The following is a 55659-nucleotide window of genomic DNA, read 5'->3' on the forward strand; positions in this document are numbered from 1 at the left end:
TCGGTGTCGCGCTCGTCGGCCGAAACCAATTTTTCGCATCGCGGCGCCTCGTTCAAGATTCCCGGCATTCAGGTCGACGGCATGGATGTGCGTGCGGTCAAATCCGCCGGCGATCAGGCGACCGAATGGTGCCGTGCCGGCAACGGTCCGATCATCCTCGAGATGCAGACCTATCGCTATCGCGGTCACTCGATGTCGGATCCGGCAAAATACCGCTCCAAGGAAGAAGTGCAGAAGATGCGCTCGGATCATGATCCGATCGAGCAGGTCAAGGTGCGGCTGACGGCCAAGAAGTGGGCGACCGAGGACGAACTCAAGAACATCGACAAGGAAGTCCGCGACATCGTCGCCGACGCCGCCGAATTTGCCCAGCACGACGCAGAGCCGGATCCGTCCGAGCTCTGGACCGACATCGTATTGTAACGGGAGGGCAAGGACATGCCGATCGAAATTCTCATGCCCGCTCTCTCGCCGACCATGGAAGAGGGCAATCTTTCCAAGTGGTTGAAGAACGAGGGCGACAAGGTCGTCGCCGGCGATGTCATCGCCGAGATCGAAACCGACAAGGCGACCATGGAAGTCGAAGCCGTCGATGAAGGCACGATCGGCAAGATCGTGGTTCCCGCCGGCACCGAAGGCGTCAAGGTCAATGCGGTGATCGCCGTGTTGCTGCAGGACGGGGAAAGTGCAGGCGACGTCGAAAAGAGCGGCAAGCCTGCCTCCACCCAGGATGCCATTTCCGCTGGCGGTCAGCGGACCGATGCAGCCGAGGAAGGCTCAAAGGCGGCTCCCCAGGATGCCGGCGAGGCTCCGAAGGCAGTTCCCGCCGCTCCGGCAGCCAAACCTGCCGCCGATCCGGATATTCCCGCCGGCACCGAGATGATCTCGACTACGGTGCGCGAGGCCTTGCGCGATGCCATGGCCGAGGAAATGCGCCGCGACGGCGATGTCTTCGTCATGGGCGAGGAGGTCGCGGAATACCAGGGCGCCTACAAGATCACGCAAGGGCTGCTGCAGGAATTCGGGCCGCGCCGCGTCGTCGACACGCCGATCACCGAGCACGGCTTTGCCGGCGTCGGCGTCGGTGCGGCGATGGCCGGCCTGAAGCCGATCGTCGAGTTCATGACCTTCAACTTCGCCATGCAGGCGATCGACCAGATCATCAACTCCGCGGCCAAGACGCTCTATATGTCGGGCGGCCAGATGGGCGCACCGATCGTGTTCCGCGGACCGAACGGTGCGGCCGCCCGCGTCGGCGCCCAGCATTCGCAGTGCTATGCCGCCTGGTACAGCCATATTCCCGGGCTAAAGGTGGTGATGCCGTACACGGCTGCCGACGCCAAGGGCCTGCTCAAGGCGGCGATCCGCGATCCGAACCCGGTCATCTTCCTTGAAAACGAAATCCTCTACGGCCAGTCCTTCGACGTGCCGAAGCTCGATGATTTCGTGCTGCCGATCGGCAAGGCGCGCATTCACAAGCAGGGCAAGGACGTCACCATCGTCTCGTTCGGCATCGGCATGACCTACGCCATCAAGGCGGAAGCCGAACTGCGCGGCATGGGCATCGATGCCGAGATCATCGATCTCAGGACCATCCGTCCGCTCGACCTCGACACCGTCATTGCCTCGGTGAAGAAGACCAACCGCTTGATCGTGGTCGAAGAAGGTTTCCCGCAAAGTTCGGTCGGCGACCACATCGCCAACCAGGTTTCGCAGCGCGCCTTTGACTTCCTCGATGCGCCGGTCATCACCATCGCCGGCAAGGACGTGCCGATGCCTTATGCGGCGAACCTCGAAAAGCTGGCCTTGCCCAATGTCGGCGAGGTCATCGAGGCCGTCAAAGCCGTCACGTATCGCTGAGCCGGTCGGGAGGACATCATGCCAATCAACATCACCATGCCGGCGCTGTCGCCCACGATGGAAGAGGGCAATCTTTCCAAGTGGCTGGTCAAGGAAGGCGACAAGGTTTCGCCGGGCGACGTGATCGCCGAGATCGAGACCGACAAGGCGACGATGGAAGTCGAGGCCGTCGATGAGGGCACGGTCGCCAAGCTGGTCGTTCCGGCCGGCACCGAAGGCGTCAAGGTCAATGCGCTGATCGCCATTCTCGCCGGCGAAGGCGAGGATGCAGGGGCGGCGGCAAAGGGTGGTGGCGATGCCGCGCCCGCGAAAGCCGATGCCAAGCAGGATAAGGCGTCAATCTCCCCACCCGTGGGGGAGATGTCGACGAAGTCGACAGAGGGGGGCGCTGCCCCGCCGACCTCTCAGTCTGTCGCGCCCCCCTCTGGCCTGCCGGCCATCTCCCCCACAAGGGGGGAGATCAGCCAATCGTCAGGCGAGCGCACCTTCGCTTCGCCGCTGGCTCGTCGCATCGCCAAGGATGCCGGAGTCGACGTGTCCGCCGTAACCGGCACCGGCCCGCATGGCCGTGTCGTCAAGGCCGATGTCGAGGCGGCGATTGCCGGCGGTGGCGCCAAGGCTGCACCGGCCGCGAAAGCCGCACCTGCCGGCGCTCCGGCACCTGCGGCTCCGGCTGCGGCACCCAAGGCGATGTCGGACGAACAGGTGCTGAAGCTGTTTGCCGAAGGGTCCTATGAGCTCGTCCCGCACGACAATATGCGCAAGACCATTGCGCGCCGCCTGGTCGAGGCCAAGACAACCATCCCGCATTTCTACCTGACGCTCGACTGCGAGCTCGATGCGCTGCTGGCGCTGCGCACACAGATCAATGCGGCTGCTCCGACGAAGAAGACCGACAAGGGCGAGGCTCCCGTCTACAAACTCTCGGTCAACGACATGGTGATCAAGGCGATGGCGATGGCGCTGATGGCGGTGCCGGATGCCAATGCATCGTGGACCGAAAGCGCCATGGTCAAGCACAAGCACGCCGATGTCGGCGTTGCCGTGTCGATCCCCGGCGGCCTGATCACGCCGATCATCCGCCACGCCGACGAAAAGACGCTGTCCACTATCTCCAACGAGATGAAGGATCTGGCGAGCCGTGCCCGCAGCCGCAAGCTGAAGCCTGAGGAATATCAAGGCGGCACGACGGCTGTCTCCAATCTCGGCATGTTCGGCATCAAGGACTTTGCCGCCGTCATCAACCCGCCGCATGCGACGATCCTGGCGGTGGGTGCGGGCGAGCAGCGGCCGGTGGTCAAGAATGGCGAGATCAAAATCGCCAATATCATGTCGGTGACGCTGTCGACCGATCACCGCGCCGTCGACGGTGCGCTCGGCGCCGAACTTCTGGTCGCCTTCAAGCGCATGATCGAAAACCCGATGGGCATGCTGGTCTAGGAAGGAAAGGCTGTGCGGAAATTCGTCACCAGCCTTTTCGCCCTGATCCTTTCCGGCCTGGCCGGCGGGCTGGTGGCGCTGTGGCTGGCAATCGCCACCAATGCGAACTCGGAATTCATCCTTGTCTTCATGGCCTCGGCGCTGGTCTCTATCGTTGCGACGGTGGCGTTTTTCATCGCGCAATTGGTGCCAAACCTACAAAGGGCGATCAATCTGACGGGGCTTGTTGGGGTTGCGTTGTTCGTGCTGGCCGGGATCGGGCTGATTGCCTGGACCTTCTCTCAGCCGCCGGGCAAAGCCCAGTGGTCGGGCGATCTCCCCGTTGTCGCCGGTCTGATTTTGCCAAGCATCGCCACGGTCATCGTGCAGTGGCTGTTCGTGGGATGGCGCGTGCGGCGCGGGCTTAAGGCGGAGGCGGGTGCGGGTGCATGAAGACGATCCTCTGCTACGGCGATTCCCTGACCTGGGGCTATGACGCGGCAAGCCTCGGGCGCCATGCGCTGGAGGATCGCTGGCCGAGCGTGCTCAAGGCGGCGCTGGGCGACGATGATATCGAAGTCATTGCCGAAGGTCTGAACGGCCGCACCACGGCTTTCGACGATCACCTGGCTGGTGCCGACCGCAATGGCGCCAAGGTGCTGCCGACGATCCTGACCAGCCATGCGCCGCTCGACCTGATCATCATCATGCTTGGCGCCAACGACATGAAGCCCTGGATCCACGGCAATCCGGTCGCGGCCAAGCAAGGCGTGCAGCGGCTGATCGACATCGTACGCGGCCACGATTATCCGTTCGACTGGGCCGCGCCGCAAATCCTGATCGTTGCGCCACCCGCGGTCAGCCGCACCGACAATGCCGAATTCAAGGAAATGTTTGCCGGCGGCGACGAGGCCTCGAAGCGGCTGGCGCCGCAATATTCCGCGCTCGCCGACGAGGCCGGCTGCGGCTTTTTCGATGCCGGCACGGTGGCCGAGACCACACCGATCGACGGCGTCCATCTCGATGCCGAAAACACGCGCAATATAGGTGAGGCATTGGCGCCATTGGTGCGCGTGATGCTGGAACTCTAGAGAAAAATCAGGGAGAAACCCCGTGGCTGAATCCTACGACGTGATAATCATCGGCTCAGGCCCCGGCGGCTATGTCACGGCGGTGCGCTCCGCCCAGCTCGGCTTCAAGACTGCCATCGTCGAGCGCGAGCATCTCGGCGGCATCTGCCTCAACTGGGGCTGCATCCCGACCAAGGCGCTGCTGCGCTCGGCCGAGATCATGCACTATTCCGATCATCTGAAGGACTACGGCCTGAAGCTCGAAGGCGGCAAGGTCAGCGCCGACACGGCCGCTGTCGTCGACCGCTCGCGCAAAGTGTCGTTGAGGCTCAATGGCGGCGTCGCCTTCCTGATGAAGAAGAACAAGGTCGACGTTATCTGGGGCGAGGCCAAGCTCTCCAAGCCGGGTGAAATCGTCGTCTCCAAGACGGCCAAGAAACCGATGGAGCCGCAGCCGCCGGTGCCCAAGGGCGTCAAGGGCGAGGGCACCTATACCGCCAAGCACATTATTCTCGCCACCGGCGCCCGGCCGCGCGCGCTGCCCGGCATCGAGCCGGACGGCAAGCTGATCTGGACCTATTTCGAGGCGATGGTGCCGAAGGAGATGCCGAAGTCGCTGCTGGTCATGGGTTCGGGCGCCATCGGCATCGAGTTCGCCTCCTTCTACCGCACCATGGGCGCCGAGGTGACGGTGGTCGAGCTGTTGCCGGCGGTGATGCCGGTCGAGGACGCCGAGGTCTCGAAATTTGCGCAGAAGCAGTTCGAGAAGCAGGGCATGAAAATCATCCTCGAGGCCAAGGTGACCAAGGTCGAGAAGGGTGCCAACTCGATCACCGCCCATGTCGAGATGAAGGACGGCAAGGTCGAGAAGATCACCGCCGGCCGCATGATCTCGGCCGTCGGCGTGCAGGGCAACATCGAGAATCTCGGCCTCGAGACGCTCGGCGTGAAGACGGACCGCGGCTGCGTCGTCATCGATGGCTACGGCAAGACCAATGTGCCCGGCATCTACGCTATCGGCGATGTCGCCGGACCGCCGATGCTCGCCCACAAGGCCGAGCATGAAGGCGTGGTCTGCATCGAGAAGATCGCCAATTTCCCCGGCGTGCATGCGACAGACAAGCTGAAGATCCCGGGCTGCACCTATTGCAACCCGCAGGTCGCCTCGGTCGGGCTCACCGAAGCCAAGGCGAAGGCCGAAGGCAAGGACATCCGCGTCGGCCGTTTCCAGTTCGGCGCCAACGGCAAGGCGATCGCGCTTGGCGAGGACCAGGGCTTCATCAAGACCATCTTCGACAAGAAGACCGGCCAGCTGCTCGGCGCGCATATGGTCGGCGCCGAGGTGACGGAGCTGATCCAGGGCTTTGTCGTGGCGATGAACCTGGAGACCACCGAGGAAGAACTGATGCACACCATCTTCCCGCATCCGACGCTGTCGGAGATGATGAAGGAAAGCGTGCTCGATGCCTATGGCCGTGCGCTCAACGCGTGATAAATTGCTGCCGCGAGACTCAGACGCATGCGCCGGAGGAACCTTACGGCAGACAGTTCGTTTCCGGATGCATTTTCACCTGACACTGGAGGAGTTGGCATATGGACGTGAATGGCGTGGGCTGGATTGCGGCCATCATCATCGGCGGTTTGGCCGGGTGGCTGGCCGAGATGGTCATGAAGAGCAATACCGGCGTCTTGATGAACATCATTATGGGCATTGTCGGCGCGGTGGTGCTGAACGCAATTCTCAGGGCGCTCAACATCGAACCCTTCGGTGTCGGCTGGCTCGCCTACCTGATCACCGGCTTCATCGGCGCCTGCCTGCTGATCTTTGCCGGGCGGCTGATACGCCGATAAAACGGCTCGCCGTTTATCTCGTTCTTCTGACGCAATTCCGGACGGAAAACCGTGTCACACTTTTCCTGGAATTGCTCTGGATCCCCGCTATGCGAAAAAGGCTGTGGCGGCATGCGCCGCCGCAGCCTTTTTCTTTGCACCGAAAAGCCCTAGATGACGCCAGAAGGGCGAATGCCGACGGGCAGACGCCAACAAGTCAGGTTTGAGATGGTCACTGTTCTCGACACGATCGCCAACGCGCCGCGCCTGCGGCACCCCGAGAAGGCACACAAGCCTGATCAGGACGTGCTGCGCAAACCCGACTGGATCCGCGTCAAGGCGCCGATGTCGAAGGGCTATGCCGAAACCCGCGAGATCGTGAAGTCGCACAAGCTGGTCACGGTGTGCGAAGAGGCCGGCTGCCCCAATATCGGCGAGTGCTGGGAAAAGAAGCACGCCACCTTCATGATCATGGGCGAGATCTGCACGCGCGCTTGTGCCTTCTGCAATGTCGCCACCGGCATTCCCACCGCGCTCGATGCCGATGAGCCGGCGCGTGTCGCGCATGCCGTCAAGCAGATGGGGCTGACCCATGTCGTCATCACCTCGGTCGACCGCGATGATCTCGCCGATGGCGGCGCGCAGCATTTCGCCGAGGTTATCCGGGCGATCCGAGCAGCGACGCCCTTGACCACGATCGAAATCCTGACGCCCGATTTCCTGCGCAAGGAGGGCGCGCTGGAGATCGTCGTGGCGGCCAAGCCCGATGTCTTCAACCACAATCTCGAAACCGTGCCGTCGAACTACCTGACGGTGCGGCCGGGTGCTCGCTATTTCCACTCGGTCCGGCTGTTGCAGCGGGTCAAGGAGCTCGACCCGTCGATCTTCACCAAGTCCGGCATCATGGTCGGCCTCGGCGAAGAGCGCAACGAGATCCTGCAGCTGATGGACGACCTGCGCTCGGCCAATGTCGACTTCATGACCATTGGCCAGTATCTGCAGCCGTCGAAGAAGCACCACCCGGTGATCCGCTTCGTCACGCCGGAGGAATTCAGCTCCTTCGCGACGATCGGCAAGACCAAGGGTTTCCTGCTGGTGGCGTCGAGCCCGCTGACGCGCTCCTCGCATCATGCCGGTGACGATTTCGCCAGGCTGCGGGCGGCGCGTGAGGCGCAGCTCAAAAAAGCGAGTTAAATCCTGCTTCAATGCCGAAATTCGAAGCCACACGCCGCGTTGCCCACACGCCGGAGCAGATGTTTGCGCTGGTCGCCGATATCGAGACGTATCCGCAATTTCTGCCGCTGTGCGAGGCGCTGACGGTGCGCTCTCGCAAGGAGCGTGATGGCCGCACCATTCTCCTCGCCGATATGAGCATCGGCTACAAGGCGATCCGCGAGACCTTTACGACGCAAGTGCTGTTGAAGCCGGACGAGAACACCATCGACGTCAAATACATCGATGGGCCGTTTAAATATCTAAGCAATATCTGGCGCTTCGAGCCGGCCGACGGCGGCGGCTGCAACGTCCGCTTCTTCATCGACTACGAGTTCAAGAGCCGTATCCTCGGCGTGTTGATGGGCACCATGTTCGATCGCGCCTTCCGCATGTTTTCCGAAGCCTTCGAAAAACGTGCGGACGTCATCTACGGAACGACGCCCATCTCATGAGTGTCGCCGAGCGCGCGCAGGCCGATCTCCAGCGCATGCTTGACCGTCTCACGGCGGATGAAGTCGCGGCCATTGTTGGCAAACATATTGAGCTCGGCAGCCACCGGCCCACGTCTTAGGGCAACTCCGAACCAGACGAGGCCGACCGGTTTTTCCGGCGAACCGCCGCCTGGGCCGGCAATGCCTGTGACGGCAAGCGCCAGCCCGGCGCGCGAGCGCGCCAGAGCGCCCTCCGCCATCTCCAGAACCGTTTCGCGCGAGACGGCGCCATGCGCCTCGAGTGTGGCGGGCGAGACGCCGAGCATCTCAATCTTTGCTTCATCGGAATAGGTGATGAGGCCGCGATCGACGACAGCGGACGAGCCGGCAATGTCGGTCAGTGCCGAGATGATCATGCCGCCGGTGCAGCTCTCGGCCGTCGCCAGCATGATGCCGCGTTGCTGGCAGACCTGGAGCAGGGCATTGGCGAGATCGCTGTTGTTCATGCGGGAACCTCCCCGGGGAAGACGACACTGGCGGTGGCAATGGCGGCGATGCCTTCCTCGCGGCCGACAAAGCCGAGCTTTTCGTTGGTCGTCGCCTTGATCGAGATGCGATCGCTGGAAATGCCCAGCATTGCCGACAACGCGTTGGTCATCGCCTCGCGATGCGGGCCGACGCGCGGCGCCTCGCAGATCAGCGTGATATCGGCATTGGCGATGCGCCCGCCGCGTTCGCGCACCAACCTGGCCGCATGCTCGACGAAGATCTTTGACGCCGCGCCCTTCCATTGCGGATCGGAAGGCGGGAAATGCGTGCCGATGTCGCCGGCGCCGCAAGTGGCGAGCAGCGCATCGGTCAGCGCGTGCAGGCCGACATCGGCATCCGAATGGCCGGAAAGCTTCTTGCCGTGCGGAATGGCGACGCCGCACAGAGTGACATGGTCGCCGGCCTCGAAGGCGTGCACGTCATAGCCATTGCCGGTGCGAATGTCTGGAAAACGCTCGCCAGTAAGCCGCTGATCCGCCATCGCAATATCCCTTGCCCAGGTCAGTTTGACATTGTCCGGCGACCCCTGAACGATTTTCACCGGAATATGCGCCCATTCGGCGATCGCGGCATCGTCGGTGAAATCCGTCTTGCCGAGATGATGGGCCTTTTCATGCGCGGCGAGCAACGGCCAGAACGGAAAGCCTTGCGGCGTCTGCGCGGCATGAAGGCCGGCCCTTGGCACCGTCTCCTCGATCATGCCGGCGGCCGACTCGCGCTTCAGCGTATCGGCGACGGGCAAAGCGGGCAACGCGCCCTGGCGCTCGCCAATGGCGGCGATGATACGGTCGATCAGGGCCGTGTCGACAAACGGCCGCACCGCGTCATGGACAAGGACACGGCCGGGCGTACGTTCCCTCAGCGCCAGCAGGCCGAGCCGGACCGAGGCCTGGCGCGACTCGCCACCGACCACGGCGGTAACCCGCTCGGCATACGCGCCGGCTGCCTTGTCGAAAAGCGCTCGGTCATCGGCATGGATGGCGACGACGACGGGGCCAATTTCGGGATGCGCCAGGAAAGTCTCCAGCGTGCGCGCGATCACAGCACGGCCACCGATGCGCTGATATTGCTTCGGCCCGTCGGCCTTTCCGGCACGCGCGCCGCGACCGGCGGCAACGATGACCAAGCCGACCTTGTCGGTCGTCGCTTCGGCCGGTTTTTCGCTTGCGTCTGTCATGCCGAGAGGCTTAGTCGCGGCTTATGGCGAAGGCCAGCATTTTCCCAAATGCGCCGCAATGTGACGTCATTGCGCGTTGCACAATGCCTTTCTTATGGCTAGAGAATGTGCAGCAATCCGATATGCTTGGTTTTTGTGCATGCCTGAAGTGACAAAATTGGCTTCGCCGCTCGACGTTGGCGGCGTGACGATCCGCAACCGCGTCTTCCTCGCGCCCATGTCGGGAATAACGGACGAGCCGTTCCGGCAGCGCGCCTACGCGCATGGCGCGGGCCTGGTCGTGTCGGAAATGGTGGCGAGCGGCGAGCTTGCCAAGGGCAGGGCCGGATGCGACCTGCGCATCCGTCATTCCGGGCTGCCCGTCCATATGGTCCAGCTTGCCGGCCGCGAGGCCGAGCACATGGCCGAGGGCGCGCGCATCGCTGCCGGCGAGGGCGCCGACATCATCGACATCAATATGGGCTGCCCGGCCAAGAAGGTGACCGGCGGCTATGCCGGCTCGGCGCTGATGCGCGATCTCGACCACGCGCTGTCGCTGATCGAAGCGGTGATCGGCGCGGTCCAGGTGCCGGTCACGGTCAAGATGCGGCTCGGCTGGGACGACAATGCGCTCAATGCACCCGTCTTGGCGCGCCGCGCCGAAGAGGCCGGTGTTAAAATGGTGACCGTGCATGGGCGCACGCGCTGCCAGTTTTATCAAGGCAAGGCCGATTGGGGCGCCATCGCCCGCATCAAGGACGTCGTCTCGATCCCGGTCGTCGCCAATGGCGATGTGGGCTCGCCCGCGGAGGCCGCCGAAATCCTTGAACAGTCGGGCGCCGACGCGGTGATGATCGGCCGCGCGCATTATGGCGCGCCATGGACGGCGGGCCACATCGCGGCAACGGCTGCGGGCAACGCGCCCTCCGGCGTGCCGGAAAGCCCGCAAGCCATGGCGGACTACATCGTTTCCCACTACGAAGACATGCTGACGCTTTACGGCGTCGAAAGTGGCTTGCGCCAGGCGCGCAAGCATCTCGGCTGGTATCTCGATCGCCACGCTGTGGGCGTCACCAATGAAGGGCGCAAAGCCATCCTCACCTCGTTCGAGCCCGCCCGCGTCATGGCCGTGCTGCGTGAGGTGTTTTCCGGCGGGGGCGAGGCCGCATCCATGCGGAGCGCTGCATGAACGCGCCTGCTGCACCGGGCACCGAGATGGCAAATGCTGCCCATATCGTGCTCAACACCATCCGCCGTCCGGTGATCATGGTCGATCCCGATGGGTTCATCACCTACGCCAATGCCGACGCGGAAGACTTCTTCCGCTCCAGCGCCAACATGCTGGCACGCAACACACTGTCCAAACTGATCCCGTTCGGCAGCCCGCTGTTGCAACTGGTCGACCAGGTGCGCGAGCGCCGTGCGCCGGTCAACGAATACCGTGTCGACGTGTCGTCGCCGCGTCTCGGCATCGAGAAGGTCGTCGATCTCTATGTCGCGCCGGTGCCGGAATTCCCAGGCTCGATCGTGGTGATGTTCCAGGAACGCTCGATGGCCGACAAGATCGACCGGCAGATGACACACAGGGGTGCCGCGCGTTCTGTCACCGGCCTTGCCGCCATGCTGGCGCATGAGATCAAGAACCCGCTGTCCGGCATACGCGGCGCCGCACAGCTGCTCGAACTCTCGGCGTCGGACGAGGATCGCGCGCTGACCCGCCTCATCACTGACGAGACTGATCGCATAGTCTCCCTCGTCGACCGCATGGAAGTGTTTTCAGACGAGCGGCCGATTGACCGCTATCCTGTCAACATCCATGTCGTGCTGGATCATGTGAAAGCAATCGCCAAGAACGGTTTTGCCAAGAGAATCAGGATATTGGAGGACTATGATCCATCATTGCCTCCGGTTTTCGCCAACCGCGACCAACTGATCCAGGTGTTTCTCAACCTGGTCAAGAACGCCGCCGAGGCGATCGGCGGCGACCCGCAGGGCGAGATCGTGCTGTCGACCGCGTTCAGGCCGGGCATCCGCGTTTCCGTTCCCGGAACCCAGGACCGCGTGTCGCTACCGCTTGAATTCTGCGTGCGCGACAATGGGTCCGGCGTTTCGGAAGACATTCTGCCGATCCTGTTCGATCCGTTCATCACCACCAAGCCGAACGGCTCGGGGCTCGGCCTGGCGCTGGTGGCGAAAATCGTCGGCGAGCATGGCGGCATCATCGAATGCGATTCGACGCCGCGCGGCACCACCTTCCGAATCCTGATGCCGGCCTGGAAAGAAACACCCATCGACACTGCCGATGATGAAGGCGAAGGAGACCGCAAATGACGGTTCGCGGCAATATTCTCGTCGCCGACGACGATGCGGCCATCCGCACCGTGCTCAATCAGGCGCTGTCGCGCGTCGGCCATGAGGTGCGCGTGACCTCCAACGCCTCGACGCTGTGGCGCTGGGTGGCGGCGGGCGAGGGCGACCTGGTGATCACCGACGTTGTCATGCCGGACGAGAACGCCTTCGACATGCTGCCCCGCATTAAGAAGGCCCGGCCGGAGCTGCCGGTCATCGTGATGAGCGCGCAAAACACTTTCATGACGGCGATTCGTGCTTCCGAAACAGGTGCTTATGAATATCTGCCGAAGCCGTTCGACCTGACCGAACTGCTCAACATCGTCAACCGGGCGCTGTCAGAGCCGCGCCGACCGAAGATCGATACGCGACCGGAAGAACAGCCTGACGCGATGCCGCTGGTCGGCCGGTCGGCCGCCATGCAGGACATCTACCGCATGCTGGCGCGCATGATGCAGACCGACCTGACGGTGATGATCTCGGGCGAGTCCGGCACCGGCAAGGAATTGGTGGCGCGCGCGTTGCACGAATATGGCCGTCGCCGCGGCGGTCCGTTCGTCGCCATCAACATGGCGGCGATCCCGCGCGATTTGATCGAATCGGAGCTGTTCGGCCACGAGAAGGGCGCCTTCACCGGCGCACAGAACCGCTCGACCGGCCGCTTCGAGCAGGCCGAGGGCGGCACGCTGTTCCTCGACGAGATCGGCGACATGCCGATGGAGGCGCAGACGCGGCTGCTGCGCGTGCTGCAGCAGGGCGAATACACCACGGTCGGCGGGCGCACCCCGATCAAGACCGATGTGCGCATCGTCGCCGCCACCAACAAGGATCTGCGCACGCTGATCAACCAGGGGCTTTTCCGCGAGGATCTGTTCTATCGCCTGAATGTCGTGCCGCTTCGGCTGCCGGGTTTGCGTGAGAGATCGGAAGACATTCCCGATCTGGTGCGGCATTTCTTCAAGATCGGCGCCAGCGAAGGCTTGCAGACCAAGCGCATTTCGACCGGCGGCATCGAATTGATGAAGCGCTATCCGTGGCCGGGAAACGTGCGCGAGCTGGAAAACCTGGTGCGCCGGCTTGCGGCGCTCTATTCGCAGGACGAAATATCAGCCGAGATCATTGAAGCCGAGCTGAAGACAGGCGAAAGACCGGTCGTTCCCGGCGGCGGCAATTTGATCCCGGACGATCTGTCCATCGGGCAGGCGGTGGAGCACTTCCTGCAGCGCTATTTTGCCTCTTTCGCCGGTGAGTTGCCGCCGGCAGGTCTCTATCAGCGCATCTTGTCCGAGGTCGAATATCCGCTGGTGCTCGCTTCCATGACGGCAACGCGCGGCAACCAGATCAAGGCGGCCGAATTGCTCGGCTTGAACCGCAACACGCTGCGCAAGAAGATTCGCGAGCTGGGCGTCAACGTCTACAAATCGTCGAGATCGTGAGCGCCTACCGCCCGATGTGACGTCAGGTCATCCCCTTTTCAGGGGATCGGCGGCCGAAAGATTTCCGTCACGGCCACACTTGTTGCATAATCGCCACAATGCGTTGCATACATCCGACGCAATCACTGGCTCTTAGACGGCGACATGGCTTCGCAAGCTCTGACATCAAACGAACCGCTTTTCAGCAGACCCGGCCAGAGGGATGGACGCCGGCTGCTTGCGTTGCCTGGCGTTGTGGCAATTGCCGGCGCGCTGGTTACGGCGGCAATCTCGTTTGCCATTCTTGTCGGCGCCACGCCGATCACGCCAGACGCAAACACAACGCTGACGCTGATTGCGGCCAATGCCTTATTTGTGCTGGCGCTGATCGCCCTGGTCGGCCGAGAGGTGCATCGCATTACCATGGCGCGCCGGCACGGCAAGGCGGCTTCGCGGCTGCATGTGCGCATCGTGACGATGTTTGCGCTGGTCGCGGCCATCCCCGCCATCATGGTGGCCATCATCGCCTCGATCACGCTCGATATCGGCCTCGACCGCTGGTTCGAAATCCGCACCAAGGCAATCGTCAACTCGTCGCTGTCGATCGCGGACGCCTATGTGCAGGAAAACGCTCGCAATCTTCAGGGCACGACGCTGTCGATGGCCTACGATCTCGATGCGTCGCGCACGCTTTACGGCCTCGATCGAACCGGCTTTCTCGACCTGATGAACAAGGAAGCCGTGGGCAGGAGCCTGGTGCATGCGGCGCTGGTCAGGGAAGACGGCTCCTTTGTCATGAGCGCGAAGACCGATGCGGATTTCTCTATGCCGCCACCGCCGGAGGGCGCGGTCAGCGCCGCGGCCGACGGCAAACCGGTGCTGATCGAGCCGAAGACGCGCAACATCATGGGCGCCATCATCAAGCTGCGGGAGATCGAAGGCCTCTACCTCTACACCAATCGCCTCGTCGACCCCGAAGTGATCAAGGCGAGGGCGATCGTCCAGTCCAACACCGCCGAATATCGCGGCCTGGAAGACAACAGGCGGACGTCGCAGGTGGCGTTTGCGCTGCCCTATCTGTCGCTGACGCTGATCATCATCCTGTCGGCCATCTGGACCGGCATAGCGGTGGCCGACCGCCTGGTGCGGCCTATCCGCCAGCTCATCGGCGCGGCTGACGAGGTTGCCACCGGCAATCTCGATGTCGCCGTGCCGGTGCGGCCTTCCGACGGTGATGTCGCCTCGCTTGGCGATACGTTCAACAAGATGCTGCTGGAGCTTAAATCGCAGCGCAACGAGATCCTGTCGGCCAAGGATTTGATCGACGAACGACGTCGTTTCTCGGAAGCGGTGCTGGCCGGCGTCACCGCCGGCGTCATCGGCGTCGATCCCTACGGCATTGTCTCCATCGTCAACAAATCGGCCGAAACGATGCTGGCCATATCGGCCACGGCGGCGCTGGGGCAGAACCTGTCCGCCGTGCTGCCGCATGTCGGCCGTGTCTTCGAGATCGGCCGCAAATCCGGCAAGCCGGTCTATCGCGAGCAGGTCACCTTCTATCGCACCGGCGCCGAGCGTACCTTCAACGTGCAGATCACCATCGAGGCCGGCGACGACGGCGAGGAGGAGAAATCCTACGTCGTGACGGTCGACGACATCACCGATCTGGTCCAGGCACAGCGCTCGTCGGCCTGGGCGGATGTGGCGCGGCGTATCGCACATGAAATCAAGAACCCGCTGACGCCGATCCAGCTCTCGGCCGAGCGCATCAAGCGACGCTTCGGCAAGGTCATCACCGAGGACCGCGAGATTTTCGACCAGTGCACCGACACGATCATCCGGCAGGTCGAGGATATCGGCCGCATGGTCGACGAGTTCTCGGCTTTCGCCCGCATGCCCAAGCCCGAGATGAAAGCCATCGATCTGCGTGAATCGCTGCGCGAGGCGTCGTTCCTGGTCGAAGTCAGCCGCGCCGACATTGCTTTCGAACGCGTGTTCGGCAACGAACCGCTCAAGGGCACGTTCGATAGCCGATTGATGGCGCAGGCTTTCGGCAACGTCATCAAGAACGCGGCCGAGGCGATTGACGGGCTGGAACAAAAGGACGGTTCGCACGGCATAATCCGGATTCAAGCTGCCCGGCAGAATGGCGCGATCAGAATCGACGTCATCGACAATGGCAAAGGCTTGCCGCGCGAGAACCGCCAAAGGCTGCTCGAGCCCTACATGACGACGCGCGAGAAGGGCACCGGGCTCGGTCTCGCCATCGTCAAGAAGATCGTGGAGGACCATGGCGGGCGGCTCGAATTGCACGATGCGCCCGCGGATTTCCACGGTGGACGCGGCGCGATGATCTCGATCATCCTGCCGCCAGCTGCCGCAACCGCGCCGCCACGCGGTCAAGGCGAAACGGAACACGAACGAGAAACTGAAAAGGTCGGCAATGGCGTCTGATATTCTCATCGTCGATGACGAGGAAGACATCCGTGAACTCGTCGCGGGCATATTGAGCGACGAAGGGCATGAAACCCGCACGGCATTCGATGCCGACAGCGCGCTCGCGGCAATCGCCGACCGGGCGCCGCGGCTGATTTTCCTCGACATCTGGTTGCAGGGCTCGCGCTTGGACGGGCTGGCGCTGCTCGACGAGATCAAGACGATGCATCCGAGCCTGCCGGTGGTGATGATCTCCGGCCACGGCAATATCGAGACAGCGGTGTCGGCCATCCGCCGCGGCGCCTATGATTTCATCGAGAAGCCGTTCAAGGCCGACAGGCTGATCCTGATCGCCGAGCGGGCGCTCGAAACCTCGAAATTGCGGCGCGAGGTGTCCGACCTCAAGCAGCGCAGCGGCGAAACCTTCGACCTGATCGGCATGTCGTCGGCGATGAGCCAGCTGCGCCAGACCATCGAGCGCGTGGCGCCGACCAACAGCCGCGTCATGATCATCGGTCCGTCCGGCTCGGGCAAGGAGCTCGCCGCGCGCGCCATCCACACGCTGTCGACGCGCAAGGGCGCGCCGTTCGTGACGCTGAGCGCGGCCAACATCACGCCCGAGCGCATGGAGATCGAGCTGTTCGGCACCGAATCGAACGGCACCGAGCGCAAGGTCGGCGCGCTTGAAGAGGCGCACCGCGGCATTCTCTACATCGACGAAGTGGCCGACATGCCGCGCGAGACGCAGAACAAGATTTTGCGCGTGCTGGTCGAACAGCAGTTCGAGCGGGTCGGCGGCACCAAGCGGGTCAAGGTCGACGTCCGCATCATCTCCTCGACCTCGCAGAACCTGGAGGCGATGATCGCCGACGGCCGTTTTCGCGAAGACCTCTATCACCGCCTGGCGGTGGTTCCGGTCATGGTGCCGGGCCTGGCCGAGCGGCGAGAGGACATTCCCTATCTCGTCGACAATTTCATGAAGCAGATCGCTCGCCAGGCCGGCATCAAGCCGCGCCGCATCGGCGACGATGCGCTTGCCGTGCTGCAGGCGCACAACTGGCCGGGCAATGTCCGCCAGCTGCGCAACAATGTCGAACGGCTGATGATCCTGGCGCGTGGCGACGATATCGATGCGCCGATCACCGCCGACCTGTTGCCGTCGGAGATCGGCGATGTCATGCCGCGCACGCCGAACCAGTCCGACCAGCACATCATGGCGCTGCCGCTGCGCGAGGCGCGCGAACAGTTCGAGAAGGACTATCTGATCGCCCAGATCAACCGTTTCGGCGGCAACATCTCAAAGACGGCCGAATTCATTGGCATGGAGCGCTCGGCGCTGCACCGGAAACTGAAGTCGCTGGGGGTCTGACCCCCGTTGTTGTTGGTCCAGCGGGCTGTGGCCCATTCAATTGCCGGTTACGGCAGCGGCGGAATCGCATAGAAAAACCGGGACTTTTCTGAGGGATCACCCATGCCGCGCATTGCCTATGTGAACGGGCGCTATGTCGCCCATGCCGACGCTGCCGTGCATATCGAGGATCGCGGCTATCAATTCGCCGACGGCGTCTACGAGGTCTGCGAGGTGGCGCAGGGCTTTATCGTCGACATGCCGCGCCATCTTGCCCGGCTGAGCCGCTCCCTTAGCGAATTGTCGATCGACTGGCCGGTCACCAAGGGCGTGCTGCCGCTTCTTCTGCGCGAAATCGTCCGGCGCAACCACGTCGTCAACGGCCTGGTCTATGTCCAGGTTACGCGCGGTGTCGCCAGCCGCGACTTCGTTTTCCCGGCCGATACACCGTCATCGCTGGTGATTACGGCCAGAAAGGCCGACCCGGCGGCGGCCGCTAAGCGAGCCGAGGCGGGCATCAAGGTCATCACCGTGCCGGAAAACCGTTGGGACCGGGTCGACATCAAGAGCACCGGCCTGCTGCCCAACGTACTGGCCAAGCAGAAGGCCAAGGAGGCCGGCGCCCAGGAGGCCTGGTTCGTCGACACCGATGGCAACGTCAAGGAGGGCGGCTCGTCCAACGCCTGGATCGTTACAAGGGACGGCGTTCTGGTCACCCGGCCGGCGGAGCATGGCATCCTGCGCGGCATCACCCGCACGACCATGTTCGAAGTGGCGGCAAAGCTCGGGTTGACGATCGAGGAGCGCGGTTTTTCAGTCACTGAAGCCAAGGCTGCGCGAGAAGCTTTCATCAGTTCGGCAACGACAATCGCCATGCCGGTCGTGGCAATCGACGGTGCCGCGGTCGCCAATGGGCACCCAGGTTCGATAACACTTTCATTGCGGCAAGCCTTTTTTGACGTTGCGGAAAAAAGTCCAGCCTGATAACCGCACAGACGGACTGCACATCAATATATCTCGTTCTGCTTGTCGCTACTGACGGCAAGGGGGTGTTTGCAAGCTTGACATGTGCCCGCTAATTTGGCGCATTAGCCTGCAAACCGAAGGGGATCGGCGAAAGACAAGAACAATGGCGGAACGATCGCAAAACCTTCAGGACCTGTTCCTGAATTCTGTTCGCAAGAGCAAAAATCCACTCACCATCTTTCTCATCAACGGCGTCAAGCTGACCGGCGTGGTCACTTCCTTCGACAATTTTTGTGTTCTGCTGCGCCGTGACGGCCACTCCCAGCTCGTCTACAAGCATGCCATCTCCACGATCATGCCGAGCCAGCCGGTTCAGATGTTCGATGGCGAGGAAAGCCAGGGCGCCTGATTGGCACGTGAAAAAGACGCGAACCGCGGCGTCCGCGGGAAACCAGCACATAATTCCGGGACGGAAGCCACAGGTCCGACCCGGGCGGTTGTCATTGTGCCGGTGCTTACCCGGCATCAGCGCAACGATGACGAAACGAACCGTCCACGGCTGACGCGTTCGGCGGATGCGCGCCACGACGAAGCGGTCGGCCTTGCCCGCGCCATCAACCTGGATCTGATCCACACGGCGGTGGTCACCGTCAACGATCCACGCCCGGCAACCTTGCTCGGCAGCGGCAAGGTCGCGGAATTCGCCGAGATCGTCAAAGAGGGTCACGCGGAGGTGGTCATCGTCGACCATCCGCTGACGCCGGTGCAGCAGCGCAATCTCGAAAAAGAAATGAATGCCAAGGTGCTCGACCGCACCGGATTGATCCTGGAGATTTTTGGCGAGCGCGCGCGGACCAAGGAGGGCACGCTGCAGGTCGAACTTGCCCATCTCAACTACCAGAAGGGCCGCCTGGTGCGGAGCTGGACCCACCTTGAACGCCAGCGCGGCGGAGCCGGCTTCCTCGGCGGCCCCGGCGAAACCCAGATCGAATCGGACCGGCGGCAGCTGCAGGAAAAAATCATCAAGCTCAAGCATGAGCTGGAAACGGTGCGCCGCACCCGCGACCTGCACCGGGCCAAGCGCAAGAAGGTGCCGTTCCCGGTGGTGGCGATCGTCGGCTACACCAATGCCGGCAAGTCGACGCTGTTCAACCGGCTGACCGGGGCCGACGTGCTGGCCGAAGACATGCTGTTTGCCACGCTCGACCCGACGCTGCGCCGCGTGCGCCTGCCGCACGGCACGCCGATCATCCTGTCGGACACAGTCGGCTTCATTTCGGACCTGCCGACGCATCTGGTCGCCGCCTTCCGCGCCACGCTGGAAGAGGTCGTCGAGGCCGATCTGGTCATCCACCTGCGCGATATTTCGGATCCGGATACCGCAGCGCAAGCCGAGGACGTCGAGCGCATTCTCGCCGATCTCGGCGTCGATGCCGGCGATGCCAAGCGCGTCGTCGAAGTGTGGAACAAGGTCGACCTGCTCGACGACGGCAACCGGGAGCGCCTGCTCGCCGACGGCACTGACGCCAGCAAGGCGCCGCCGATCGCCATCTCGGCGGTCACCGGCGAAGGCATCGATGCGCTGAAGGCGCTGATCGAGATCAGGATGTCGGGCGAACTCGAGGAATTGACGGTGACGATCGAACCGCCGCAGTTCGGCCTTGTCGACTGGCTATACCGCAATGGCGACGTCGTTTCGCGGGTAGACAATGAGGATGGCAGCGCGACCATCTCACTCAAGGCCACGCACACCGCCCGGCAAGAGATCGAAAGCCGATTGCACCGCAAAAACAGGCAGTAAGCCTGATTATTTCACGCCCTTGGCCTGCTGCCAGAGCACTTCCATCTCGTCCAGCGTGGCTTTTTCGAGCGTGCTTCCCGATGCATCGATCGCGCGCTCGACATAGTGGAAGCGCGAGCGGAACTTTTCGTTGGTGCCGCTAAGCGCCGCTTCCGAATCGAGCTTGAGGTGACGCCCCAGATTGACGACGGCAAACAGCATGTCGCCAAATTCGTCCTTGATCTCAGCCGTTTCGCCCTTAGCCAGCGCCTCGCGCAGCTCGCCGATCTCTTCCTCGATCTTGTCGAGGATGGGTGCTGCCTCGCTCCAGTCGAAACCGACACGCGCTGCCTTTTCCTGCAGCTTCAGCGCACGAGTCAAAGCGGGCAGGGCGACGGGCACGCTGTCCAGGAAACCCTTGCCATGGTCTTCGGGGTCGAGGCCGCGGGCGAGGCGCGCACTTCGCTTTTCGGCTTTTTCCTCAGCCTTGATCTTTTCCCACATGCCCTTTGCCATGCCGGCGCTGCGCGCCTTCTCGTCGCCGAAGACATGCGGATGGCGCCGGATCATCTTGGTGGTGATGGCCTCGACCACATCACCGAAGGCAAAATCGCCGGCTTCCTCAGCCATCTGCGCGTGGTAGACGACCTGCAGCAGGAGATCGCCGAGTTCGTCGCGCAGATCGTCGAGATCGCCGCGCGCAATGGCGTCGGCCACCTCATAGGCTTCCTCGATCGTATAGGGCGCGATGGTCGAGAAATCCTGCTCGATGTCCCAGGGACAACCGGTCTTCGGCGCCCTGAGCGCCGCCATGATCTCGATCAGCCGGGAAATGTCGCGCGAAGGTTTCATGCGGCGAATGCTATCCCGCTGCCTGTCGTGCGGCCAACGCTGTCAGCTGGCGGCCTGACCTTGTCCACAGCTCAGCCGTATCAGCCGAGTACCGACACAACCGCCTTGGCGAGGTCATCCATGCCGTCCTCGGGCAGGCCGGCAACGTTGATGCGGCTGTCGCCGACCATGTAGACGCCATACTCGGCACGCAGCCGCTCGACTTGCGCCTCGGTCAGGCCAAGCCTGGAAAACATGCCGCGATGGCTGGCGATGAAATCGAAGCGGTCGGAGTTGGACTGCCGGCGCAGCGCGTCGGCGAACTGGACCCGCAGCCTCAGCATGCGCAGCCGCATCTCCTCCAGCTCCGCCTCCCAGTCGGCGCGAAGGCCATCATCTTCCAGCACCATGCGCACGGCGGCGGCGCCGTGGTCCGGCGGCATCGAATACATGGCGCGCGCCGCCGCCAGCATCTGGCTCATCGCGACATCGGCTTGCGCGCTATCCTTCGCCAGGATCATCGCCGCGCCGACGCGGTCGCGGTAGACGGCAAAGTTCTTCGAGCAGCTCGAGGCAACGACCATTTCAGGCACCTTGCCCGCGAGAAGGCGCAAGCCGGCCGCATCGGCGTCCAGGCCTTCGCCAAAGCCCTGATAGGCAATGTCGACAAAGGGCAACAGCCCGCGCTCGACGACAAGATCGGCGGCGCCGGCCCATTGCGCGATATCGAGATTGGCGCCGGTCGGGTTATGGCAGCAGCCATGCAGCAGCACGATATCGCCGGGCTCGGCTGCGCCAAGCGTTGCCAGCATCTCGTCGAAGCGCACCGCGCCGGAAACGGCATCGAAATAGGGATAATCGCGCACCTTGAGGCCGGCCCCGCGCATCACCGGCGGGTGGTTCGGCCATGTCGGGTCCGACAGCCAGACGGTTGCGTCGGGGCGGGTCCGCTTCAACAGCTCCGCCACCAGCCGCAGCGCGCCGGAACCGCCAGGCGCTTGCGCGGCGCGGATGCGCGTCATATCGGCAGCGGGGCCGAAGGCCAGCTTGACCATCGCCGTGTTGAAGCCGGTGTCGCCGGCAAGGCCGAGATAGGTCTTGGTGTCCTGGTCCTGCAGCAACCGCTTCTCGGCCTCGCGCAGGGCGCGCATGACCGGCGTCCTGCCGTCGCGGTCCTTGTAGACGCCGACGCCGAGATCGATCTTGCCGGGGCGCGGATCGGCGCGATAGAGGCCGATCAAGGCGATGATCTTGTCAGCCGGGGCAGGTTGCAGGGTCTCGAACATCAATACGGCTCCAATGGCGGCGGAGTAATACGCAAAGCGGCCGCGTTTCGCCAGTGCTTCCATCTGCGCCAGTCCGCTAGCGTACTGGACCGTTACGCCAAGCTTTGTCTGTACGGCAGGGGTCGGCGGCTATGGCGACGGGTTCATTCCAATCCGCCGGATAAGCACCCGTCCAATCACGGCGAGACCGATGCCGGCCAGCAGGGAGAAACCGCCGAGCATGCCGGCCAGCCCGGCAAGGAACCAGCGTCCGGCGAAGCTGTCGACGGAGGCATTTTGCGGATTGGTTGGGTCGTAAGCGACAGGGACGCTGTCGCCATCACCCCAGAACGAGCTGTGGACGGCATTGTTGAAGCGGATGACGGTGCCGTCGGCGGTCGAGAACTCGATGCGGGGATTGTATTCGGCGGCGACAATCCTGCCTGTCGCCGAAGCGGTACGAGGGCCGTACATCTCGACGATGGCCAGCACGCCGGAAGCGATCAGTCCGACAATGCCAAAGATGATGAACACCCTGCCGACGACCGGCAACGCTGCAAAACCCGTTACACGACTACCATTGGCCATCTTTTGCTCCTGGGACAGACGGATAAGGCTAGACTTCATCCATAAAGCAAACATCTGCCGCACGGGAGATGGGTAAGTGCGCAGCGGACTTCTGATTGCATGATGCCTATTGTGGCGAGGCAAAAAAGTTTTGGTGGCGATGGATTAAGATCCCCGCCTGTTTCGTAAACGGGGCATGAAACGGTCGATGCCACGCTTCGATATTGTCGGACAGCTGGGTTCGCTCAGGCGCTACGCACGCTCGCTGACGCGCGACGGCACTGACGCCGAGGATCTGGTGCACGATGCGCTGGTGCGCGCCTATGAGCGGCGCGACACATTCCGCTCGGGCGGCAATCTGCGGGCATGGCTGCTGTCGATCGTCCACAACGCTTTCATCGACAAGATGCGCTCGCGCCGGTCGGAAGCGGCGCGTGTCGAGCAGGCCGGCTATCTCACCGATGCCAGCACGCCGGCGCCGCAGGAACATTCCGTGCGCCTGGCGCAGGTGCGCGAGGCCTTTTTCCATCTGCCGGAGGAGCAGCGTTCGGCGCTGCATCTGGTCGCCATCGAGGGCCTTTCCTACCAGCAGGCCGCCGACGCCAGCGGGGTGCCGCTGGGCACGCTGATGTCGCGCATCGGCAGGGCGCGCGCAGCACTGCGCGAGATGGAAAACGCTGCACCTTCGCCGGCCAAAAGCCATCTGAGGATCGTGGGAGACCCGTCATGACCGACCTGTTGCGGGACCCGGTGACCGATACCGATCTCGATTCTTATGTCGACGACCAGCTGGATGTCGCGCGCCGCATCGAGGTCGAGGCGTTCCTGTCGGCTCGTCCGGAGGCTGCGGCGCGGGTGATGTCCGACTTGAGGACGCGCGACGAGCTGCGCCTGGCGCTGGCTGCTTCCACAGGAATGGCGCGGCCGGCGACGACTGAAGTCGCGCGCCGGCTGGGCAGGGGACTGGCCAGTCGCCGCGTCTTCGCCGTGCTGCAGCGGGCGGCCGCGGTCGCCGTCTTTGTCGCTGCCGGCTGGCTGGCGAACGGCCTCTTCGGGCCGCTGCTGGTGACCAAGGTCGTGGCTTCGCCGCCGCCGCCCGCCTATGTCGAAGAAGCGATCCGGGCGCACAAGACGACGCTCATGCGCGAGGCGATGCCCTCGCAGCTGGAGGCGCCCAACTACAATGGCGACGAAATCCGCGCCGCCACCGCAATCGTCATGCCATCGCTGCCCAAGGACTGGAAGGTCCGCGACGTGCAGATCTATCCGTCGCGCTTCGGGCCGAGCGTCGAAGTGGCGCTGGAGACGAAGGATATGGGGCTGGTCTCGCTGTTTGCGATCCGGCCCGGAACCTTCGACGTGGTCAAGCCTGCCATCGCGCCCTCCGGCGACATCTCCTCTGCCTATTTCCAGATCGGCGAGGTCGCGTACGCGGTCGTCGCGCGCAGCGATGTCCACGACCTCGACCGCGCCGCCGAGACGCTTGCCAAGACACTTTACTGATCAGGACACTTTACTGCTCAAGACGCTTTACTGAGACCACATAAGGAGAACCCGTAATGAATACCCCTGACCTCGGATACCGCATGGGCACTGGCGCGCGCGCCGGCGCCGTCTATGACGAGGGCCTGCGCAGCCACATGCTGCGTGTCTATAACTATATGGGCATCGGCCTCGTCGTCACCGGCATCGTCGCCATGGTGGTCGCTTCGACGCCGGCCCTCTACGTGCCGATCTTTTCCAGCCCGCTGAAATGGGTGGTGATGCTGGCGCCGCTCGCCTTCGTGCTGCTGTTCTCGTTCAAGATGCAGACGATGTCGGCGGCGAGCGCCCAGTTGATGTTCTGGGCCTTCTGCGCGGTGATGGGCCTGTCGCTGGCTTCGGTGTTCCTGGTCTTCACCGGCACCAGCATCGCGCGCACCTTCTTCATCACCGCCACGATGTTCGGCGCCACCAGCCTCTACGGCTACACGACCAAGCGCGACCTGACCCAGTTCTCGTCCTTCCTGATCATGGGCCTGATCGGTGTGGTGATCGCCAGCGTCGTCAACATCTTCCTTGGCTCCACCGCGCTGCAGTTCGCCATCTCGGTGATCGGCATTGCCGTCTTTGTCGGCCTGACCGCCTGGGACACGCAGACGATCAAGGAACAGTATGCGGAGAATTTCGATGCGGAATCGCAGCAGAAGCTCGCCGTCTTCGGCGCGCTGTCGCTGTACCTGAACTTCGTCAACATCTTCCAGCTGTTGCTGAATTTCACCGGCGAGCGCGAATAGTCGAACCGTAGCAGGGCAACAATCTCGATCTCGCAGTGGCCGGAGGAGAATCTCCGGCCACTGTCGTTTTTGCCGTCGAGACATCGCTCCTCTATCAGCGCGATGTCGCTGCGCCCTTGAGTCCATGCGGGCTTTTGCTAACCTGGCGCTCGCACGCAGCTTTCCGCGAGAACGCATGGAACAAGTGACGCTTCACGGCGACGGCATTTCGGCGACCATTGTCGGGCAGGGGGCCGAGCTCGTCTCCTTGCGCAATGCCGAGGGTCTGGAGTTTTTGTGGCAGGCCGGGCCGGAATGGCGGCGGCATTCGCCGGTGCTGTTTCCGATCGTCGGCCGGCTGAAGGGCGACCAGCTCCGCCATGGGGGCCAGGTCTATCCCCTGACGCAGCACGGATTTGCCCGCGACAAGCCGTTTGTGTGGGCTGCTGAGACGAGTCCCCGATCCTGCACGCTGGTGTTGACCGACGATGCCGATACACGCACGCGCTATCCGTTCGCCTTTCGCCTTGCCATCACCTACACGCTCGAGCGTCGCGAACTTGGTGTGAGCTTCGAGATTGCCAACACCGGCGACGAGACGCTGCCAGCCTCCATTGGTGCACATCCGGCTTTCAATTGGCCATTGCAGCCAGGGCTCGCCAAGACCGACTACCACCTGACCTTTGCCCAGGACGAGCCGGCGCCGATCCGCCGGCTGAAGGATGGCCTGGTGCTGGCTGCACCGCGGCCGACGCCCATCGAAGGCAAAACGCTGGCGCTTTCCGAACAGCTGTTCGAGGCAGACGCCGTGATCCTCGGCCGGCCGGCCAGCACCAGCGTGCGCTATGCCGCCGCGAACGGTGCGGCGATCGAGATGTCGTGGCAGGGTTTTAGGGAATTGGGCATCTGGTCGAAGCCCGAAGGCGCTCCGTTCCTGTGCATCGAACCCTGGCACGGGCTTGCCAGCCCCGTCGATTTCGATGGCGAGTTCGCGGACAAGCCGGGCGTGATGCTGATCGCGCCCGGTGAAAAGCGCGTGCTGAGCTATCAGGTACGGCTCTACCATGCGCCACTGTGACAATGACAGGCGCGATGAAACTTGGCTTCATCGGCACGGGTGCCCTTACAGCGGCCATTGTCAGCGGGCTCAAATCCGTCGCGGATAACTCCGTCTCCGTGCTGCTGTCGCCGCGCAATGAAGAGATCGCCGCAGAGCTGGCAGCCCGTTATCCGGATCTGTGTATCGCTGATGACAATCAGGCGGTTCTCGATCAATGCGACCTGGTCATGCTGGCTGTCCGGCCGCAAATTGCGCATGACGTCCTGCCGGGTTTGCGGTTTCGGCGCGAGCATCACCTCATCAGCTTGATCGCCACGCTGCCGCGCGAGGAGATTGCCGGCTTGACCGCACCCGCGCACCAGGTGACGAAAGCGCTGCCCATGCCGATGATTGCCCACCGGCTGGGGGCAACGATCATCTGCCCGCCGGATGCCACTGTCGCTGCCTTGTTCGGCAGTCTGGGGAAAGTGATCGAGGTCGAGAACCCAGCCGAATTCAATGCGCTGAGCGTGGTCACCGCGACCTATGCCAGCTACTTCAGATATCTCGATACGATCAACAGCTGGCTCAAGAAGAATGGCGTCGAGGAAGGAAAGGGGCGCGATTACATCGCATCGCTTTTCAAAGCCTTGGGAAGCGCTCTTGATATGTCGCCGGATGCCGACTTCATGCATCTGGCGCAGGACTATGCGACGCGCGGCGGCATCAACGAACAGGTTCTTCGCGAACTCACGGCGCGAAACGTGTTCGATGCGCTCACCGAGAGCCTGGACGGCGTACACCGGCGCATCGTCGGCGATACGCCTTGATGGGCGGCACCTTGAAACTCCCTGATGATCAGGAGTATGGCTCCAACGGATGTTCCGGACCGTTTCGGGAGGGTCGGCGGGTGCCTGGATGCTTGAAATTGGGCTTTGTGGCAGCGGCGCTGGCTGTGCTGATTGTCTTTCCGGTCGCTGCCGCCGACATCGACCGCGCCAGCCTCTACCGCGCGCAATCGGTGACCAGCGGCACTGGCGAGGAGAACCGGGCGTGGGGCCTGGCGCCGTGCCTTGAAGAGGTGCTGGTCAAGGTTTCCGGCGACCCGCGGCTGATCGGCGACCCGCGTGTTGCGGACATGAGCCGGCACGCGGCCGACTATGTCACTGGTGTCGGCTACCGCGACCTGCTCAACAACCGCCCGCCGCATGACGAGCAGGGCACCCACGACCGGCCGCATTACATCACCGCCGATTTCGACCCGGACAAGATCGATGCCTTGCTGGCGTCGCTCGGGCGCAAACCGTGGGCGGTGCCGCGGCCAAAAATCGTCGCACTGCTGGATGTAAGGCCGATGAAAGGCGACGGCTTCACGCTGGTGCGCGATGGCGGCGGCGAGCTTGCGGCGGATATGCGCGTTGCGCTGGCGGACGCGGCGCACCGGACCGGTTTGCCGCTGGAGTTGCCTCGGCCGTCCGACGTCGCGCTCGCCGACGTCGCCAACACGCTGGATGGGGACGCCCTGCTTGCCGGCACTTTGGTATGGCGCCAGGAAGCGCTGGGCTGGGTCGGCGACTGGCGGCTCAGCTTCAAGGATAAGGACTCTCGCTGGCAGGTACGTGGCGTCAGTTTCGACGATGCGTTCCGCAACGCCACGCGCGGAACGCTGCAGATCCTGTCGGGGAATGGACAGCCGGAAGCCGTCACGCCCTGACTTCAAAGGAACCTTCTTGCCGGAGCACCGTAAACAAAGTGGCGGGCAAGCTTTGAGCAAGGAGGTAGAATTGCAACATCGCCGGATCGACATTGACGGAAACAGCATCTTCTATCGCGAAGACGGCCCGCCTGATGCTCCCGTCCTTCTCCTGCCGCACGGCTATCCGTGCTCGTCCTATCAATTCCGACGGTTGATGCCGGCACTTGCCGATCGCTGGCATACATTCGCGCCGGACTTTCCCGGCTTTGGCTATAGCGCCACGCCCGAAATGTTGGTTTTTGGCTATGATTTCGATGCCTATGCCGAGTTTCTGACAGCTTTCGCCGATGCGCTCGGCATGTCGCGCTATGCTCTCTGGCTGCACGATTATGGCTCGCAGATCGGACTGCGCCACGCCATCGCACATCCCGAGCGCATCGCGGCACTCATCATCCAGAACGGCGATATATACCAGGATGTTCTCGGGCCGAAATACGCTGGGATAAAAGCCTATTGGAAGGAAAAGACGCCCGAAAAGCACCGGCCGTTGGAAGAGGCGGTGAGCGAGGAGGGGTTCCGGCACGAGTTTGTCGGAGAGGTGGATTACGCTGTAGCCGAGCGCGTGCCTCCCGATCTTTGGAAACTCCACTGGCCTTTGATGGACACGCCGATCCGCCGGCGGCTCGCGGTCGGCCTGATGGAGAAGCTGGAGGCGAACCTCGGCTGGTTCCCGCGCTATCAGAGCTATCTGCGCGAGCACCAACCGCAGACGCTCATTGTCTGGGGCCCCGAGGATGGTTACATGCCGGCACAATCGGCGCATGCCTACCACCGCGATTTGCCGGAAGCAGAACTTCATCTCATCGGCGGCGCCGGCCACTGGCTGCTCGAAACCCATTTCGATGAGGCGCTTCCCCTGGTGCGCGATTTTCTGGCGCGCGTCCACAGTCAGGAAGCGAAAGGGACGGGCCGGGCGGCCGGCCGGGCGTAGACCCCTCCGTTGCGGCCACCCGATCAATCTGCAACCATGGCGTCATGATGGAGAAGTCTGCCGCGCCCTGGCCTCTGCTGCAAATCGCGATCGAGCCGAAGTCGCGGGCCGATCAGGAGAAGCTGCTTGTCGCTTCGTCCAAGCTCGCGCCTGACGACCGCGACCCGTCCGCTGCCATGGCCATGGCCAGATGACGTCGCCAAGATTCTCCTCGCGGGCAGGGTTCCTTGTCGGCCTCGGCATCACGCGCGTCGCCTTTTTCCTGACGCTCTATTCGGCCGGAGCCGGGCATGGCGACTATGGGCTGGCGCGACTTCTCTATCCGGTCCCCATGCTGGCAACGCTGTTGACCAACACAACGATCACCGGCCTTTCCATCGGATTGGCTGCGCTGCAGTTTCCTGCCTATGGGGCATTTGTTGCGGGCGCCGGCGGCTCCAGATGGCTGGCCCTTGGCGTCTTCCATCTTGTTGCAATCGCAGCAGCCTTCAGCGGCCTCCTGGAAAGCTTTTCGGGATGACGCTCCTGTTCGTTATCCTGGTGCCAGCCCGTCGAGCAGGAAGTCGAGGCCTTTGCGAAAGGCGCCATCCCTTGAGAAATGAAGACCACGCCAACTCATTTCGCCACTGCTTCGTCAACGTTCCTCCCGCCAAGCGATCAGAGCCGCCGGCCTGCATCTCAGTCAGCAGGGCGTATATTGGCACGCCCCTAATGGAAGCAGCAGCCACATATGAAAGTCGCATAAGATAGATTATGGAACTTGTGCATTAGACTGAAGCTGGAAATTGCTGCGATTTTCACGGGTTTGGCATGATCGACGCGTGTTGCCTTGAGCCGATGGCCAACGCTACGCTGTGTCGATGACGACAGCAAAGCGTGACATCGAAGCGGCGATCGAAGTGTTCGTGCACGGCTTCAGTACCGATAAGAGCCGTTCCTTTCCCTACGAGGCCAGCCGCGTCGGACCCTTGTGGCTGATGCGCGATGCCGAGCGCAAGAATGCACGCGACTACCGTGGCGAAGAATGGATCGTCCATGACGTCGCCGCCGAGGAAGCCGATGCCATCGTGCGGCAGCATGCGCGGCCAAGCTTTGCCGTTTCGGTCGTGATCGCGAATGACGGCCCGGACGAACCGACGCGAACTGCCTACAAGGCGCTCGGCTACCGGCTGCTGCGGACGGAAGGCTTTTTCGTCCAGTCGCTGCGCCAAATTCCAGACCCGCCAGCAATCGTCTCTATCGAACGCGTGAGGACGGCTGAACGCGCTGCACAACTGGGAAAGGTCATACGCAGGCGGCCACTTCCAGACGATCAACTCGGCGACGATGCGCCGTTTCGCCAGTATGTGGCGCTCGATGGCGACGCCATCGTCGGGCGTGTGCGCAGCATAAACGCCGTCGGCGCCACATGGTGCTCGGCAATGTTTGTCGAGCCTTCGCAGCGGCGTCGAGGCATCGGCCAGGCGCTGATGGCCAAAATGCTGCATGACGACAAAGCGCATGGGTCGCGGTGCTCGATGCTGTTGGCGACGCGTGCCGGAGCGCTGCTTTATCCCCGCATGGGCTATGAGCGGATTGGAACGCTGCTGATCTTCGCGCCGAAGAACCGAACGTCCTTATAAAGATCTGCTCGTATCATGCTTGCTCATAAAGGAATTTCGATCACCATGCCGTCATAGGCCGGAGTGACGTTGGCCGGCACCTCGGCCTTCACCGTGGCATAGTCGAGCGGCACATGCATATGCGTCAGCACGGCCTGTTTCGGCGCCAGTTTTTCAATCCAGCCAAGCGCCTGACCGAGCGACAGATGACTGGGATGGGTATGGTACTGCAAGGCATCGATGACCAGCATTTCCAGGCCGCGCAGCCGCTCGGCGGTGGTATCCGGGAAGTCGCTTATATCGGGGCAGTAGGCCAGCCCGCCGATGCGGAAGCCGAGCGAAATGATGTCGCCATGGATCTGCGGCAGCGGCTCGAGGGTGAGGGCACCGCCCTCGCCTTCGATCGTCACCGCGCTTGCGTGATCGATGATGTGCGGCCTGACGATCGGCGGATAGGAACTGCCAAGCGGCGTCTCGAAGCAATAGCCGAACGCTTCGCGCAGCCTGAGCATGGTCGGCTGGTCGGCATGGACATCGATCAAATGGCGCTGCTCCAGCACGTAGCCGCGCAGATCGTCGATGCCGTGGATGTGGTCGGCGTGCGGATGCGTATAGACGACGGCGTCGATGCGCCGGACCGCCGCCATCAGCATCTGCTCACGGAAATCAGGCCCGGTGTCGATGACGACCGTGGTTCTGGCGCCGTTGGCTGCTATCCGCTCGACGAGCGCGGCTGAGCGTGTACGCCGGTTTTTCGGATTGGCCGGGTCGCAATTGCCCCAATCGCCGGTGATACGCGGCGTGCCAGGTGACGAGCCGCAGCCGAGGATGGTGAGGCGCAGCCGGTCGCTCATGCGTCAGAGCCCGGCGGGCCGCGGCATCTTGCCGAACACCCGGAAGAAGTTCTCCGTCGTCAGCGTCGCGATCTCGGCTTCGCCAACGCCGACCGTCTCCGCCAGCACCTTGGCTGTATGCGCGATATAGGCCGGCTCGTTGCGTTTGCCGCGGAACGGCACCGGCGCCAGATACGGTGCGTCGGTCTCGACCAGCAGCCGGTCATGCGGCACATCGGCTGCGATGGCGCGTAAATCGGCGGAGTTCTTGAAGGTCAGTATGCCCGAGAAGGACACATAGCCACCAAGCGCCACGCCGACCTCTGCCAGCCGTCGCCCCGACGAAAAACAATGCAGGATGAAGGGGAAGGCGCCCTTCCCTGTTTCGTCTTCGAGGATGGCAGCCATGTCGTCATCGGCATCGCGCGAATGGATCACCAGCGGCAAGCCGGTCTCGCGCGCGGCCGCTATGTGAGTGCGAAAGCCCTGCGCCTGCGCATCGCGTGGCGCCTTGTCGTAAAAATAGTCGAGCCCGGCCTCGCCGATCGCCACCACCTTCGGGTGCGCGGACAGGCGCACAAGGTCCTCAGCCGTCACATCCAGTTCTTCGCCGGCATTGTGAGGATGGGTGCCGACCGAGCAATAGATTTCGTCGAAACTCTCGGCAATCTCAAGCACTTGCGCAAACCGCTTCACGCGTGTCGAGATGGTCACCATGTGACCTATACCGGCAGCCTTTGCGCGGGCGACGATGGCCGCCCGCTCCTCGGTGAAATCCGGAAAGTCGAGATGGCAATGGCTGTCGACGAGCATCAGGCGCTCGCCTCAGGGTTTTCGACATAACGCGGAAACACGCCCTCCGGCGCGGGCAGCGCCGTGCCGGGCACCAGCGCATAGTCGGCATGGACATGCGCGAAGTCACGCTTGTCCGCCGGCACCGCCAGCAGGTCCAGCAGCTTGCCGGCCGACCCCGGAATGTAGGGCTGGCACAGCAATGCCACGCGCCGCACCAGTTCGGCGGTCGTCCACAGCACTGTTTCCATGCGCGCCGGATCGGTCTTCTTCAGCGCCCAGGGCGCCTGCGAGGCGAAGTAGCGATCCGCTTCCGCCACAACGCCGAAGATCGCCGCCAACGCGAGATGGATGCCCTGTTCCGCCATCGCCTGGCGCGCGGTACCCAGCGCTTCCACCGCCTGGTCGAGGATCGCGCTGTCGGCTTCGGTCAGCTCGCCGCGATGCGGCACCACGCCGCCGCAGTTCTTGGCGATCATCGACAGCGAGCGCTGCGCCAGATTGCCGAGACCGTTGGCGAGATCGGCATTTGTGCGGTTGACGATCGCGTCATGGCTGTAGCTGCCGTCCTGGCCGAATGGCACCTCACGCAAGAAGAAATAGCGCACCTGGTCGAGGCCGTAATGCTCGACCATGGTGAAGGGGTCTACGACATTGCCGACCGACTTCGACATTTTCTCGCCGCGGTTGAACAGGAAGCCATGCGCGAAGACGCGCTTCGGCAGTTCGATGCCGGCCGACATCAGGAAAGCCGGCCAGTAGACGGCATGGAAGCGGACGATGTCCTTGCCGATAATGTGCGTGGCCGGCCAGTAGCGCCATTGCTCGGCCTTGGTGTCGGGATAGCCGGCAGCGGTGATGTAGTTGGTCAAGGCATCGACCCAGACATACATCACATGCTTGTCGTCGCCGGGCACCGGCACGCCCCAATTGAAGGTCGTGCGCGAGACCGAGATGTCCTTGAGGCCGGACCTGACGAAGCTCATCACCTCATTTCGGCGCTCGGCCGGACCGACGAAATCGGGCTGGCTTTCGTACAGCGCAAGCAATTTGTCCTGATAGGCGGAAAGCCTGAAGAAGTAGCTTTCCTCCTCATTCCATTCGACCGGCGAGCCAAGCGGCTCGCGGCGCACGCCGTCGTCGCCGAGCGTGGTTTCGCTCTCTTCGAAATAGGCTTCCTGGCGGACCGAATACCAGCCACTGTAGCGGTCGAGATAGATGTCGCCATTGGCCGCCATCGCCTTCCAGATCGCCTGGCACGACTCGTAGTGGCGTGGTTCCGTCGTGCGGATGTAATCATCATTCGAGCCGCCCAGGACCTCTGTCATCGAACGGAAGATCGCCGAGTTGCGGTCGGCAAGCGCGAGTGGCGTTATGCCTTCCTTCTCGGCCGTCTGCTGCATCTTGAGGCCGTGTTCGTCAGTGCCGGTGAGGAAGAGCACGTCCTTGCCGTCCAGGCGCTGGAAGCGGGCCAGCGCGTCGGTCGCAATGACCGTATAGGCGTGGCCGATATGCGGCTTGCCGTTCGGATAGAAAATCGGTGTCGTGATGTAGAATGTGTCGCGTGACATGAATGAACCGTCATGAATGTCCGAATTGAGTGTGAGCGGTGGATATCGCATCGAGACGGCGATTGCCATCCCGACCCAATGCCGAAACCGGTCACATTCGCATTGCGGAATTCAGGCGGTCGATCATGGTCAAGGCGTGCTGCTTCTTGTCAAGATTGTAGGTATCGGTCTCAGATATGGCGTTCAGCGCCTCGTGCCAAGTGTCGGACAGCGTTTTCGCCCGCGCGAGATCCCCGGCCAGCGCGGCTTCACTGGCGCCAGTGGAGAGCAGATCGAGCGCGCGGCGGTTGAAGATGTCGAACTGGATCGCCTGGTCGCGGCCGGCGACGGCATCGGCAAGCCGATAGGCTCCGGCGATGTCGCTCTTGCCCGACGTGACCAGGGCGTCGAGCGTGCCGGCAATCTCCAGCCCGCCATATTGGGTCAGAAGGATCGCATTGCGGGCGCTGCCCCCTGCCCGTTCCGCCAGTGCCGCGCGCGCGGCAGGATCGGAAGGTGGCGGCGGCTCGACGGTCTCCAGAACACTCATCAGGCTGCCGGCATCGAGCGGCGTCAGCCGCACCATCTGGCAGCGCGAACGGATGGTCGGCAAAAGGCTGCCCGGCGCATGCACGATGAGGATGAACAGCGTGCGGCTCGGCGGCTCCTCGAGGTTCTTCAGCAAGGCATTGGCGGCGTTGGTGTTCATGTCGTCGGCCGGATCGACGATCACCACCCGGTAGCTGCCGTCATGCGAGGTCAGCGACAGGAAGCGGTTGACCTTGCGGATCTCGTCGACGGTGACGACGGTCTTGAAACTCTTGGTCTTGTCGTTCAGCGGCCGGGTCAGGTGCAGCACGCCGGGATGCGCCCCGGTGGCGATCTGGCGAAACAGCGGTGAGGCCGGATCGGGAACGGCAAACACATCCGGCGCCTGGTCGAAGGCCGGATGCTTCAACAGATGGTGCGCCAGGTGAAAGGCAAGCGTCGCCTTGCCGATGCCGACCGGCCCGGCAAAGATCAACGCATGCGGCAGTTTTCCCGAGCGATAGGCGGCAGCGAGCATCGCGGCCGCCTGCTCATGGCCGACCAGGCGCAGCGTCTCGGACGGCTCCGGTACACCGTCCAGTGTGTCGTGCTGCTCGGGAGCGATGCGTTCGAAGATCATGCGGGCGCCGCCTGTCGGTTGCGCGCGGGCGCCCTCGCCTCAAGTGCGGCGAACACCACCGCGGTGATGACATCCTCCACCGCAGCGGGAGGCGCCGACGCGTCGATCACGATGCAGCGGTCCGGCTCGGCGGCTGCGATCGCCAGGAAGGCGTCACGGCGGCGCTGGTGGATGTCCAGCGTCTCCTTTTCGAAGCGGTCCGGACCGTCCTCGGCGCCACGCCGCGCGGCGGCGCGCCGCAAGCCCTCGGCGGGGTCAATGTCAAGGATCAGCGTCATGTCCGGCATCATGCCGTTGACCGCGACCTCCTCCAGAGCTTCCATGAAAGCCGGATCGAGGCCGCCGGTGACGCCCTGATAGACGCGCGACGAATCCAGGAAACGGTCGCAAAGCACGATGGAGCCGCGCTCCACCGCCGGCCGGATGACCTGCTCGACATGGTCGGAGCGTGCGGCGGCAAACAGCAGCGCCTCCATCTTCGGCCCGAAAGGCTCGGCGGCGCCGGACAGGAGCACGTGCCTGACCGCCTCGGCGCCGGGTGACCCCCCGGGTTCGCGGGTGAGGAGGACATCGTATTTCTTGGCGCGCATCTTCTGGGCCAGCCGCTCGATCTGCGTCGACTTGCCGGCGCCCTCGCCGCCTTCGAAGGTGATGAAAAATCCGCTTGCCAATCGAAAGGCCTTTGTCCTGCTTTGCGCTGGTGTCTTAGTCCGCGCCCGAGAAAAGGTCCACGCCGCAGGAACTCAACGCAGCCAGCCTACGGCCAGTTCCCTGGCGGCATCAAACGCGCGTTGCGGCAGTGTGCCGACGCCGACAGATTCGGCGGCGAAAAGCGGCGTTTCCTGGCTCAGCGTATCGCCGATCCAGACGCGCAGCGCGCCGACGGGTTGCCCCTCCTCCACCGGCGCCGATACCGGCCCCTGATAGACGATCCTGGCGGTCAGCTTGTCGCGGTTGGCGATCGGCAGCAGGACGTCGATCGGCGCCTTTGCCTTCAGCGCTACGCTGGATTTGGCGCCGCCGAACACCTGGGCCTCGCCGACGACTTCGTTGCCAGCGAAAATCTCGGTCTTCTCGAAGGAGCGGACGCCCCATTCGAGCAGCTTGCGAGCTTCCTCGGCGCGCTCGCGATCATTGGCCAATCCGCTCATCGCCGCGAACACCCTGGTTCGGTCATGGCTGACCGAGCCGACAATGCCGAAACCGCCCGCCTCGCTCGACCCGACCGCCAGCCCATCGGCGCCGATGCCCATGGCCAGCAACGGGTTGCGGTTCTTTTGCGAGATCTTGTTCCAGGTGAAATCGGCCCGGCCGTAATAGAGATAGAGATCCGGATATTCGCGCCATATATGCAGGCCAAGCTGCGCCAGTTCGCGCACTGTCGTCTGCTGGCCGTCGGCCGGCAGGCCGGTGGAATTGACAAATGTCGATTTCGGCAGCCCGATCTGGCGCGCGCGATCGTTCATCTGAGCGGCGAAATTCTCTTCCGAGCCGGCCATGCCTTCGGCCAGCACCATGCAGCCGTCATTGGCGGCCTGTATGGTGACCCCCTGGATCAGGTCCTCGACCCGGACCGCCGATTTGAGCTTGGCGAACATGGTCGACGTTCCCGAAGGCGCACCGCCCTTGCGCCAGGCATTTTCCGAAACCACGAAGGTGTCGTCGAGGCTCATGCGCTTCGACTTGATGGCGTTGAAGACCATCTCCATCGTCATCAGCTTGGCCATCGAGGCCGGCGGGATCGGTTGGTCGGCATCCTTGGAAAACAGCACCGTGCCGGTTTCGGCATCGATCATGAAAGCCTGCGTCGCCTTGGTCTCGAAAAGCTGCGCGTTGGCCGGAACCAGCGCGGCAAGCAAGAAGCCAAGGCCAAAAAGCCCGGCAAAAGGGTGGAAAAGGCGAAATCGCATGAAGAGGCTCGACTGTTAGCCGGCAGAAACTTGCCGCAACGCTATCAGGCTTCTTCCCGGCGGATCAACCGCGCAATGACAAAACCGGCGTGCCTTTGTTGGTCAGTTGCGCACAGCCAGCGCGTCCGGCGCGCCATGCGACCATGCCGCGCGCAAGAGGTCGTCGACATTGCCATGGCCATCCGGATAGAGATTGACCGCGTACCAGTCATTGCCGTCGAGTTCGGTGCTCTGGATTTCGGTCCTGCCGAACGGTTCGAGAGCCGCAGCCACCCGCTTTGCCTCGGCAGCATCGTCGAAGGATCCGGCGGCGACATAGTCGGAAACGGCAGGCGATGCCTGCGGGTTGGATTTCTTCCACGATTGCAGGATGTCGGCTGGCGACATGCCCTGGTCGTCAAGCGCTGCAAAGACGTCGGCGCGCTGTACGCGCTCATCCGCATAGGAGAGCGAAGCCACGGCAAAGGGCGATTCCGGGCGCTGAGGCACGATCGGCCCGAATTCAGGCAGCGTCACATCGCTTGAGGCCGGTGCCTGCATCGACATCACTGGCTGTGTGTCGGAATTCGTCAACTGACCAGGAAACGGCACTACGGCAGGGGGTGCGCCAACAGATAGGCTCGGCGAAGGTCCGTTCATCGCCACCATGACGCCGGTCGGCAAGCCATCGGACGGGTCCGGGCGGTTGCCCGGGCGGTAGGAGGCGACCAGATATTGGTCGTCGTCGCCGTCGAGCGGTGCGCGGCCAATATATTCCACCTTGACCCTGGCCGTGCCGACCTTGGCATAGTCGAGCATTTGCGCGGCGCGTTCCGAGACATCGATGATGCGTCCCTCATGATAGGGGCCGCGGTCGTTGACGCGCACGATGACCGAGCTTCCGGTCTCGGTGTTGGTGACACGGGCATAGCTCGGCAGCGGCATGGTCGGATGCGCCGCGGTCAGATGGGTCATGTCGTAGACTTCGCCATTGGCTGTGAGACGACCGTGGAAGGCATCGCCATACCAGGAGGCGAGACCGACCTTGGCGTAGCGCTTGTCTTCCTTGGGGTAATACCACTTGCCGCGCACCTGATAAGGCTTGCCCAATTGGTCGCGGCCGCCGCCGCGCCGCATGTACTGAACGCGCGGGCTGGCCTTCACACCGTATTCGGTCTCGGCAAAATATTCCTTCGAGCGAGGCTTCTTGTAGACCATGGCTTTCGGCTCGGACTGCGGCGACGCGCACGCGGCCAGCAACGCAGCCGAAAGAGCGCACAACACCAAAGCAGGAGCGCGACGAAGACGCCGATGCGTCGTGGTCTGCATGTTTTCCGATGTCCCCTACCGTCTCGACACAGGCGCTGCTTCTAGAATTTCGGCGGAGCCAGATGAGCAATGTCTGCGACGCGCCAATCCCCATCCCTTGTGCGCAGGAATTGTTTATCAGCGTATTAATCGATTGTGTCCGGAACCGGGCAGGAATGTGGCGGAGTTCTTGGGTCGGTCGGGCCTGTGGAGAGGCATCCGAGACCTAGCCCAGGCCCTTGGAGCCTGAATGTGAATCTACGGCATGAAGCGCGGCTGGCTGGAACCGACCGACCCGAGATACGTTCTGCGCCTCATGGATGAATTCATTGAACGTTTCGGGCAACAGACGTGGCTGCCCTTTTCCGTAATATCAGCCAGGCTTTTGCTCGCGGCCGTCCTTGGCTCCATCGTTGGCATCGAACGCGAATGGCGCAACCGGCCGGCCGGATTGAGGACACACATCCTCGTCTCTGTTGCGACGGCTCTAATTGCCATCCTCACGATCGAGATTACTCACCTTCACGTCTTCGATGGTCAGGAAATCGCCATTGATCCTATCCGCTTGATCGAAGCCACGACTGCCGGCGTGGCATTTCTGGCCGCCGGCCTGATCTTCTTCTCCAAGGGCGAGGTTCAAGGGCTTACCACCGGGGCGGGCATGTGGCTGGCAGGCGCCATAGGCATGGCGGTTGGGCTCGGGTTCTGGCAGATCGCGGCTTTGGCAACTGTCCTCGCACTTGTTGTGCTGGGTCTTCTGCAACTTGTGCAGGTCGGCAGCAAGGATCGCAATTAGAGCCCTCGCGTTCGAAAAAATGGGTTCGCAGCCCCGTTCGGGCAACGAAGGCCACCCCCTATTGTCCAGGGCAGCGCCGGTGGTTGACTTGGCGCTGCGCAACGCTCTAGAGAAATGAACCGCAAGCTGGTCCGGAAGGCATAGGTGTCATTTGATACCAACTGTCGTTCAGTGGGTCGGTTGATGTTCCTAAATGATTGAAAGATCACGACGGAGGGATGGCCGAGCGGTTTAAGGCACCGGTCTTGAAAACCGGCGTGGGTGCAAGCCCACCGTGGGTTCGAATCCCACTCCCTCCGCCAGATATTTGGCTATCTGCTGAATTGCCTCTGTATTTTCAAAGAGGGCCAAATCTTTCCTAATTTCCGAAAACGAAGAAGCCCGCCACCGTGAGGCAGCGGGCCAGCGTGGGCGCAAACGTTGCGCCAGCCTAAGGATCAACATTCGTCCTGGCTATAGAGCCGTTTGGTCGCGCGGTCGCTTTCCATGCGTTCTGCAGGACCACGGTGGCGTCGGGTCATAAGAACGTATGCAATCAGTAGGGCCAGCAACAGTGGCCCACCAGCAACGACGATCAACCACATCACACTTTCAAACATGAGGCATCTCCTTCACGTCACAACCGTCAAGGAGAAGAACCGTTCCGTTCAAAGTTACAGCAACACCAGCACCTCCTGCGACTGAGGGCCGTTTTCCCATGTGACCGTTTCGGAAATCCGGGCTCCGCTGCAACAAAAGGCTGCGGCTGCACGTTGCGGTTGATCATTCAACCAGGAGCAAAGCAAATGGCCGACGACAAAACGAAGACGGACTTCCGCGATCGGGACCGCGTCTCTGCCGATGAGGATTATGAAGTCGAGTATTTCGCCACCAAGGCCGGCATCACCCCGCAGCAGGTCAAGGAATTGATCGCGAAGCACGGCAACCGACGCGAGACGCTGGAGCGGGAAGCGAAGGCTCTGGGGAGCGGTAGGTAGGCCGGCATGCCAGAGTACCAGGTGGAAGAGTGGCATGGAGAGGAGTGTGTCTCAACTCAGGCCACGAACGCCGATGATCCGTTATCTGCGGTAGAGAAGGTCACGGGCCAAAGGGTGTCGCCTAGAGCGCTTCAGGAGCATTGGTTTCGTGTCGTCGATGAAGATGCGCGAAGCACGCATGAATTCAGCCTTGAGGACGGCGGCGCGGCTGCAGATTTCGCAAAATAGCCATCACCAGAATCTCGGACCTGCATTAGGACCAACGCTGCATAGGCGAGAAAGGTACAGCCGCCGGGCGAACCCGACGGCTTTATCGTCGACTGGATCGCTGCCGCCACATGGGGCCTTAGGGCGTGGCCGGAGCCAGCTTGGCGGCTACTTGGTCGATCTTGTCGGCAAGTACGCTATTGGCCCAATCTGTGACCTCAGGGTCGACGGGCTTGTTGGCCATTTGGGCAAGGGCTGCATCGAGCGATGGGACGTTGGCAGCGGCGTCAGCGGCGGCGGCCTTAGCATCGGCGGCGGCCTGGGTGGCGTCATCGAATGCTGTCTGTGCTGCATCGAGGTCGGCCTGCGTCGGGACATCTTCGGGCAGGGTATTCGGGTCAGCCGCTTTCGCATTCAGCGCGTCGAGCGCCGCTTTGGCGTCGGTAACCGCCTTATTAGCAGCATCGAGCGCCGATTGAGCGTTCTTGGCTATTGCCGACTGTGTCACAAAAGCCTGCACGCCAGCGAAGTTCTTGCTCTTGGAGTGCATAAAGGCGTTGGCGTTGCGCTGCAGCGAGTTCAACCGGCCGAGCTTGGCATGGATATTCTTTTCCTTGGACACAGAAGGGGTAGCGGCCTTGGCGACCTGGCCCTTAGGGGCCTGGCCCTTGGCGGATGCCGACTTGCCGACCGAACCGCCGCCTCCGCCATTGCCGCCAGCATTACCGTTTCCTCCGCTATTGCCATTGCCGTTACCGCTACCATTGCCATGGCCGTTACCATGGCCGTTGCCACCAGCAGCAGCCAGGGCCGGCGACACCAGAAGCGAGAACACCGCAAATGCAGCAAAAAGGGTCTTTCGGGATGTCATAACTACCTCCGAGATTGCCACCGCCACTAACCGCTATAGCGGGCAACATGAGGAAGCGCTAACACAAAGGGTAAACTTAGATATAGCTGTGCTTTCATTGCGACAACGAAACGGCCGGCCAGCGAAACGCCAACCACCCTAACTCTTTGAAATTGCTGAAGTGAGATCACCCTCGTTGGGACCGGCCGGCCTTCCGAACTCAAAGGTCCTAGACCGCTCGGACCAAGGTCTTAAGCCGTGGTTTCGGCCGCGACTCAGAAGTCGTGACGGCGCGGCGACCTTCGGTAGTCGGCACCGTGTCGGCCTGAGGCCGAGCTCGACATCGATCCGCTGCTGTGTCCCAAAACACCGCCTAAGTGGTTGTATTCTGCCTTTTGATAAAAGCGCTAGTCTGAGGTAAATTTCGACCGGCATCTGGCGGGCTTACGTTATGCAGCATCGAACGTTCTTTGGCGGCAAGGTCACCGAGATCCCCACTTCGTTACATTGCGATCCCAGGGGAATGCTGACCGCTATCGAGTTCAGCGGTTACAATTTCCAAGCCGTGCGGGCGTTCGTCGTCACCGCGCCGCGCGGCACGTCGCGGGGCGGACATGCACACGGGTCGGGCCGGCAATTGATGATACAGCTGTCGGGCGAGATCGGCATCGAATTTCGCTACCAGGAACAGGTCGAACGGCTGACGCTCACCGCATCGAACCGCGCGGTGCTGGTCGATGCCCCGGTGTGGGCGCTGCAGACCTATGAAGGCGAGAACCCGTCTTTGCTGGTTTTCTGCGATACCGAATACGACCCTGAAAACTACGTATCGAACCCCTGATGACACTCATCGGGAAAGGAGAGGCCGCGATGCGCGCCAGGACATGACAGCGCCTCGCGGCAGAATGGCTATTCTCGGCGCCGGCATCATGGGCGCCAGCCTCGCTCTCATGATGGCCCGCAGAGGCTACGCGGTGTCCCTCTTCGACAAAGAGAGCGAGCCGATGGCCTGCGCCAGCCGTTGGAACGAGGGCAAGATTCATCTCGGCTATCTCTACGGGAACGATCCCTCGCTGCTGACCGCCCGGCATCTGCTTTCGGGAGGACTGTGTTTCGGCAGGCTTGTTTCCGAGCTGATCGGAAGCAATCTGGAAGCGCACACGACCCTTTCGGAAGACCTTTATCTGGTCCATCGCAACTCGATCGTCGCTGCCGAGGCGCTGGGGGCGATCTTTGAACGTGTGGATGTATTGGTGCGCAGCCACGCTGACGCCACGAGCTACCTTGCCGACGTATCGGCGGCGCGGTCGAAACGGCTTTCCAGAACTGAATTGGCCGATGTCACCAACTCGGACCAGATCGTCGGCGGCTTCCAGGTGCCGGAGCGATCCATCAACACGCGATGGGTTGCCGACCGGCTTTGCCCCGTGCTTCGGGGTGAACCCAACATCAGCTTGCGAATGGCGGCCAAAGTCCTGTCGGCAAAGCCGGTGGACGGAATTGACGGGAAATGGCGCGTGGCGGTCGCAGGCGAGAAAAGCGAGGCGTTCGACATTGTCGTCAATTGCCTATGGGAGGGGCGGCTGGCTGTCGACCGCACGGCCGGCATCGAGCCGGTTCCCGGATGGTCGCACCGCTACCGGCTTTGCCTGTTCGGCCGCACCAGGCAGCCTGTCGATGTGCCGTGCGCGGTCGTCGCCCTTGGCCCATTCGGCGACATAAAAAACTATGACGGGCGCAACTTCTATCTCTCCTGGTATCCGAGCGGGTTGCTTGCGGAGAGTGGCGTATTGTCGATCGAAACGCCACAAGCGCTCGATGCCGACGCACGACAGCGGTTCATCGGCGACGTTCGCGCCACGCTCACCCGGTTGGTGCCCAGTGTTTCCAGCATGTTCGACGATGCCGAGGAGCTTGAGGCGCGCGGCGGCTTCGTGTTTGCGCAAGGGCGTGGTTCGCTCAGCGACCCGAAAGCCACGATCCATCGCCGCGACCAATTCGGGATCAACCGCTTCGGCAACTACATCTCGGTCGACACAGGTAAATATTCGACGGCGCCGTGGCTTGCCGACAGGCTGGCGCGGCAAATCTGCGGGATCGAATGATGGGTGAGACAGAACAGGGCGGCGCGAAGCAGGTAGCGCAGAAACAAATCCAGCTTCGATCCGGCTGGCGGCCGAAGGTCACCGCGCTGGTGCCATGCTACAATTCGGCGGCATTCATTTCGCGTACGCTGGACAGCCTCGCCGCGCAGACCTGGGACAATATCGAGATCCTGGTCGGCGAGGACAATTCGACCGACGCGACATTCGAGATCGTTTCGGCCTTCGCCGGCGGCCGCGACGATGTCCGTATCCTGCGCCGGGACAAAAACCTGGGATGGCTGAAGAATTCCAACGATCTGATGGCCAATGCCAGCGGCGAATTGATGTTCTTTGCCTTCCATGACGACGTCATCGATCCAACCTATATCGAGGCGTTGGTGCGGGCGCTCGATGCCAATCCCGAGGCCGTACTGTCGTTCAGCGATGTCGAAGTGATCGAAGTAAGCGGCGAAAGTGCCACGTGGAAGTTCGACCTGCTGGAGAGCTTGCAGGACGGTTTCGCGCGTGGCCGGGCGATGGCGCGCCAGCCGCATGGATGGTGGGTTCCCAATCGTGGGATATTCAGGGCCTGGGCGTTCCACCGTAGCGGCGGGATCAAGCCCAACAGCCAAGGCGAATTCAGCGCCGACTGGACCTGGCTTCTGCATCTGTCGCTGCTCGGCGGCTTTGTCCGCGTGCCGCAAGTGCTCTGCCACAAATACTACCGGGCGGGCAGCATCAGCCGGCGCTGGGACCGCAACAGCACCCAACGAAGGGCCTTGCGGGCGGCGGGGATAAGGGAGGTCTGGCACAGCGAGGCCGGCCTTGCACAGAGAACCTTCCTCGCTGCCTATATCGCCTTGCGGCCGTGGCGGTGGGTGCCGCGATCGCGAGAAGCGGAAAGACGGCGAAACAGGCAATCGGTGCATGGCAGCCCGGACAAATAAGAATGGCGCCGGCGACGTGTCAAAGCGGCTGCGCCTGCCCGGGTAACGGCGATTTCCGGGCATATCCGGCTGCCCCAAAATGGCACTCCGGTTGATTCCTGAGCCGAAATATGCTCGTTCTCCCGCCCATGAAAAAACTATTCCTTGCGGCGCTGGCCTCGGTGACGCTGGCCTGGCCCGCCCACGCGATGGACGCCGCCCTGCGCGCCGGCCTGCTGAAACTCGACCCGGAGACCCGGCTGGAGCAGAGATGCGACGCCGAAGTGCTCGACCGCATCAGCCATGACGACCACAAGTACAAGGCAGACCGCGTCGTCGCCTACGCCTTCGCGACACCGGAAATGAAAGCCGATGTCATCCGCAGCCCGGGTGCTGCCTTCCGCAGCAAGGGACAGTGGTACCGGCTGAAGTTCAAATGCGAGACGGCGCCGGACCATATGGAGGTCCTGCAGTTCCGTTACCGCATCGGCGACGAGATTCCGGAAGCCGACTGGGCGAAGTACAATCTCTACGACTGAATTCGCTGCGACCAGAATTCTCTCTGGCAGAACGACCTTCCCTATTCCCGTGGCTTTCAGCGTCGGCCGTTAGAGCGGTTCAGCTTTTTATGGAGCAGCTGACTCACCTAAAGCGCGTCGCGTTTGAACGGACTCAGGCGACGCGCTTTAGCAGGCTGCTGCAAAAGTCGCATTTGGCTTTGTTTTATGATTCACTTTCGTCTGACAACGGGAGTGATTTGCGATGCGGGGTCGTAGTGAAGGACCGGGAAGCCTTTTCAGCTATGTTCCGTTAGAGAAGCGCATTCCGTTGGATCATCCTCTGCGGGCGATCCGGCAGTTGTGCGATGAAGTGCTTGGTCGTCTGGATGGTCGCTTCGAGGCGCTCTATTCGGGCATGGGCCGGCCGTCGATCCCACCGGAGATGTTGCTGCGGGCGACACTGCTGCAAGCGTTCTTCTCGGTTCGTTCGGAACGGCAACTGATGGAGCAGATTGATTACAATCTGCTGTTCCGCTGGTTCGTTGGCCTGCCGCTTGACGCGCCGGCGTGGCATGCGACGGTTTTCACCCACAATCGCGACCGGCTGCTTGAAGCCGATGTGGCGCGAGAGTTTTTGGGTGAACTGATGGGCCTCAAGCGGGTGAGCAAGCTTCTGTCGAGCGAGCATTTTTCGGTGGACGGCACGCTGATCGATGCCTGGGCTTCGATGAAGAGCTTCCGCCCGAAGGATGGTTCGGGCGATCCGCCAGGGCCAAGGCGCAATGGCGAGCGCAACTTCCGCAAGGAGAAGCGCTCGAATCAGACACATGCCTCCACGACCGATCCCGACGCCCGGCTCTACCGCAAGGCGGACGGCCATCCGAGCCGCCTGTGCTTCATGGGCCATGTGCTGATGGAGAACCGCAACGGGCTGGCGGTCGATGCAACGTTGACGCACGCCACCGGCAAGGCCGAGCGGGAAGCCACGCTTGTCATGCTCGACCGGCGGCAAGGCAAACATCGCATCACGCTGGGCGCCGACAAGGCCTATGACGTCATGGATTTCGTTGGCGACCTGCGCCAGCGCCAAGTCACTCCGCACATCGCCATACAAGGCACGGTCTCAAGCGCGGGCACGGTGCGCAAGACCGCTATCGACGGGCGCACCACGCGCCATGCCGGCTATGTGATCAGCCAGCGCATCCGCAAACGCATCGAGGAGATATTCGGCTGGGTGAAGAAGCCGGGCGGATTGGCCAAAACCAAATTGCGAGGGCAGCCAAGAGTGGAGGCCGTCTTCACCTTTGCGGTCATCGCCTACAATCTGGTTCGCATCCCAAAGCTCCTGAAAGGGCAGATCGCATAACCGCCAGCAGAAAGGACCGCAACTCGCGCAGCAAGCTCAGCTGCAACCCGCCGCGAAAATCGCGCAGACAACAGAAAACTTCCGTCAAAAATATCGAGATCAGCAACGATCAGACTTTTGCAGCAGCCTGTTAGGTCTTTGTTTTTATGCATGTCGTTGTCTCAAAACCGGGGCCACTTTTGAGCGACATGCACTAACTCTTTGTTTTTGCATAATTTCGGACGGAAAACCGCTACGCACTTTCCTGGAATTGCGCCGGCAGTCTCTTGACGCGCGGGAACCATACACGTTAGGGCGTCGGCATATCCGACGACGAACACGCCGATACAGCAAGGGGCTCCGGTCGATGGACATTTTCAGCGCTGCAAGCATGACGGCCCTCCTCCAGGTCATCGCTATCGATCTGGTGCTTGCCGGCGACAATGCCATCGTCATCGGCCTTGCCGCCGCCGGCCTGCCGGTCGAGCAGCGCAAGAAAGCCATCCTGATCGGCGTGTTGGCGGCGACTGTGCTGCGCATCCTGTTTGCCGCCGTCACCGTCAAGCTTCTTGCCATTGTCGGCCTGCTGCTGGCCGGCGGCATCCTTTTGTTGTGGGTGTGCTGGAAGATGTGGCGCGAGCTGCGGACGTCGCATGCCGACGAGTTCGAGGCGACCGAGGCGCTGTCCGATTCCGACCTCAACAGCGACAGAACGGTGGGTGGCAAGGCGCCGCGCAAGACGCTCGGCCAGGCGGCCCTGCAGATCGTCGTCGCCGATGTTTCGATGTCGCTGGACAATGTGCTGGCGGTCGCCGGTGCGGCGCGCGATCATTTTCCCGTGCTTGTCATAGGCCTGGTGCTGTCGATCGCCTTGATGGGCTTGGCCGCGAGCTTCATTGCCAAGCTGCTGCATCGCCACCGCTGGATCGCCTATGTCGGCCTGCTGATCATTCTCTACGTCGCGATCGATATGGTCTATCGCGGCCTTGTCGAGGTCTGGCCGCATGTCAGTCCTGTGGTGAGCTGACGCTGCCGGTCCTACAGCTTCTGTATAGTACGGGTATCTGCCGGAGGCAGTGGTCGCGTTCGCCGCAGCCGCTGCCCATACCAATGCCGCAATAAGTGTGGTACTGGCCGCCGATCCCGAAAAACCCGGAATGTTTTCTCATGTCTGCGCCTCGCGTCAGTTTCGTCAGCCTTGGATGCCCGAAGGCGCTTGTGGATTCCGAGCGCATCATCACGCGCCTGCGCGCCGAAGGCTATGAGATCGCGCGCAAGCATGACGGCGCGGACCTGGTCGTCGTCAACACCTGCGGCTTTCTCGATTCGGCCCGCGACGAATCGCTCAACGCCATTGGTTCGGCGCTTTCGGAAAACGGCCGGGTGATCGTCACCGGCTGCCTCGGCGCCGAGCCGGACGTCATACGAGAGAAGCACCCCAACGTCCTCGCCATCACCGGCCCGCAGGCCTATGAGAGCGTGATGGCCGCGGTGCATGAGGCGGCGCCGCCCAGCCACGATCCGTATATCGACCTTCTGCCGCCGCAAGGCGTCAAGCTGACGCCGCGCCACTACGCCTATCTCAAGATTTCCGAAGGCTGCAACAACCGCTGCACCTTCTGCATCATTCCGGCGCTGCGCGGCGACCTCGTCTCGCGCCCGGCGGCCGATGTGCTGCGCGAGGCCGAGAAGCTGGCCAAGGCCGGGGTCAAGGAATTGCTGGTCATCTCGCAGGACACCAGCGCCTACGGCATCGACATCAAGTACCAGACGTCGATGTTCGGCGACCGCGAAGTGCGGGCGAAATTCCTCGACCTGTCGGAGGAGCTGGGCAAGCTCGGCATCTGGGTACGCATGCACTATGTCTACCCCTACCCGCATGTCGCCGATGTCATCCCGCTGATGGCGGATGGAAAAATCCTTCCCTATCTGGACATCCCCTTCCAGCACGCCTCGCCGCAGGTGCTGAAGAACATGCGCCGTCCAGCCCATGGCGAAAAGACGCTGGAGCGCATTCGCGGCTGGCGCGAGGTGTGCCCGGATCTGGCGATACGCTCGACCTTCATCGTCGGTTTCCCCGGCGAGACCGACGAGGATTTCGAGATGCTGCTCGACTGGCTGGACGAGGCCAGGATCGATCGCGCCGGCTGCTTTAAATACGAGCCGGTCCGCGGCGCCCGCTCCAACGATCTCGGCCTCGAACAGGTGCCGCAGGAGATCAAGGAAGCGCGCTGGCATCGCTTCATGCAGCGCCAGCAGAAGATCTCGGCGACGCAGCTGGCCAAGAAGGTCGGCAAGCGCCTGCCGGTGCTGATCGACGAGGCGCATGGCACGTCTGCCAAGGGCCGGACAAAATACGACGCGCCCGAGATCGACGGTTCGGTGCATATCCAGTCGCGCCGCCCGCTGCGCCAAGGCGACATCGTCACGGTCAAGATCGACCGCGCCGACGCCTACGACCTTTACGGCTCGGCGGTTTAGAAAATTACCAAAAAGGGCGCCTCCCGGCGCCCTCGGATTTTTGGCACAGCCCTCGGCGCGGTTTCGCAGTCGAAGCGTGCAGCCCGCGAAATGAAAAAGGGCGCCGCGCGGCGCCCCTTCTCCTTTGCGTTTCCGATATTTACTGCGGCAACTTGTCGTCGACGCCCTTCACATAGAAGTTCATGCCGAGCAGCGTGCCGTCGTCGGCGACTTCGCCGTCCTTGAGCCACGGCGTGCCGTCCTGCTTGGCGACCGGTCCGGTGAAGGGGTTCCAGCCATCTGCGATTTTCTTGGCGGTTGCCTCGGCCATCGCCTTCACATCGTCCGGCATGTTGGTGAAGGGCGCCAGCTTGACGGCGCCGTCCTTGATGCCGAGCCAGACATTGTCCGGCTTCCAGGTGCCGTCGAGCGCTGCCTGAACGCGGCTGATGTAGTACGGCCCCCATTCGTCCGTCAGCGAGGTCAGCTGCGCGTTCGGCGCGAACTTGATCATGTCGGAGGACTGGCCGAAGCCGTGCAGCTTGCGCTCTTCCGCCACCTGCAAGGCAGCGGTGGAATCGGTGTGCTGAACGATGATGTCGGCGCCCTGATCGAACAGTGCCTTGGCCGCGTCAGCTTCCTTGCCCGGATCGAACCAGGAGTTCACCCAGACGATCTTGGCCTTGAAGTTCGGGTTGACCGACTGCGCGCCGAGCATGAAGGAGTTGATACCCATCACCACTTCGGGGATCGGGAAGGAAACGATATAGCCGGCGACCCCTGCCTTCGATTCCTTGGCGGCGATCTGGCCGAGCACGTAGCGGCCTTCATAGAAGCGCGCATTGTAGATGCCGAGATTGTCAGCGGTCTTGTAGCCCGTGGCGTGCTCGAACATCACTTTGGGGAACTTCTTGGCGACCTTCACTTCCGGGTCCATGAAGCCGAAAGAGGTGCCGAAGATGATCTTGCAGCCTTCGCGCGCCAGACGCTCGAAAGCGCGGTCGGCATCGGGACCTTCCGAGACGTTCTCGAGATAGGCGGTTTCGACCTTGTCGCCGAGTGCCTTCTCCACCTCGAGGCGGCCTTGGTCGTGCTGGTAGGAATAGCCGAAATCGCCGATCGGGCCGGTGTAGACCCAGCATGCCTTCAACTTGTCGGCGGCCTGGGCCGACGCCGCCAGTGACATGGCGGCGGTCGTGGTCATCAACGCAATAAGCAGTTTTTTCATTGTGTTACCTCTCTGAGTTTAGCCTTGGAGCTTCCCGTTTGTTTTTGTTGTCAACGATCCGGAACGAATGGCTGCCCCAAGGAAGCCGGCGTGTTCATCATCGTCAGACGCTTGTTGCGCGAGATTAGAACGAGAACCACGACGGTTGCCAGATAGGGCAGAGAAGAAAGCAGTTGCGAAGGCACCGGAATGCCAAATGCCTGTGCATGAAGTTGGCCGATCCACACCGCGCCGAAGATGTAGGCGCCGGCCAGCACGCGCCACGGCCGCCAGGAGGCGAAGACGACCAGCGCCAGCGCGATCCAGCCGCGGCCCGCGCTCATGTTCTCTACCCATTGCGGCGTGTAGACCAGCGACAGGTGGCCGCCGGCAAGGCCGGCGCAGGCGCCGCCGAAGATGACCGCGAGATAGCGGTAGCGGATGACCTTGATGCCGAGCGCATGCGCCGATGTGTGGCTGTCGCCGATCGAGCGCAGGGTGAGGCCGGTGCGGGTCTTGAACAGGAACCACATGACGGCCGCCGTCAGCGCGATCGAGATGTAGAAGATCGGGTCCTGGCCGAACAACAGCCTGCCGACCACTGGAATGTCGGTGAGCACCGGAACGTAGAGGTTTGGCAGCCGCTCGCCGGGCTGGCCGACGAAGCTGGTCCCCATCATGCCGGACAGGCCGAGGCCAAGCAGCGTCAATGACAGGCCGGTCGCCACCTGGTTGGTGGCGAGCGACAGCGTCATCACCGCAAACAGCAGCGAGAACACCGCGCCCATGGCAATTGCCGCCAACAGGCCGATCCAGGGCGATCCCGTGAGATAGCCGGCTCCGAAGCCGCCGACGGCGCCCATGATCATCATGCCTTCGACGCCGAGGTTGAGCACGCCGGAGCGCTCGACCACGAGTTCGCCGATGGCCGCTATTAAAAGCGGCGTCGCCGCCGTGGCGATGGTCAAAAGGATGTTGACGGCGATGTCCATCAGCGGGCTTCCTTCAACTTCGGCGCGGCTTCAAGCTTCGCCGCGCTTTTCGTCAGCGCCATGCCGACCAGACGGATTCGGTAGTGGATGAGCGTGTCGCAACCGAGCACGAAGAACAAAAGCATGCCCTGGAACACACGCGCCACCTTGTCGGAGATGCCGAGCGCGCTTTGCACCGCCTCGCCGCCGAGATAGGTCAGCGCCAGCACCAGGCCGGCGGCGACGATGCCGAGCGGATTGAGCCGGCCGAGGAACGCGACAATGATCGCTGTGAAGCCGTAGCCGGGCGAGATCACCGGTTGGAGCTGGCCGATGGCGCCGGAGACTTCCGAAATGCCGGCAAGCCCGGCCAGCGCGCCTGACAGCAGGAAGGCGAAGCAGACCATGCGGTTGAGGCCGAAGCCGGCGAACCGCCCTGCCCTCGGGCTGGAGCCGAGCACGCGGACCTCAAAACCCTTGAGCAGGCGGCTCATCAGCACCCAGATCAGCACGGCTGCGATGAGAGCGAAGACAAAACCCCAATTTGCGCGGCCGGCATCCGGCATCAGTTCCGGCAGCACCGCCGAGTCGTTGAACTGGATCGTCTGCGGGAAGCCGTGGCCCTGCGGATCGCGCCAGGGACCGCGCACCAGCCAGTCGAGGAAAAGCTGGGCGACATAGACCAGCATCAGGCTGGTCAGGATTTCGTTGGTGCCGAAGCGCGTCTTCAAGAGAGCCGGGATTGCAGCGTAGGCGGCGCCGCCAACCATGCCGAACAACAGCATCAGCGGCAGCACCAGCGGGCCTTCGAACCCGGGAAACAGCACCGGAATGGCCGAGCCGAAAATGCCGCCGAGGATGAACTGTCCCTCAGCGCCGATGTTCCAGATGTTGGCCTTGTAACAGACCGACAGGCCGACCGCGATCAGGATCAACGGCGCGGCCTTGATCGCCAGCTCATGCAGCTGCCAGACCTGGCTGATCGGCTCGATGAAATAGATCTCGAATGCGCTCAGCGGGTTGACGCCGAGCAGCGCGAACAGAACCGCGCCGGCGATGATCGTCAGGGCGAAGGCGATGAAGGGCGACAGCGCCGAAAAGAGCATAGAGCGCTGCGGGCGTTTGACGAGTTCGAGGCGCATCATGCCGTCTCCAGACCATGTTCGGCGTGGCCAGGCTCGGCGCCGCCCATCAACAGACCGACCTTTTCGAAAGTTGCCTCGGCGATCGGCAGCGGTTTGGACAATTCGCCATTGTGCATGACCGCGATCGCGTCCGAAATCTCGAACAGCTCATCGAGGTCCTGGCTGATGACCAGAACTGCCGAGCCGCTGCGCGCCAGTTCGATCAGCGCCTGGCGGATGTGGGCGGCGGCACCGGCGTCGACGCCCCAGGTCGGCTGGTTGACGACCATGACGGCAGGGCTGCGGTCGAGTTCGCGACCGACGATGAATTTCTGCAAATTGCCGCCCGAAAGGGCCGCGGCTTCCGGATCGGGCGCACTCTTGCGCACATCCATGGCCACGATGATGCGCTGGGCGGCGGCATAGACCGCACCGCTTTTGACCACGCCGCCGGCGCCGACAAAAACCTTGCCGTCGGTGGCGTGCCGCGACAGAAGCAGGTTTTCCGAAAGCTTCATGCGTGGCGCCGCGCCATGGCCGAGGCGTTCTTCCGGCACGAAGGCAGCGCCCATCAGCCGCCGGCCTGTGATCGAGAGCGAGCCGGCATCCTTGCCGCGGATGCGCACGGATGCGGCGTCCTGCTGCAGCACCTCGCCGGAGACGGATTCGAAGAACTCGCCCTGGCCGTTGCCGGCGACACCGGCAATGCCGATCACCTCGCCGGCGCGCACAGTGAGGTTGATATTCTTCAGCGGAATCGAAAACGGCGTTGCCGGCTTGCGGCTGAGGGCGCGGATTTCGAGCAGCGGCTGCGCGGTCTCGATGCCTTCGGCCGGCGCACGCACCACGGCCTTCACCTCGTTACCGACCATCATGCGGGCCAGCGACGAAGCCGTTTCCTCGCGCGGATTGCAATGGCCGACGACCTTGCCGTGACGCAGCACGGTGGCGCGGTCGCAAATGCGTTTGACCTCTTCCAGCCGGTGCGAAATGTAGAGGATGGATTTCCCCTCCGAGCGCAGGCGCTCCAGCGTCTCGAACAGCTTGTCGGCTTCCTGCGGCGTCAGCACCGAGGTCGGCTCGTCGAGGATGATGAGCTGCGGCGTCTGCAACAGGCAGCGGATGATCTCGATGCGCTGGCGTTCGCCGACCGAGAGATCGCCGACCAGCGAGTCCGGATCGAGCGGCAGGCCATAGCTGAAGGAAAGCGCCCTCGCCTTGGCCGCGATCGAGCTGATCGGTGAGCCGTCATCCAGAGACAGAGCGATATTCTCGGCCGCGGTCAGCGCCTCGAACAGCGAAAAGTGCTGAAACACCATGCCGATGCCGAGCTTCTTCGCCATGCCCGGACTGGTGATCCGCACCGCTTCCCCGTTCCAGAATATCTCGCCGGAATTGGGCTCCAGCGAGCCGAACAGCATCTTGACCAGCGTCGACTTGCCGGCGCCGTTTTCGCCAAGCAGCGCGTGGATCTCGCCCTTGGCGATGTTGAGGTCGATATGATCGCACGCCGTCAACGTGCCGAATATCTTGGTCAGGCCACGAACCTCAAGCAGGTTCGCTCCATCATGATCTGCACTCACAGTGCCTCCCATCCGGTTCCCGGACATGTTCTGTGTTCCCGCCAGCATGGTATGCGCTGGCCGCTCTCGTGCGAAAGCAGCACCCACCTTGAAAGAGCTTCAAGAATTTCAGCGGAAACTCAAGGGGTAAAGACCGACCTGCTTCGTACAACAGACCGATCGCCCGGTTTTTCGGGTAAACAGTGCCTAGCGTCGCGGCAAAACACTGAACAGCAAGGCAGATCAGGGGATCAGTATGGTCGTGCCCGTGGTCTTGCGCCCTTCGAGATCGGCTTGCGCCTTGCCCGCGTCCTTCAGCGCATAACGCTGGTTGATCTTGATCTCGACCGCACCGCTCAACACCACGTCGAACAATGCCGCGGCGGAGACTTCGAGGTCTTCACGCTTGGCGTTGTAGACGAACAAAGTCGGCCTGGTAGCGAACAGCGAGCCCTTTTGCGCCAGCAGCGACATCGAAAATGGCGGGATCGGTCCAGAGGACTGACCGAAAGAGACGAACATGCCGAGCGGCTTCAGACAGTCGAGCGAGGCCGGGAATGTGTCGTTGCCGACCGAATCGTAGACGACGTCACATTTCTTGCCGCCGGTGATGGCGGCGACCCCGGCGACGAAATCCTGCTCCTTGTAGTTGATGACATGGTTGAAGCCATGCGCCTTGGCGAGCTCGATCTTGTCGGTTGAGCTTGCCGTGCCGATGACGGTGGCGCCGAGATGTTTTGCCCATTGTCCCAGGATCAGCCCGACGCCGCCGGCGGCGGCATGAAACAGGATGGTGTCGCCTGCCTTCACCTTGAAGGTCCGGCGCAACAGATACTCCGCCGTCATGCCTTTAAGCATCATGCCGGCGGCCTGTTCGTCGCTGATGCCGTCCGGCACCTTGACGACGCGGTCGGCGGCGACGACGCGCTGTTCGGCATAGGCGCCGACATTGACGGCATAGGCGATGCGGTCGCCCGGCTTCAGCCAGTCGATGCCTGCACCGACCTCGAGAACCACACCTGCCGCCTCGCCGCCCGGGATCAGCGGGAAGCCGCCGGGCGGCGGATAGAGGCCGATGCGGTGATAGACATCGATGAAATTGAGGCCGATCGCGGTGTGCCTGACCAGGATCTGCCCGGCGCCGGGTTGTCCCGGATCGGCGTCTTCATAGGTCAGGACTTCCGGACCGCCATGGGCGTGGATACGGACTGCTTTGGACATTGTGGGCTTTCCTGCGGTCAGGCTTTCTTAGTGTCCGGCTTGGCGCCGAGTTTGGGGAAGAACTGCATGATACCGCCGATGCAGGCGAGGTAAAGTCCGGTGATGGTGATGCCGACCTTGGTAAAGACGCTGACCTGTTCGCCCAAAACGCCGATCTGGTCGTAGAAGGCGGCAAGGGCCGCCTGCGCCAGCGCCAGCGCACCGAAAGCACACCAGAGCAGCGTCATGCCAAGATTGATTGGCCGCAGCCGCACCACCCGCACGGGGTGAATGAAGTTGATCGGCACGAAGGTGAGGATGCCGGCCGCCACGACGACGCCGAAGGACACCCACTGTCCCGGCTCGATGACGAACAGCGTGAACACGACCATGTTCCAGACCACCGGAAAGCCTTTGAAGAAGTTCTCCTTCGTCTTCATTCCGGTGTCGGCATAATAGATGGCGCTGGACACCACGATGATGGCCGCCGACAGGAAGGACAGCCCTTCGCCCATGAAGCCGCGCTGGTAGAGTGCGAAGGCCGGGATCAGCACGTAGGTGACATAGTCGATGATATTGTCGAGGAGTTCGCCCGACCAGGTCGGCAAAATCTCCTTGACCTCGAGCTTGCGCGCGATCGGCCCGTCTATGCCGTCGACGAACAGCGCCAGCCCCAGCCACCAGAACATCGCCGTCCAGCGTTGCTCGCTTGCCGCCACAAGAGACAGGAAGGCCAGGAACGAGCCAGACGCGGTCAACAGATGCACCGAGAATGCCCGCGCCTGCGGCCAGGTGACCTTTTTCTTCGGCCTCGGTATCCGGTCGGTGATCTTTTTGGCGGCGTTTCTGGCCGTTGTGTTCTTGCTCACGGGCCCCGCCAATCCAGTTTGCAGATTTCGGCCGAGCGGCCGGCAAAGTTCCAGTTGCGGCCGAAAGCCCGCATCTTGCTCTTGTCGGACCTGGCCACGATGATCTCCGGCGCGATCCAGTATTCCGAGTTGCCGGTCACGGTATCCTTCTCGCGATCCTTGCCGGGAATCGGTGTGACCGCCCCGTCGATGATCTTCGGTATCTGGAAAATACGGGTCTTGTCACGCGTCTCGTAGGTGATCGGCACCTGCTCGACGCCGAGGAACTTGCCGACAAGGATCGACAACAGCGCGGTGGTTCCGCCGGCCTTCCCGGTGAAGATCCTGGTCAGCGCTTTCACCGCATAGACGGAGGCTTGCTTGTCGATGAACAGGCCTGCGGTCCAGTTGCCGCGGCTCATATAGCCTGGGATTTCCATGACCAGACCGAGATTGAGGCCGGACAGGTCGACCTCGCCGAAATGGCCTGCGTCGATGCGGAAGCCCGCCCAGGTCTGGCAATAACCCTCCGTCGGCGGATGGCTGCCAAGCGACAGTACGCAAGGACAAAAAACCGTGCAATTGCAGGAGAGTACGAGCTCTCCTTTCATTGCCCAGCCTTGCTCTGCCATGGAATTATCCCCCGTCATGCCGAGACTACTAGCAGGGCGACTGCCCAGACAAGCAGTATCGCACCGGCCACTCGGGTTGGAAGGCTGCCGGTGGTCTGTTTTTCGATCAAGGTGAACAGGCCGATCAGCGCCATCCAGAACACGTTCATCGCGCCGACGGCAAACATCACCAGCATCAGCGCCCAGCAGCAGCCGAGGCACCACAGGCCCTGCTTCAGCCCTAGCCGGAAGATGCCACCCGGCTCCGCGCTCCAGTTGGAAAACAGTGTCGAGAACGGGTTCCGGCATTTTGTCAGGCAGGCCTGCTTGAGGCTGCTGAACTGGTAGAGGCCGGCAACCAGCAGCGCGGCCGCCGCGGCAA

At 62.6% G+C, this 55659-nt stretch carries 58 protein-coding genes and 1 tRNA gene (2 of these 59 only partly in view); 37 read left to right on the forward strand and 22 right to left on the reverse strand.

Features of this window, described 5'->3' with window-relative positions:
• The 9 genes from pdhA to NKI31_RS14030 all read left to right on the forward strand — a co-directional run.
• A protein-coding gene (gene pdhA / locus NKI31_RS13990; protein ID WP_023668914.1) for a pyruvate dehydrogenase (acetyl-transferring) E1 component subunit alpha crosses the window boundary here: on the forward strand, positions 1–423 show its 3' end. It extends 624 nt beyond the left edge of the window; only the last 423 of its 1047 coding nucleotides appear in the window; its start codon lies off the left edge, out of view; it ends in the stop codon at positions 421–423.
• A 15-nt stretch (positions 424–438) separates the two neighbouring features.
• Positions 439–1860 carry a pyruvate dehydrogenase complex E1 component subunit beta gene (locus NKI31_RS13995; protein ID WP_023668915.1) on the forward strand — a complete coding sequence of 474 codons (1422 nt, stop codon included), beginning with the start codon at positions 439–441 and terminating at the stop codon, positions 1858–1860.
• 18 nt (positions 1861–1878) lie between these two features.
• Complete coding sequence (locus tag NKI31_RS14000; protein WP_023668916.1) at positions 1879–3300, forward strand: pyruvate dehydrogenase complex dihydrolipoamide acetyltransferase; 1422 nt, start codon at positions 1879–1881, stop codon at positions 3298–3300.
• A 12-nt stretch (positions 3301–3312) separates the two neighbouring features.
• Positions 3313–3732 carry a hypothetical protein gene (locus NKI31_RS14005; protein WP_023748669.1) on the forward strand — a complete coding sequence of 140 codons (420 nt, stop codon included), beginning with the start codon at positions 3313–3315 and terminating at the stop codon, positions 3730–3732.
• Positions 3729–4370: an SGNH/GDSL hydrolase family protein gene (locus NKI31_RS14010; protein ID WP_023748668.1), complete on the forward strand. Its 642-nt coding sequence runs from the start codon at positions 3729–3731 to the stop codon at positions 4368–4370. The genes NKI31_RS14005 and NKI31_RS14010 overlap by 4 nt, the downstream gene beginning before the upstream one ends.
• A gap of 22 nt (positions 4371–4392) precedes the next feature.
• Positions 4393–5841, forward strand: coding sequence for a dihydrolipoyl dehydrogenase (gene lpdA / locus NKI31_RS14015; protein ID WP_023825582.1), 1449 nt, complete (start codon positions 4393–4395; stop codon positions 5839–5841).
• A 101-nt stretch (positions 5842–5942) separates the two neighbouring features.
• Complete coding sequence (locus NKI31_RS14020) at positions 5943–6200, forward strand: GlsB/YeaQ/YmgE family stress response membrane protein (protein ID WP_023668920.1); 258 nt, start codon at positions 5943–5945, stop codon at positions 6198–6200.
• A gap of 207 nt (positions 6201–6407) precedes the next feature.
• A complete protein-coding gene (gene lipA, locus NKI31_RS14025; RefSeq protein WP_352651856.1) occupies positions 6408–7373 on the forward strand; it encodes a lipoyl synthase in 966 nt (321 codons plus the stop codon).
• Between the two features lie 11 nt (positions 7374–7384).
• Positions 7385–7846: a type II toxin-antitoxin system RatA family toxin gene (locus NKI31_RS14030; protein WP_023710532.1), complete on the forward strand. Its 462-nt coding sequence runs from the start codon at positions 7385–7387 to the stop codon at positions 7844–7846.
• On the opposite strand, the gene NKI31_RS14035 is transcribed toward NKI31_RS14030, so the two are convergent.
• Positions 7822–8331, reverse strand: coding sequence for a CinA family protein (locus NKI31_RS14035; protein ID WP_352651857.1), 510 nt, complete (start codon positions 8329–8331; stop codon positions 7822–7824). The genes NKI31_RS14030 and NKI31_RS14035 overlap by 25 nt on opposite strands.
• Positions 8328–9551, reverse strand: a complete 1224-nt coding sequence (locus NKI31_RS14040; protein ID WP_352651858.1) for a bifunctional 2-C-methyl-D-erythritol 4-phosphate cytidylyltransferase/2-C-methyl-D-erythritol 2,4-cyclodiphosphate synthase — start codon at positions 9549–9551, stop codon at positions 8328–8330. Before NKI31_RS14040 ends, NKI31_RS14035 begins: the two co-directional genes overlap by 4 nt.
• Before the next feature lie 139 nt (positions 9552–9690).
• On the opposite strand from NKI31_RS14040, the gene dusB reads away from it, so the two are divergent.
• The 8 genes from dusB (at position 9691) to hflX (ending at position 19845) form a co-directional block, all read left to right on the forward strand.
• Positions 9691–10719 (forward strand): tRNA dihydrouridine synthase DusB, encoded by a 1029-nt coding sequence (gene dusB / locus NKI31_RS14045; protein ID WP_023688457.1) that lies wholly within the window; start codon positions 9691–9693, stop codon positions 10717–10719.
• Complete coding sequence (locus tag NKI31_RS14050) at positions 10716–11861, forward strand: two-component system sensor histidine kinase NtrB (RefSeq protein WP_023688458.1); 1146 nt, start codon at positions 10716–10718, stop codon at positions 11859–11861. Before dusB ends, NKI31_RS14050 begins: the two co-directional genes overlap by 4 nt.
• Positions 11858–13315, forward strand: a complete 1458-nt coding sequence (gene ntrC / locus NKI31_RS14055; RefSeq protein WP_023710528.1) for a nitrogen regulation protein NR(I) — start codon at positions 11858–11860, stop codon at positions 13313–13315. The genes NKI31_RS14050 and ntrC overlap by 4 nt, the downstream gene beginning before the upstream one ends.
• Before the next feature lie 144 nt (positions 13316–13459).
• Positions 13460–15748, forward strand: a complete 2289-nt coding sequence (locus tag NKI31_RS14060; protein WP_023668928.1) for a sensor histidine kinase NtrY-like — start codon at positions 13460–13462, stop codon at positions 15746–15748.
• On the forward strand, positions 15738–17099 hold the full coding sequence (gene ntrX, locus NKI31_RS14065; RefSeq protein ID WP_023668929.1) for a nitrogen assimilation response regulator NtrX: 1362 nt from the start codon (positions 15738–15740) through the stop codon (positions 17097–17099). The genes NKI31_RS14060 and ntrX overlap by 11 nt, the downstream gene beginning before the upstream one ends.
• Positions 17100–17201: 102 nt before the next feature.
• Entirely contained in the window at positions 17202–18062 is an 861-nt protein-coding gene (locus tag NKI31_RS14070; RefSeq protein WP_023668930.1) for a D-amino-acid transaminase, read from the forward strand.
• Positions 18063–18207: 145 nt separating this feature from the next.
• Entirely contained in the window at positions 18208–18453 is a 246-nt protein-coding gene (hfq, locus tag NKI31_RS14075) for an RNA chaperone Hfq (protein WP_006202172.1), read from the forward strand.
• Positions 18454–19845 (forward strand): GTPase HflX, encoded by a 1392-nt coding sequence (hflX, locus tag NKI31_RS14080; protein WP_352651859.1) that lies wholly within the window; start codon positions 18454–18456, stop codon positions 19843–19845. It begins immediately after the preceding gene.
• 6 nt (positions 19846–19851) lie between these two features.
• Here hflX and mazG read toward each other — a convergent pair whose 3' ends face one another.
• The 3 genes from mazG to NKI31_RS14095 all read right to left on the reverse strand — a co-directional run bounded on the left by mazG (position 19852) and on the right by NKI31_RS14095 (position 22508).
• Positions 19852–20676, reverse strand: a complete 825-nt coding sequence (gene mazG / locus NKI31_RS14085; RefSeq protein WP_023688462.1) for a nucleoside triphosphate pyrophosphohydrolase — start codon at positions 20674–20676, stop codon at positions 19852–19854.
• Positions 20677–20756: 80 nt separating this feature from the next.
• Entirely contained in the window at positions 20757–21941 is a 1185-nt protein-coding gene (locus NKI31_RS14090; RefSeq protein ID WP_352651860.1) for an amino acid aminotransferase, read from the reverse strand.
• A 129-nt stretch (positions 21942–22070) separates the two neighbouring features.
• Positions 22071–22508 (reverse strand): DUF3592 domain-containing protein, encoded by a 438-nt coding sequence (locus NKI31_RS14095; protein WP_352651861.1) that lies wholly within the window; start codon positions 22506–22508, stop codon positions 22071–22073.
• Between the two features lie 175 nt (positions 22509–22683).
• On the opposite strand from NKI31_RS14095, the gene NKI31_RS14100 reads away from it, so the two are divergent.
• The 10 genes from NKI31_RS14100 to NKI31_RS14145 all read left to right on the forward strand — a co-directional run bounded on the left by NKI31_RS14100 (position 22684) and on the right by NKI31_RS14145 (position 30090).
• A complete protein-coding gene (locus NKI31_RS14100; RefSeq protein ID WP_502899134.1) occupies positions 22684–23217 on the forward strand; it encodes a sigma-70 family RNA polymerase sigma factor in 534 nt (177 codons plus the stop codon).
• The gene (locus NKI31_RS14105; RefSeq protein ID WP_352651863.1) at positions 23214–23990 is read left to right on the forward strand and encodes an anti-sigma factor family protein; all 777 of its coding nucleotides are present in this window, start codon (positions 23214–23216) and stop codon (positions 23988–23990) included. The genes NKI31_RS14100 and NKI31_RS14105 overlap by 4 nt, the downstream gene beginning before the upstream one ends.
• A 56-nt stretch (positions 23991–24046) precedes the next feature.
• On the forward strand, positions 24047–24763 hold the full coding sequence (locus NKI31_RS14110; RefSeq protein ID WP_023710521.1) for a Bax inhibitor-1/YccA family protein: 717 nt from the start codon (positions 24047–24049) through the stop codon (positions 24761–24763).
• A gap of 175 nt (positions 24764–24938) precedes the next feature.
• Positions 24939–25820: an aldose 1-epimerase family protein gene (locus NKI31_RS14115; RefSeq protein WP_352651864.1), complete on the forward strand. Its 882-nt coding sequence runs from the start codon at positions 24939–24941 to the stop codon at positions 25818–25820.
• Positions 25821–25834: 14 nt separating this feature from the next.
• Positions 25835–26611 carry a pyrroline-5-carboxylate reductase gene (locus NKI31_RS14120; RefSeq protein ID WP_352651865.1) on the forward strand — a complete coding sequence of 259 codons (777 nt, stop codon included), beginning with the start codon at positions 25835–25837 and terminating at the stop codon, positions 26609–26611.
• A gap of 107 nt (positions 26612–26718) precedes the next feature.
• Positions 26719–27495 (forward strand): DUF8605 domain-containing protein, encoded by a 777-nt coding sequence (locus tag NKI31_RS14125; RefSeq protein ID WP_352651927.1) that lies wholly within the window; start codon positions 26719–26721, stop codon positions 27493–27495.
• A 52-nt stretch (positions 27496–27547) separates the two neighbouring features.
• On the forward strand, positions 27548–28468 hold the full coding sequence (locus NKI31_RS14130) for an alpha/beta fold hydrolase (RefSeq protein WP_245263966.1): 921 nt from the start codon (positions 27548–27550) through the stop codon (positions 28466–28468).
• Between the two features lie 44 nt (positions 28469–28512).
• The gene (locus NKI31_RS14135) at positions 28513–28662 is read left to right on the forward strand and encodes a hypothetical protein (RefSeq protein ID WP_352651866.1); all 150 of its coding nucleotides are present in this window, start codon (positions 28513–28515) and stop codon (positions 28660–28662) included.
• Positions 28659–28988: a hypothetical protein gene (locus NKI31_RS14140; RefSeq protein WP_352651867.1), complete on the forward strand. Its 330-nt coding sequence runs from the start codon at positions 28659–28661 to the stop codon at positions 28986–28988. Before NKI31_RS14135 ends, NKI31_RS14140 begins: the two co-directional genes overlap by 4 nt.
• A gap of 340 nt (positions 28989–29328) precedes the next feature.
• On the forward strand, positions 29329–30090 hold the full coding sequence (locus NKI31_RS14145) for a GNAT family N-acetyltransferase (RefSeq protein WP_352651868.1): 762 nt from the start codon (positions 29329–29331) through the stop codon (positions 30088–30090).
• Between the two features lie 23 nt (positions 30091–30113).
• Here NKI31_RS14145 and NKI31_RS14150 read toward each other — a convergent pair whose 3' ends face one another.
• The 7 genes from NKI31_RS14150 to NKI31_RS14180 form a co-directional block, all read right to left on the reverse strand.
• Entirely contained in the window at positions 30114–30923 is an 810-nt protein-coding gene (locus NKI31_RS14150) for an MBL fold metallo-hydrolase (RefSeq protein WP_031193348.1), read from the reverse strand.
• 3 nt (positions 30924–30926) lie between these two features.
• The gene (locus NKI31_RS14155; protein WP_352651869.1) at positions 30927–31715 is read right to left on the reverse strand and encodes a TatD family hydrolase; all 789 of its coding nucleotides are present in this window, start codon (positions 31713–31715) and stop codon (positions 30927–30929) included.
• On the reverse strand, positions 31715–33265 hold the full coding sequence (gene metG, locus NKI31_RS14160) for a methionine--tRNA ligase (RefSeq protein ID WP_023668947.1): 1551 nt from the start codon (positions 33263–33265) through the stop codon (positions 31715–31717). Before metG ends, NKI31_RS14155 begins: the two co-directional genes overlap by 1 nt.
• A 91-nt stretch (positions 33266–33356) precedes the next feature.
• Positions 33357–34412: a DNA polymerase III subunit delta' gene (locus NKI31_RS14165; protein ID WP_023748652.1), complete on the reverse strand. Its 1056-nt coding sequence runs from the start codon at positions 34410–34412 to the stop codon at positions 33357–33359.
• Positions 34409–35083, reverse strand: coding sequence for a dTMP kinase (gene tmk, locus NKI31_RS14170; RefSeq protein WP_023748651.1), 675 nt, complete (start codon positions 35081–35083; stop codon positions 34409–34411). The genes NKI31_RS14165 and tmk overlap by 4 nt, the downstream gene beginning before the upstream one ends.
• Before the next feature lie 72 nt (positions 35084–35155).
• Positions 35156–36322 carry a D-alanyl-D-alanine carboxypeptidase family protein gene (locus NKI31_RS14175; RefSeq protein ID WP_023748650.1) on the reverse strand — a complete coding sequence of 389 codons (1167 nt, stop codon included), beginning with the start codon at positions 36320–36322 and terminating at the stop codon, positions 35156–35158.
• Positions 36323–36424: 102 nt separating this feature from the next.
• Positions 36425–37630, reverse strand: a complete 1206-nt coding sequence (locus tag NKI31_RS14180; RefSeq protein ID WP_023701721.1) for a septal ring lytic transglycosylase RlpA family protein — start codon at positions 37628–37630, stop codon at positions 36425–36427.
• A gap of 244 nt (positions 37631–37874) precedes the next feature.
• Here NKI31_RS14180 and NKI31_RS14185 point away from each other — a divergent pair, with 244 nt between their 5' ends.
• A complete protein-coding gene (locus NKI31_RS14185) occupies positions 37875–38405 on the forward strand; it encodes an MgtC/SapB family protein (RefSeq protein ID WP_502899135.1) in 531 nt (176 codons plus the stop codon).
• A gap of 212 nt (positions 38406–38617) precedes the next feature.
• Positions 38618–38707: transfer RNA gene (locus tag NKI31_RS14190), tRNA-Ser, on the forward strand.
• Between the two features lie 135 nt (positions 38708–38842).
• On the opposite strand, the gene NKI31_RS14195 is transcribed toward NKI31_RS14190, so the two are convergent.
• Positions 38843–39004, reverse strand: a complete 162-nt coding sequence (locus NKI31_RS14195) for a hypothetical protein (RefSeq protein ID WP_352651870.1) — start codon at positions 39002–39004, stop codon at positions 38843–38845.
• 186 nt (positions 39005–39190) lie between these two features.
• Between NKI31_RS14195 and NKI31_RS14200 the strand changes: the two genes are divergently transcribed.
• Positions 39191–39382 carry a DUF3606 domain-containing protein gene (locus tag NKI31_RS14200; protein ID WP_023668952.1) on the forward strand — a complete coding sequence of 64 codons (192 nt, stop codon included), beginning with the start codon at positions 39191–39193 and terminating at the stop codon, positions 39380–39382.
• A gap of 346 nt (positions 39383–39728) precedes the next feature.
• On the opposite strand, the gene NKI31_RS14205 is transcribed toward NKI31_RS14200, so the two are convergent.
• Positions 39729–40460, reverse strand: coding sequence for a hypothetical protein (locus NKI31_RS14205; RefSeq protein WP_352651871.1), 732 nt, complete (start codon positions 40458–40460; stop codon positions 39729–39731).
• A gap of 430 nt (positions 40461–40890) precedes the next feature.
• Here NKI31_RS14205 and NKI31_RS14210 point away from each other — a divergent pair, with 430 nt between their 5' ends.
• The 7 genes from NKI31_RS14210 (at position 40891) to rimO (ending at position 47775) form a co-directional block, all read left to right on the forward strand.
• Positions 40891–41280: a sugar 3,4-ketoisomerase gene (locus NKI31_RS14210; RefSeq protein ID WP_352651872.1), complete on the forward strand. Its 390-nt coding sequence runs from the start codon at positions 40891–40893 to the stop codon at positions 41278–41280.
• A 43-nt stretch (positions 41281–41323) separates the two neighbouring features.
• Positions 41324–42544: an FAD-dependent oxidoreductase gene (locus NKI31_RS14215; RefSeq protein WP_352651873.1), complete on the forward strand. Its 1221-nt coding sequence runs from the start codon at positions 41324–41326 to the stop codon at positions 42542–42544.
• Positions 42544–43470 (forward strand): glycosyltransferase family 2 protein, encoded by a 927-nt coding sequence (locus tag NKI31_RS14220; protein ID WP_352651874.1) that lies wholly within the window; start codon positions 42544–42546, stop codon positions 43468–43470. The genes NKI31_RS14215 and NKI31_RS14220 overlap by 1 nt, the downstream gene beginning before the upstream one ends.
• A gap of 110 nt (positions 43471–43580) precedes the next feature.
• The gene (locus NKI31_RS14225; protein ID WP_352651875.1) at positions 43581–43988 is read left to right on the forward strand and encodes a DUF930 domain-containing protein; all 408 of its coding nucleotides are present in this window, start codon (positions 43581–43583) and stop codon (positions 43986–43988) included.
• 223 nt (positions 43989–44211) lie between these two features.
• Entirely contained in the window at positions 44212–45315 is a 1104-nt protein-coding gene (locus NKI31_RS14230) for an IS5 family transposase (RefSeq protein ID WP_352651876.1), read from the forward strand.
• Positions 45316–45661: 346 nt separating this feature from the next.
• A complete protein-coding gene (locus tag NKI31_RS14235; protein WP_023682529.1) occupies positions 45662–46321 on the forward strand; it encodes a TerC family protein in 660 nt (219 codons plus the stop codon).
• Between the two features lie 140 nt (positions 46322–46461).
• Entirely contained in the window at positions 46462–47775 is a 1314-nt protein-coding gene (gene rimO / locus NKI31_RS14240) for a 30S ribosomal protein S12 methylthiotransferase RimO (protein ID WP_023691314.1), read from the forward strand.
• Positions 47776–47914: 139 nt separating this feature from the next.
• On the opposite strand, the gene NKI31_RS14245 is transcribed toward rimO, so the two are convergent.
• From NKI31_RS14245 to NKI31_RS14280, 8 genes are all read right to left on the reverse strand, one after another.
• Entirely contained in the window at positions 47915–48982 is a 1068-nt protein-coding gene (locus tag NKI31_RS14245; RefSeq protein ID WP_023682527.1) for a BMP family ABC transporter substrate-binding protein, read from the reverse strand.
• 50 nt (positions 48983–49032) lie between these two features.
• On the reverse strand, positions 49033–49953 hold the full coding sequence (locus NKI31_RS14250) for an ABC transporter permease (protein WP_023668962.1): 921 nt from the start codon (positions 49951–49953) through the stop codon (positions 49033–49035).
• A complete protein-coding gene (locus tag NKI31_RS14255; protein WP_352651877.1) occupies positions 49953–51077 on the reverse strand; it encodes an ABC transporter permease in 1125 nt (374 codons plus the stop codon). Before NKI31_RS14255 ends, NKI31_RS14250 begins: the two co-directional genes overlap by 1 nt.
• The gene (locus NKI31_RS14260) at positions 51074–52651 is read right to left on the reverse strand and encodes an ABC transporter ATP-binding protein (RefSeq protein WP_352651931.1); all 1578 of its coding nucleotides are present in this window, start codon (positions 52649–52651) and stop codon (positions 51074–51076) included. Before NKI31_RS14260 ends, NKI31_RS14255 begins: the two co-directional genes overlap by 4 nt.
• A 210-nt stretch (positions 52652–52861) precedes the next feature.
• On the reverse strand, positions 52862–53839 hold the full coding sequence (locus NKI31_RS14265) for a quinone oxidoreductase family protein (RefSeq protein ID WP_352651878.1): 978 nt from the start codon (positions 53837–53839) through the stop codon (positions 52862–52864).
• 17 nt (positions 53840–53856) lie between these two features.
• The gene (pcsA, locus tag NKI31_RS14270) at positions 53857–54687 is read right to left on the reverse strand and encodes a phosphatidylcholine synthase (protein WP_023668966.1); all 831 of its coding nucleotides are present in this window, start codon (positions 54685–54687) and stop codon (positions 53857–53859) included.
• Entirely contained in the window at positions 54684–55298 is a 615-nt protein-coding gene (locus NKI31_RS14275) for a DUF1326 domain-containing protein (protein ID WP_352651879.1), read from the reverse strand. Before NKI31_RS14275 ends, pcsA begins: the two co-directional genes overlap by 4 nt.
• 14 nt (positions 55299–55312) lie before the next feature.
• A protein-coding gene (locus NKI31_RS14280; RefSeq protein ID WP_352651880.1) for a DUF2182 domain-containing protein crosses the window boundary here: on the reverse strand, positions 55313–55659 show its 3' portion. It continues 223 nt past the right edge of the window; the window shows 347 of its 570 coding nt (coding positions 224–570); its start codon lies off the right edge, out of view; the stop codon is at positions 55313–55315.

This window comes from Mesorhizobium sp. M0659 (assembly GCF_040320605.1).
Taxonomy (GTDB): Bacteria; Pseudomonadota; Alphaproteobacteria; order Rhizobiales; family Rhizobiaceae; genus Mesorhizobium.

What these genes read in the sequence shown, in the direction of transcription:
- NKI31_RS14200 (WP_023668952.1), top strand. Translation starts at nt 39,191, where the DNA reads ATGGCCGACGACAAAACGAAGACGGACTTCCGCGATCGGGACCGCGTC.
- NKI31_RS14040 (WP_352651858.1), bottom strand. Translation starts at nt 9,551, where the DNA reads ATGACAGACGCAAGCGAAAAACCGGCCGAAGCGACGACCGACAAGGTC.
- NKI31_RS14150 (WP_031193348.1), bottom strand. Translation starts at nt 30,923, where the DNA reads ATGAGCGACCGGCTGCGCCTCACCATCCTCGGCTGCGGCTCGTCACCT.
- NKI31_RS14265 (WP_352651878.1), bottom strand. Translation starts at nt 53,839, where the DNA reads ATGTCCAAAGCAGTCCGTATCCACGCCCATGGCGGTCCGGAAGTCCTG.
- NKI31_RS14165 (WP_023748652.1), bottom strand. Translation starts at nt 34,412, where the DNA reads ATGATCTTCGAACGCATCGCTCCCGAGCAGCACGACACACTGGACGGT.
- NKI31_RS14000 (WP_023668916.1), top strand. Translation starts at nt 1,879, where the DNA reads ATGCCAATCAACATCACCATGCCGGCGCTGTCGCCCACGATGGAAGAG.
- NKI31_RS14245 (WP_023682527.1), bottom strand. Translation starts at nt 48,982, where the DNA reads ATGAAAAAACTGCTTATTGCGTTGATGACCACGACCGCCGCCATGTCA.
- NKI31_RS14120 (WP_352651865.1), top strand. Translation starts at nt 25,835, where the DNA reads ATGAAACTTGGCTTCATCGGCACGGGTGCCCTTACAGCGGCCATTGTC.
- NKI31_RS14185 (WP_502899135.1), top strand. Translation starts at nt 37,875, where the DNA reads ATGAAGCGCGGCTGGCTGGAACCGACCGACCCGAGATACGTTCTGCGC.
- NKI31_RS14235 (WP_023682529.1), top strand. Translation starts at nt 45,662, where the DNA reads ATGGACATTTTCAGCGCTGCAAGCATGACGGCCCTCCTCCAGGTCATC.
- NKI31_RS14195 (WP_352651870.1), bottom strand. Translation starts at nt 39,004, where the DNA reads ATGTTTGAAAGTGTGATGTGGTTGATCGTCGTTGCTGGTGGGCCACTG.
- NKI31_RS14105 (WP_352651863.1), top strand. Translation starts at nt 23,214, where the DNA reads ATGACCGACCTGTTGCGGGACCCGGTGACCGATACCGATCTCGATTCT.
- NKI31_RS14220 (WP_352651874.1), top strand. Translation starts at nt 42,544, where the DNA reads ATGGGTGAGACAGAACAGGGCGGCGCGAAGCAGGTAGCGCAGAAACAA.
- mazG (WP_023688462.1), bottom strand. Translation starts at nt 20,676, where the DNA reads ATGAAACCTTCGCGCGACATTTCCCGGCTGATCGAGATCATGGCGGCG.
- NKI31_RS14250 (WP_023668962.1), bottom strand. Translation starts at nt 49,953, where the DNA reads ATGGACATCGCCGTCAACATCCTTTTGACCATCGCCACGGCGGCGACG.
- NKI31_RS14095 (WP_352651861.1), bottom strand. Translation starts at nt 22,508, where the DNA reads ATGGCCAATGGTAGTCGTGTAACGGGTTTTGCAGCGTTGCCGGTCGTC.
- ntrC (WP_023710528.1), top strand. Translation starts at nt 11,858, where the DNA reads ATGACGGTTCGCGGCAATATTCTCGTCGCCGACGACGATGCGGCCATC.
- rimO (WP_023691314.1), top strand. Translation starts at nt 46,462, where the DNA reads ATGTCTGCGCCTCGCGTCAGTTTCGTCAGCCTTGGATGCCCGAAGGCG.
- hfq (WP_006202172.1), top strand. Translation starts at nt 18,208, where the DNA reads ATGGCGGAACGATCGCAAAACCTTCAGGACCTGTTCCTGAATTCTGTT.
- NKI31_RS14255 (WP_352651877.1), bottom strand. Translation starts at nt 51,077, where the DNA reads ATGATGCGCCTCGAACTCGTCAAACGCCCGCAGCGCTCTATGCTCTTT.
- dusB (WP_023688457.1), top strand. Translation starts at nt 9,691, where the DNA reads ATGCCTGAAGTGACAAAATTGGCTTCGCCGCTCGACGTTGGCGGCGTG.
- NKI31_RS14035 (WP_352651857.1), bottom strand. Translation starts at nt 8,331, where the DNA reads ATGAACAACAGCGATCTCGCCAATGCCCTGCTCCAGGTCTGCCAGCAA.
- lipA (WP_352651856.1), top strand. Translation starts at nt 6,408, where the DNA reads ATGGTCACTGTTCTCGACACGATCGCCAACGCGCCGCGCCTGCGGCAC.
- NKI31_RS14110 (WP_023710521.1), top strand. Translation starts at nt 24,047, where the DNA reads ATGAATACCCCTGACCTCGGATACCGCATGGGCACTGGCGCGCGCGCC.
- NKI31_RS14010 (WP_023748668.1), top strand. Translation starts at nt 3,729, where the DNA reads ATGAAGACGATCCTCTGCTACGGCGATTCCCTGACCTGGGGCTATGAC.
- NKI31_RS14020 (WP_023668920.1), top strand. Translation starts at nt 5,943, where the DNA reads ATGGACGTGAATGGCGTGGGCTGGATTGCGGCCATCATCATCGGCGGT.
- NKI31_RS14230 (WP_352651876.1), top strand. Translation starts at nt 44,212, where the DNA reads ATGCGGGGTCGTAGTGAAGGACCGGGAAGCCTTTTCAGCTATGTTCCG.
- NKI31_RS14275 (WP_352651879.1), bottom strand. Translation starts at nt 55,298, where the DNA reads ATGGCAGAGCAAGGCTGGGCAATGAAAGGAGAGCTCGTACTCTCCTGC.
- NKI31_RS13995 (WP_023668915.1), top strand. Translation starts at nt 439, where the DNA reads ATGCCGATCGAAATTCTCATGCCCGCTCTCTCGCCGACCATGGAAGAG.
- NKI31_RS14050 (WP_023688458.1), top strand. Translation starts at nt 10,716, where the DNA reads ATGAACGCGCCTGCTGCACCGGGCACCGAGATGGCAAATGCTGCCCAT.
- metG (WP_023668947.1), bottom strand. Translation starts at nt 33,265, where the DNA reads ATGTCACGCGACACATTCTACATCACGACACCGATTTTCTATCCGAAC.
- NKI31_RS14145 (WP_352651868.1), top strand. Translation starts at nt 29,329, where the DNA reads ATGACGACAGCAAAGCGTGACATCGAAGCGGCGATCGAAGTGTTCGTG.
- NKI31_RS14180 (WP_023701721.1), bottom strand. Translation starts at nt 37,630, where the DNA reads ATGCAGACCACGACGCATCGGCGTCTTCGTCGCGCTCCTGCTTTGGTG.
- NKI31_RS14175 (WP_023748650.1), bottom strand. Translation starts at nt 36,322, where the DNA reads ATGCGATTTCGCCTTTTCCACCCTTTTGCCGGGCTTTTTGGCCTTGGC.
- NKI31_RS14225 (WP_352651875.1), top strand. Translation starts at nt 43,581, where the DNA reads ATGCTCGTTCTCCCGCCCATGAAAAAACTATTCCTTGCGGCGCTGGCC.
- NKI31_RS14115 (WP_352651864.1), top strand. Translation starts at nt 24,939, where the DNA reads ATGGAACAAGTGACGCTTCACGGCGACGGCATTTCGGCGACCATTGTC.
- NKI31_RS14205 (WP_352651871.1), bottom strand. Translation starts at nt 40,460, where the DNA reads ATGACATCCCGAAAGACCCTTTTTGCTGCATTTGCGGTGTTCTCGCTT.
- NKI31_RS14260 (WP_352651931.1), bottom strand. Translation starts at nt 52,651, where the DNA reads ATGGGAGGCACTGTGAGTGCAGATCATGATGGAGCGAACCTGCTTGAG.
- NKI31_RS14030 (WP_023710532.1), top strand. Translation starts at nt 7,385, where the DNA reads ATGCCGAAATTCGAAGCCACACGCCGCGTTGCCCACACGCCGGAGCAG.
- NKI31_RS14210 (WP_352651872.1), top strand. Translation starts at nt 40,891, where the DNA reads ATGCAGCATCGAACGTTCTTTGGCGGCAAGGTCACCGAGATCCCCACT.
- NKI31_RS14140 (WP_352651867.1), top strand. Translation starts at nt 28,659, where the DNA reads ATGACGTCGCCAAGATTCTCCTCGCGGGCAGGGTTCCTTGTCGGCCTC.
- NKI31_RS14060 (WP_023668928.1), top strand. Translation starts at nt 13,460, where the DNA reads ATGGCTTCGCAAGCTCTGACATCAAACGAACCGCTTTTCAGCAGACCC.
- NKI31_RS14070 (WP_023668930.1), top strand. Translation starts at nt 17,202, where the DNA reads ATGCCGCGCATTGCCTATGTGAACGGGCGCTATGTCGCCCATGCCGAC.
- NKI31_RS14090 (WP_352651860.1), bottom strand. Translation starts at nt 21,941, where the DNA reads ATGTTCGAGACCCTGCAACCTGCCCCGGCTGACAAGATCATCGCCTTG.
- NKI31_RS14135 (WP_352651866.1), top strand. Translation starts at nt 28,513, where the DNA reads ATGATGGAGAAGTCTGCCGCGCCCTGGCCTCTGCTGCAAATCGCGATC.
- NKI31_RS14100 (WP_502899134.1), top strand. Translation starts at nt 22,684, where the DNA reads ATGAAACGGTCGATGCCACGCTTCGATATTGTCGGACAGCTGGGTTCG.
- NKI31_RS14215 (WP_352651873.1), top strand. Translation starts at nt 41,324, where the DNA reads ATGACAGCGCCTCGCGGCAGAATGGCTATTCTCGGCGCCGGCATCATG.
- ntrX (WP_023668929.1), top strand. Translation starts at nt 15,738, where the DNA reads ATGGCGTCTGATATTCTCATCGTCGATGACGAGGAAGACATCCGTGAA.
- NKI31_RS14155 (WP_352651869.1), bottom strand. Translation starts at nt 31,715, where the DNA reads ATGCTCGTCGACAGCCATTGCCATCTCGACTTTCCGGATTTCACCGAG.